Annotated in this window: 56 protein-coding genes (2 of these 56 cut by a window edge); 25 read left to right on the top strand and 31 right to left on the bottom strand. The window is 45.4% G+C overall.

Features of this window, described 5'->3' with window-relative positions:
* The 8 genes from era to rpoE all read right to left on the bottom strand — a co-directional run.
* A protein-coding gene (gene era, locus KFE26_RS06870) for a GTPase Era (protein WP_028760819.1) crosses the window boundary here: on the bottom strand, positions 1-311 show its start. The gene continues 706 nt to the left of window position 1, outside the view; only the first 311 of its 1,017 coding nucleotides appear in the window; the start codon lies at positions 309-311; its stop codon lies beyond the left edge, outside the window.
* On the bottom strand, positions 308-988 hold the full coding sequence (gene rnc, locus KFE26_RS06865; protein ID WP_012088603.1) for a ribonuclease III: 681 nt from the start codon (positions 986-988) through the stop codon (positions 308-310). Before rnc ends, era begins: the two co-directional genes overlap by 4 nt.
* 1 nt (position 989) lies before the next feature.
* A complete protein-coding gene (lepB, locus tag KFE26_RS06860) occupies positions 990-1,907 on the bottom strand; it encodes a signal peptidase I (protein WP_028760821.1) in 918 nt (305 codons plus the stop codon).
* 183 nt (positions 1,908-2,090) lie between these two features.
* Entirely contained in the window at positions 2,091-3,881 is a 1,791-nt protein-coding gene (gene lepA / locus KFE26_RS06855) for a translation elongation factor 4 (protein WP_028760822.1), read from the bottom strand.
* A 166-nt stretch (positions 3,882-4,047) separates the two neighbouring features.
* Positions 4,048-4,521, bottom strand: coding sequence for a SoxR reducing system RseC family protein (locus tag KFE26_RS06850; RefSeq protein ID WP_105249858.1), 474 nt, complete (start codon positions 4,519-4,521; stop codon positions 4,048-4,050).
* Positions 4,522-4,531: 10 nt separating this feature from the next.
* On the bottom strand, positions 4,532-5,464 hold the full coding sequence (locus tag KFE26_RS06845; RefSeq protein WP_028760824.1) for a MucB/RseB C-terminal domain-containing protein: 933 nt from the start codon (positions 5,462-5,464) through the stop codon (positions 4,532-4,534).
* Between the two features lie 12 nt (positions 5,465-5,476).
* The gene (locus tag KFE26_RS06840; RefSeq protein ID WP_212599986.1) at positions 5,477-6,103 is read right to left on the bottom strand and encodes a sigma-E factor negative regulatory protein; all 627 of its coding nucleotides are present in this window, start codon (positions 6,101-6,103) and stop codon (positions 5,477-5,479) included.
* 41 nt (positions 6,104-6,144) lie between these two features.
* Positions 6,145-6,723, bottom strand: coding sequence for an RNA polymerase sigma factor RpoE (rpoE, locus tag KFE26_RS06835; protein ID WP_028760826.1), 579 nt, complete (start codon positions 6,721-6,723; stop codon positions 6,145-6,147).
* Between the two features lie 190 nt (positions 6,724-6,913).
* Here rpoE and nadB point away from each other — a divergent pair, with 190 nt between their 5' ends.
* Positions 6,914-8,527, top strand: a complete 1,614-nt coding sequence (gene nadB, locus KFE26_RS06830) for an L-aspartate oxidase (RefSeq protein ID WP_028760827.1) — start codon at positions 6,914-6,916, stop codon at positions 8,525-8,527.
* Positions 8,528-8,561: 34 nt separating this feature from the next.
* Here the strand turns inward: nadB and KFE26_RS06825 are convergent, their stop codons facing one another.
* The 10 genes from KFE26_RS06825 to rppH all read right to left on the bottom strand — a co-directional run bounded on the left by KFE26_RS06825 (position 8,562) and on the right by rppH (position 17,293).
* A complete protein-coding gene (locus KFE26_RS06825; protein ID WP_212599985.1) occupies positions 8,562-9,002 on the bottom strand; it encodes a protein YgfX in 441 nt (146 codons plus the stop codon).
* A complete protein-coding gene (locus KFE26_RS06820; protein WP_028760829.1) occupies positions 8,983-9,231 on the bottom strand; it encodes a succinate dehydrogenase assembly factor 2 in 249 nt (82 codons plus the stop codon). Before KFE26_RS06820 ends, KFE26_RS06825 begins: the two co-directional genes overlap by 20 nt.
* 85 nt (positions 9,232-9,316) lie before the next feature.
* Positions 9,317-10,225, bottom strand: coding sequence for a transcriptional activator NhaR (gene nhaR, locus KFE26_RS06815; RefSeq protein WP_028760830.1), 909 nt, complete (start codon positions 10,223-10,225; stop codon positions 9,317-9,319).
* 114 nt (positions 10,226-10,339) lie between these two features.
* A complete protein-coding gene (locus KFE26_RS06810; RefSeq protein WP_212599984.1) occupies positions 10,340-10,726 on the bottom strand; it encodes a hypothetical protein in 387 nt (128 codons plus the stop codon).
* A gap of 2 nt (positions 10,727-10,728) precedes the next feature.
* Positions 10,729-11,898 (bottom strand): Na+/H+ antiporter NhaA, encoded by a 1,170-nt coding sequence (nhaA, locus tag KFE26_RS06805; protein WP_212599983.1) that lies wholly within the window; start codon positions 11,896-11,898, stop codon positions 10,729-10,731.
* Between the two features lie 117 nt (positions 11,899-12,015).
* Positions 12,016-12,810 carry a thymidylate synthase gene (thyA, locus tag KFE26_RS06800; RefSeq protein WP_105249861.1) on the bottom strand — a complete coding sequence of 265 codons (795 nt, stop codon included), beginning with the start codon at positions 12,808-12,810 and terminating at the stop codon, positions 12,016-12,018.
* The gene (lgt, locus tag KFE26_RS06795) at positions 12,807-13,616 is read right to left on the bottom strand and encodes a prolipoprotein diacylglyceryl transferase (RefSeq protein WP_212599982.1); all 810 of its coding nucleotides are present in this window, start codon (positions 13,614-13,616) and stop codon (positions 12,807-12,809) included. Before lgt ends, thyA begins: the two co-directional genes overlap by 4 nt.
* 42 nt (positions 13,617-13,658) lie before the next feature.
* Complete coding sequence (locus tag KFE26_RS06790) at positions 13,659-14,459, bottom strand: sulfite exporter TauE/SafE family protein (protein ID WP_028760835.1); 801 nt, start codon at positions 14,457-14,459, stop codon at positions 13,659-13,661.
* A 52-nt stretch (positions 14,460-14,511) separates the two neighbouring features.
* Complete coding sequence (ptsP, locus tag KFE26_RS06785; protein WP_212599981.1) at positions 14,512-16,746, bottom strand: phosphoenolpyruvate--protein phosphotransferase; 2,235 nt, start codon at positions 16,744-16,746, stop codon at positions 14,512-14,514.
* A 22-nt stretch (positions 16,747-16,768) separates the two neighbouring features.
* Positions 16,769-17,293, bottom strand: coding sequence for an RNA pyrophosphohydrolase (gene rppH, locus KFE26_RS06780; protein ID WP_006080762.1), 525 nt, complete (start codon positions 17,291-17,293; stop codon positions 16,769-16,771).
* A gap of 690 nt (positions 17,294-17,983) precedes the next feature.
* Here rppH and mutH point away from each other — a divergent pair.
* Positions 17,984-18,655 (top strand): DNA mismatch repair endonuclease MutH, encoded by a 672-nt coding sequence (gene mutH, locus KFE26_RS06775; protein ID WP_212599980.1) that lies wholly within the window; start codon positions 17,984-17,986, stop codon positions 18,653-18,655.
* Between the two features lie 122 nt (positions 18,656-18,777).
* Positions 18,778-19,845 (top strand): adenylate/guanylate cyclase domain-containing protein, encoded by a 1,068-nt coding sequence (locus KFE26_RS06770; RefSeq protein ID WP_105249866.1) that lies wholly within the window; start codon positions 18,778-18,780, stop codon positions 19,843-19,845.
* A gap of 55 nt (positions 19,846-19,900) precedes the next feature.
* Here KFE26_RS06770 and oxyR read toward each other — a convergent pair whose 3' ends face one another.
* From oxyR to KFE26_RS06755, 3 genes are all read right to left on the bottom strand, one after another.
* On the bottom strand, positions 19,901-20,812 hold the full coding sequence (gene oxyR, locus KFE26_RS06765; RefSeq protein ID WP_028760839.1) for a hydrogen peroxide-inducible genes transcriptional activator OxyR: 912 nt from the start codon (positions 20,810-20,812) through the stop codon (positions 19,901-19,903).
* Positions 20,813-21,094: 282 nt separating this feature from the next.
* Positions 21,095-21,460 (bottom strand): Hpt domain-containing protein, encoded by a 366-nt coding sequence (locus KFE26_RS06760; RefSeq protein ID WP_028760840.1) that lies wholly within the window; start codon positions 21,458-21,460, stop codon positions 21,095-21,097.
* Positions 21,461-21,664: 204 nt separating this feature from the next.
* On the bottom strand, positions 21,665-22,594 hold the full coding sequence (locus KFE26_RS06755) for a TIGR01212 family radical SAM protein (RefSeq protein ID WP_212599979.1): 930 nt from the start codon (positions 22,592-22,594) through the stop codon (positions 21,665-21,667).
* Positions 22,595-23,182: 588 nt separating this feature from the next.
* Between KFE26_RS06755 and gltB the strand changes: the two genes are divergently transcribed.
* From gltB to KFE26_RS06715, 8 genes are all read left to right on the top strand, one after another.
* The gene (gene gltB / locus KFE26_RS06750) at positions 23,183-27,631 is read left to right on the top strand and encodes a glutamate synthase large subunit (protein ID WP_212599978.1); all 4,449 of its coding nucleotides are present in this window, start codon (positions 23,183-23,185) and stop codon (positions 27,629-27,631) included.
* Between the two features lie 6 nt (positions 27,632-27,637).
* Positions 27,638-29,044 carry an FAD-dependent oxidoreductase gene (locus KFE26_RS06745; protein ID WP_212599977.1) on the top strand — a complete coding sequence of 469 codons (1,407 nt, stop codon included), beginning with the start codon at positions 27,638-27,640 and terminating at the stop codon, positions 29,042-29,044.
* Positions 29,045-29,364: 320 nt separating this feature from the next.
* Entirely contained in the window at positions 29,365-30,075 is a 711-nt protein-coding gene (locus KFE26_RS06740) for a 5'-methylthioadenosine/adenosylhomocysteine nucleosidase (RefSeq protein ID WP_028760844.1), read from the top strand.
* A gap of 22 nt (positions 30,076-30,097) precedes the next feature.
* A complete protein-coding gene (locus tag KFE26_RS06735) occupies positions 30,098-31,087 on the top strand; it encodes a cobalamin biosynthesis protein (protein WP_212599976.1) in 990 nt (329 codons plus the stop codon).
* 56 nt (positions 31,088-31,143) lie between these two features.
* A complete protein-coding gene (locus KFE26_RS06730) occupies positions 31,144-31,521 on the top strand; it encodes a DUF2721 domain-containing protein (RefSeq protein WP_012088590.1) in 378 nt (125 codons plus the stop codon).
* Positions 31,518-32,144 carry a trimeric intracellular cation channel family protein gene (locus KFE26_RS06725; RefSeq protein ID WP_105249873.1) on the top strand — a complete coding sequence of 209 codons (627 nt, stop codon included), beginning with the start codon at positions 31,518-31,520 and terminating at the stop codon, positions 32,142-32,144. The genes KFE26_RS06730 and KFE26_RS06725 overlap by 4 nt, the downstream gene beginning before the upstream one ends.
* Position 32,145: 1 nt before the next feature.
* Complete coding sequence (locus KFE26_RS06720; RefSeq protein WP_028760847.1) at positions 32,146-32,637, top strand: nuclear transport factor 2 family protein; 492 nt, start codon at positions 32,146-32,148, stop codon at positions 32,635-32,637.
* A 126-nt stretch (positions 32,638-32,763) separates the two neighbouring features.
* The gene (locus tag KFE26_RS06715; RefSeq protein WP_212599975.1) at positions 32,764-33,192 is read left to right on the top strand and encodes a hypothetical protein; all 429 of its coding nucleotides are present in this window, start codon (positions 32,764-32,766) and stop codon (positions 33,190-33,192) included.
* Positions 33,193-33,291: 99 nt separating this feature from the next.
* On the opposite strand, the gene tyrS is transcribed toward KFE26_RS06715, so the two are convergent.
* Complete coding sequence (tyrS, locus tag KFE26_RS06710; RefSeq protein ID WP_212599974.1) at positions 33,292-34,485, bottom strand: tyrosine--tRNA ligase; 1,194 nt, start codon at positions 34,483-34,485, stop codon at positions 33,292-33,294.
* A 126-nt stretch (positions 34,486-34,611) separates the two neighbouring features.
* On the opposite strand from tyrS, the gene KFE26_RS06705 reads away from it, so the two are divergent.
* The 5 genes from KFE26_RS06705 to KFE26_RS06685 all read left to right on the top strand — a co-directional run bounded on the left by KFE26_RS06705 (position 34,612) and on the right by KFE26_RS06685 (position 39,285).
* Complete coding sequence (locus tag KFE26_RS06705; protein WP_212599973.1) at positions 34,612-36,018, top strand: peptidoglycan DD-metalloendopeptidase family protein; 1,407 nt, start codon at positions 34,612-34,614, stop codon at positions 36,016-36,018.
* A 20-nt stretch (positions 36,019-36,038) separates the two neighbouring features.
* Positions 36,039-37,148, top strand: a complete 1,110-nt coding sequence (locus tag KFE26_RS06700) for an anhydro-N-acetylmuramic acid kinase (RefSeq protein WP_212599972.1) — start codon at positions 36,039-36,041, stop codon at positions 37,146-37,148.
* Between the two features lie 433 nt (positions 37,149-37,581).
* Positions 37,582-38,277, top strand: coding sequence for an aquaporin Z (aqpZ, locus tag KFE26_RS06695; protein WP_212599971.1), 696 nt, complete (start codon positions 37,582-37,584; stop codon positions 38,275-38,277).
* Positions 38,278-38,429: 152 nt separating this feature from the next.
* A complete protein-coding gene (locus KFE26_RS06690; protein ID WP_028760853.1) occupies positions 38,430-38,810 on the top strand; it encodes a DUF2750 domain-containing protein in 381 nt (126 codons plus the stop codon).
* Positions 38,811-38,835: 25 nt separating this feature from the next.
* On the top strand, positions 38,836-39,285 hold the full coding sequence (locus KFE26_RS06685; RefSeq protein ID WP_212599970.1) for a hypothetical protein: 450 nt from the start codon (positions 38,836-38,838) through the stop codon (positions 39,283-39,285).
* Between the two features lie 115 nt (positions 39,286-39,400).
* Here KFE26_RS06685 and erpA read toward each other — a convergent pair whose 3' ends face one another.
* Positions 39,401-39,751 (bottom strand): iron-sulfur cluster insertion protein ErpA, encoded by a 351-nt coding sequence (gene erpA, locus KFE26_RS06680; protein WP_006080742.1) that lies wholly within the window; start codon positions 39,749-39,751, stop codon positions 39,401-39,403.
* Positions 39,744-40,547 (bottom strand): DUF6776 family protein, encoded by an 804-nt coding sequence (locus KFE26_RS06675; RefSeq protein ID WP_105249880.1) that lies wholly within the window; start codon positions 40,545-40,547, stop codon positions 39,744-39,746. The genes erpA and KFE26_RS06675 overlap by 8 nt, the downstream gene beginning before the upstream one ends.
* A 74-nt stretch (positions 40,548-40,621) precedes the next feature.
* Between KFE26_RS06675 and KFE26_RS06670 the strand changes: the two genes are divergently transcribed.
* From KFE26_RS06670 to nhaD, 4 genes are all read left to right on the top strand, one after another.
* A complete protein-coding gene (locus KFE26_RS06670) occupies positions 40,622-42,346 on the top strand; it encodes a chloride channel protein (RefSeq protein ID WP_212599969.1) in 1,725 nt (574 codons plus the stop codon).
* A gap of 196 nt (positions 42,347-42,542) precedes the next feature.
* Positions 42,543-43,562, top strand: coding sequence for an aspartate carbamoyltransferase (locus KFE26_RS06665; protein ID WP_113940696.1), 1,020 nt, complete (start codon positions 42,543-42,545; stop codon positions 43,560-43,562).
* Positions 43,563-43,588: 26 nt separating this feature from the next.
* Positions 43,589-44,881: a glutamate-1-semialdehyde 2,1-aminomutase gene (gene hemL, locus KFE26_RS06660; protein ID WP_212599968.1), complete on the top strand. Its 1,293-nt coding sequence runs from the start codon at positions 43,589-43,591 to the stop codon at positions 44,879-44,881.
* 798 nt (positions 44,882-45,679) lie between these two features.
* The gene (nhaD, locus tag KFE26_RS06655; protein ID WP_212599967.1) at positions 45,680-46,927 is read left to right on the top strand and encodes a sodium:proton antiporter NhaD; all 1,248 of its coding nucleotides are present in this window, start codon (positions 45,680-45,682) and stop codon (positions 46,925-46,927) included.
* Positions 46,928-47,034: 107 nt separating this feature from the next.
* On the opposite strand, the gene KFE26_RS06650 is transcribed toward nhaD, so the two are convergent.
* Both KFE26_RS06650 and KFE26_RS06645 read right to left on the bottom strand, forming a co-directional pair.
* Positions 47,035-48,099 (bottom strand): general secretion pathway protein GspB, encoded by a 1,065-nt coding sequence (locus tag KFE26_RS06650; protein WP_212599966.1) that lies wholly within the window; start codon positions 48,097-48,099, stop codon positions 47,035-47,037.
* A complete protein-coding gene (locus tag KFE26_RS06645; RefSeq protein WP_168823468.1) occupies positions 48,099-49,772 on the bottom strand; it encodes an ExeA family protein in 1,674 nt (557 codons plus the stop codon). Before KFE26_RS06645 ends, KFE26_RS06650 begins: the two co-directional genes overlap by 1 nt.
* 178 nt (positions 49,773-49,950) lie before the next feature.
* Between KFE26_RS06645 and KFE26_RS06640 the strand changes: the two genes are divergently transcribed.
* Both KFE26_RS06640 and KFE26_RS06635 read left to right on the top strand, forming a co-directional pair.
* A complete protein-coding gene (locus KFE26_RS06640) occupies positions 49,951-51,201 on the top strand; it encodes a multifunctional CCA addition/repair protein (RefSeq protein WP_212599965.1) in 1,251 nt (416 codons plus the stop codon).
* A gap of 233 nt (positions 51,202-51,434) precedes the next feature.
* Positions 51,435-51,701, top strand: coding sequence for an Lpp/OprI family alanine-zipper lipoprotein (locus KFE26_RS06635; RefSeq protein WP_006080732.1), 267 nt, complete (start codon positions 51,435-51,437; stop codon positions 51,699-51,701).
* 623 nt (positions 51,702-52,324) lie between these two features.
* On the opposite strand, the gene KFE26_RS06630 is transcribed toward KFE26_RS06635, so the two are convergent.
* The 4 genes from KFE26_RS06630 to folB form a co-directional block, all read right to left on the bottom strand.
* Positions 52,325-53,167, bottom strand: coding sequence for a putative RNA methyltransferase (locus tag KFE26_RS06630; protein WP_212599964.1), 843 nt, complete (start codon positions 53,165-53,167; stop codon positions 52,325-52,327).
* Positions 53,168-53,285: 118 nt separating this feature from the next.
* Positions 53,286-54,086, bottom strand: coding sequence for an undecaprenyl-diphosphate phosphatase (locus KFE26_RS06625; RefSeq protein WP_173246178.1), 801 nt, complete (start codon positions 54,084-54,086; stop codon positions 53,286-53,288).
* Between the two features lie 18 nt (positions 54,087-54,104).
* Positions 54,105-54,608 (bottom strand): 2-amino-4-hydroxy-6-hydroxymethyldihydropteridine diphosphokinase, encoded by a 504-nt coding sequence (gene folK / locus KFE26_RS06620; protein WP_212599963.1) that lies wholly within the window; start codon positions 54,606-54,608, stop codon positions 54,105-54,107.
* Positions 54,609-54,676: 68 nt separating this feature from the next.
* Positions 54,677-55,027: a dihydroneopterin aldolase gene (gene folB / locus KFE26_RS06615; RefSeq protein ID WP_105249889.1), complete on the bottom strand. Its 351-nt coding sequence runs from the start codon at positions 55,025-55,027 to the stop codon at positions 54,677-54,679.
* Positions 55,028-55,295: 268 nt separating this feature from the next.
* Between folB and plsY the strand changes: the two genes are divergently transcribed.
* Positions 55,296-55,907 (top strand): glycerol-3-phosphate 1-O-acyltransferase PlsY, encoded by a 612-nt coding sequence (gene plsY, locus KFE26_RS06610; RefSeq protein WP_212599962.1) that lies wholly within the window; start codon positions 55,296-55,298, stop codon positions 55,905-55,907.
* Between the two features lie 82 nt (positions 55,908-55,989).
* Here plsY and tsaD read toward each other — a convergent pair whose 3' ends face one another.
* Entirely contained in the window at positions 55,990-57,006 is a 1,017-nt protein-coding gene (tsaD, locus tag KFE26_RS06605) for a tRNA (adenosine(37)-N6)-threonylcarbamoyltransferase complex transferase subunit TsaD (protein WP_198573915.1), read from the bottom strand.
* Positions 57,007-57,221: 215 nt separating this feature from the next.
* On the opposite strand from tsaD, the gene rpsU reads away from it, so the two are divergent.
* Complete coding sequence (rpsU, locus tag KFE26_RS06600) at positions 57,222-57,437, top strand: 30S ribosomal protein S21 (RefSeq protein ID WP_006080725.1); 216 nt, start codon at positions 57,222-57,224, stop codon at positions 57,435-57,437.
* A 6-nt stretch (positions 57,438-57,443) separates the two neighbouring features.
* Positions 57,444-57,671 carry the 5' portion of a GatB/YqeY domain-containing protein gene (locus KFE26_RS06595; RefSeq protein ID WP_028760869.1) on the top strand. 216 nt of this gene lie beyond the right edge of the window, so only the first 228 of its 444 coding nucleotides appear in the window; its start codon is at positions 57,444-57,446; its stop codon lies off the right edge, out of view.

Raw genomic sequence — 57,671 nt, 5'->3', positions numbered from 1 at the left:
ATGTGTAAACCAGGTGTATCGATGAACACGATTTGCTTCGGACCATCAGTATGAATACCCATGATACGGTGGCGCGTTGTTTGTGGTTTTTTAGAAGTAATACTTACCTTCTGACCAAGCAAACGGTTGATTAACGTTGATTTACCGACGTTAGGGCGACCAATGATCGCCACCATGCCGCAATAAGTGACATCGTATTGGGCCGACGGCGTTGGCGCGGCCGCATTCATCCTTGCCAGTAATTCATCTAAACTCGGCTCAGTTGCCGCTTTTGCAGCATCGATACCTGACAAGTCTGTTTTTTTGGTCATTTCTTTAGTAACTCCAATACTTGAGCGGCCGCGATTTGCTCGGCTTTACGGCGTGAACTCGCCACACCAATGACGCTTTGACTCAAGTCTTCAATACGACATTCAACGGTAAATGTCTGATCGTGGGCATCGCCTTCTATGTTGATTACTTGGTAATCAGGCAGCGGCTTTTTAAACCCTTGTAAATGTTCTTGCAGTAATGTCTTAGCGTCTTTCTGGCTGATCCCAGGTTGGATTTCGGCCAAACGCTCGGCATACCATTTCAACAGTAATGCACGGCAAACTTCGAGATCGGAATCAAGGTAAACGGCGCCAATAATGGCTTCAACCGCATCGGCAAGAATCGACTCGCGTCTAAATCCGCCACTTTTCAACTCGCCAGGACCGAGATATAAATAATCGCCGAGCTTAAACTCTTGGGCGATGATAGTTAAGGTATCACCGCGAACTAAGGTGGCACGCATCCGGCTTAAATCGCCTTCGGTTGCCTTCGGAAACTGATGATACAAAGCATCAGAAATCACGATAGATAAAATTGAATCACCTAAAAACTCTAAGCGCTCATTATGCTTATTTGCCGCACTTCTGTGGGTCAGCGCTTGAGTCAAAAGCTCAATATTCTTGAACTCATAACCTAAAGTACGACACAAACGTGGCAAATTTTTAATCGGTTCCATGCTATTTAATTCCACCTACACGCTCAAAACGCACACCGCTAGGCACCCAAGTTGGGAGGAAGTCGGCTTTTGAACGGTCAAATTCAAAACTAATCCAAATCGCTACCGCTTTACCAACCAGGTTTTCTTCTGGCACAAAGCCCCAGAAACGACTGTCGGTACTGTTATCGCGGTTATCGCCCATGGCAAAGTAATGGCCTTCTGGCACTAAAAACTCACCCGCGGGTAAATTACCTTCACGCTTAAAATATCCCAGCATGTCAGGTCGACTTGGGTTGATCAAAATATCGTGGGCGACATCACCCAATTCCTCTTTATAACGCAGCAACGGCACACCATCTTGGCTGTAATCACCACGACTGATCTCAGTGCGGGCGATAACTTGCGGTTCTGGGCAAGCTGTTTGCTCAACGCCACAGGCCTTCTGTATCATCAACTGCTTGTTACGGTAAATAATTCTATCACCCGGCAAACCGACAACACGTTTAATGTAGTCAATGGCGGGGTTTTCAGGATACTTAAATACCACTACATCACCGCGTTTTGGCTCGCCAGTTTCAACCAGTTTAGTGCGCCATACGGGATCTTTAAGCCCATAACTAAATTTTTCCACCAGAATGAAGTCGCCCACTAAGAGGGTTGGCATCATAGAACCCGATGGGATTTGAAATGGCTCATAAATGAATGAACGTAGGATCAACACAAAGGCAATAACAGGGAAGATAGAATGCGCGGTTTCGACTATGGTCGACTCACGAATGATTTGGTACTCAGCTTCTTCAGTTAAATTCGCTTGTGATGCCTTTGCTAACGCTAAACTCTCACGACGCTTTGGAGCGAAAACGAGCACATCGACTAACCAAATAAGTCCTGAGATCAGGGTGATTAGCACTAGAATAATGGAAAAATACGCTGCCATTGCTTATTGAACTCCTGCCTTAAAAATAATTAAAGGTGCCTAACTCAGCGAATATCATACTTTAGTTAACTTACCGTATTCGACCTTGGTAAACCAAAGTGATAAACCAATGCGATAACCTAACTAAAGCGCCGCAAACAGCGGCGCAATAGTCAACTAAATTGTCACTTCTTATGCTAACGATTACTCGTTTAGCTTAAGTACCGCTAAGAATGCTTCTTGTGGCACCTCAACGTTACCTACTTGCTTCATCCGTTTCTTACCCTCTTTTTGTTTATTTAAGAGTTTTTTCTTACGAGAAACGTCGCCGCCATAACACTTAGCCGTTACGTCTTTACGCAGGGCTTTTACGGTTGAACGGGCAATAATTTGACTGCCCACCGCCGCTTGAATCGCAATATCAAACATCTGACGTGGAATAAGTTCTTTCATCTTATCCACTAAAGCTAAACCACGGTGACGAATGTTTGATCTATGGATAACCATAGCCAAGGCGTCGACTCGGTCGCCGTTGATGAGAATATCTAAACGCACCATGTCTGCAGGATCGAAACGAATAAAGTTATATTCGAGTGATGCATAGCCACGGCTAGTGGATTTCAAACGGTCGAAGAAGTCCATGACCACTTCCGCCATTGGCAGATGGTAAGTCACAGCCACTTGGTTACCGTGGTAAACCATGTTCACTTGGGTGCCACGTTTTTCAATACACAGGGTAATCACGTTACCTAAGTATTCTTTTGGCACTAAAATGTTGGCCTCAACAATCGGCTCACGCATTTCTTCAATGTTGTTAATCGCAGGCAGATCAGACGGGTTATCAACGTAAATCGTTTCGCCGCTAGTCATCACGACTTCGTACACTACGGTTGGCGCAGTGGTGATCAACTCTAGGTTGTATTCACGCTCTAAACGCTCTTGTACGATTTCCATGTGGAGCAGGCCTAAATAGCCAATGCGGAAACCAAAACCGAGTGCCGATGAACTTTCAGGTTCAAAGAATAATGACGCATCGTTCAGGCTGAGTTTGTTCAACGCATCACGGAAGTTTTCATATTCGTCGGTCGAAATTGGGAATACGCCAGCGTATACCTGTGGCTTCACTTTCTTAAAACCAGGTAACGGCTTTTCAGCACCATTTTTGGCTAAAGTTAACGTATCGCCCACGGGCGCGCCATGAATTTCCTTCAGACCCGCAATCACAAAGCCGACTTCACCGGTTTTAAGTTCGGTTTTGTCAGTTTGTTTTGGCGTGAAAATACCCACGCGATCCGCAGTGTGGTTTTGCCCTGTAGACATTACCTTAAACTTGTCACCTTTTTTCAGGCTACCGTGTTTAATTCGCACTAACGACACTACGCCTAAGTAGTTATCAAACCAAGAATCGATGATCAAGGCTTGCAATGGTGCGTCAGGATCGCCTTCTGGCGGTGGAATTTTGGCAACAATGACTTCTAAAACCTCATCGACACCGACACCGGTTTTAGCCGAACAACGCACAGCATCCATCGCATCGATACCGACGATATCTTCAATCTCGGCAGCTACACGTTCTGGATCGGCTTGTGGTAAGTCAATCTTGTTTAAAATGGGTACCACATCTAGATTCATATCCAGCGCGGTATAACAGTTTGCCAGTGTCTGAGCTTCAACGCCCTGACCCGCATCAACCACCAGCAAAGCACCTTCACAGGCAGCTAATGAGCGCGAGACCTCGTAGGAGAAGTCAACGTGACCTGGGGTATCAATAAAGTTGAGTTGATAGACAAGGCCATCTTTGGCTTTATAATCCAAAGTGACACTTTGTGCCTTAATCGTAATACCACGCTCACGTTCTAGATCCATAGAATCTAAAACTTGAGAATCCATTTCACGGTCGGTTAAACCGCCACAAACCTGAATAAGACGATCTGATAGCGTCGATTTACCATGGTCGATATGGGCAATAATTGAGAAGTTTCTAATTTGTTTCATTATGCTGCAATGACTAATACTGAAAATGGATACGGTTCAAAGGAGCGAAATTGTACCTGATTGCGGTTTCAATACCAATCACATTCACTCCTACTTAAGACAGGCCGATAAAACAACGTCCAAAACCGCAGTTAGCTGCTATTTGATAAAAAATAAAACATTGAAATTATTGAGCTAATTCGTTTAAATTGATGCTCCTACCTAAATAGGCCAAAATCACAGGCTGAGCATCAACTTCTAAACGTTTAGCCTGTTGCTTACCAAAAGACCACGCAATCAAGGCACCAACGGCCGCAAAGCCCATGGCACCTAGGTTAGGATTAAACTCAAGCAACTGGCCTAAAAATTGTCCTAACGCTGCGCCGACAAACAGGCCAAACAGCGGCATTAAATAGATTAATGCCGCGGCTTTGAGGATCACGCTCTCGGGAAGGCCTAATTTGAGTAATTCACCAGCCTCGCAGCGGCGGTCACTCTGAATAGAAAATTGCTGGGTTTTCGAGGAAAAAGCCTGAGCGACAGCAGAGGTCCCGCAAGACTCACTGTTACTGCAGCTCTTGCAGGTACTCTTAAGTTCCACTTCAACCGTCAACCAGCCTTGACTATCACTGGAGACGACTCTGGCAATTTCTTCCATCATAATCGGCGTCCTATTCTAGCGTCAGACTTTTAGCAATGCGCGTTAGGGTTTCTGTCGGCACTTTACCCACAGCAACCACTTCGGCATTACCGACTTTTTCTGAGACTAATGACAAGCCATTACGGGTAATTAATTCTTCAGGCAATGGACTCGTGCCCGCACGCGCCACATAAACAGAAATATTTGCCAGTCCATCGGTCAGTGCTATGTATTCCACCGCTTCGTGACTGCCAATTAATCTATGGTGGTCGCGCACTACCACAGTAAAACCTGCGGGTAACCAAGCAAATTGCCAGTTTTGACCGTCTTGGCGCTCGGCTTGATCGATAACTGCCGGCCACTCTTGCTTATAGGCCTCTTGCAAAATGGCTGGCGGCTCGCTGAATTCAATGAGTTCAATCACCATGATCTGCTCAAGTAATTGCTTATCTTGAGTCAGCATGTCGTATCTCAGCGGCAGATAGGTTTCCATATCAAGCCAAATTTGAAAGCCATAACGGAATTCATCATTAGGCAACAGGCGGATCATTTGCCCCGGACGCCCAGCGATACGGGTACGGCCACCGAGTACAAACTGATAACCCACTTCTAAGTCCGCCATATTGGCAGAGAAAGCAGCAGGCCAGACACCTTGAATATGATTAGAAACGATACTATACGCAGGCTCATCGTGCTCAATAAAGGTGACACGATTACCGACACGCACTGCATTTTTGGGTGGACCGTTAAGGTATTCTAGAAAGGCAACTTCTTGATTATTCACCTTACCATGCAGGTAAACCAAAGGCCGAATATGATCGGCCTGAAGTTGAATAATCGATGCTTTAAACTCTTTCTCTCGTAAAGCCTGACTCATTTTCTCGAGCCAAGCTTTGGCAGGCATGTCTTCCTGCGCGGTTGCAGGAAAGACCAAGGCTAATAAAGCCAACAGGATTAGACGCAAGCTAACTCCTCGTTATTGATTGACCGGAACGGGTACGACCTCGGTATTGTCCTCTACAACCGCACCAGTATTCAATCGTTGTTGCAACATATGATCTTGGATATAAGTATTAATTCGGCGACGTTGCTCATTCACCTGATCATTGGTATAGCCTTGATTCTGTTGTACAGGACCGGTTTGTAGGCTCACAGGTGATGCGCTACCAATAAGCGGCCTTGTAATTAACACGGGCGATGGTGACGCGGCATCATCGGCGGTTTGATTGTAATTCTGCACACCCACAATCGCAAACATAGCAACCGTCGCAGCAATGGCATATTGACCAAATTGCTTAAATAAAGGTATTACGCGGCTTTGCTCCGAATTGGCGGCAATTTGTGGCGTTACAGGTGCAGTAACTTTAGACGCATGATGCTTAGGCGCAACTATCGCTGGCTCAAGTTCAATGGCGGCAGCAATGCTAGCAGAGAGATCTAACACAATAGTCTGCGGCAATTCGCCACGCATGGCATCGCCTATCATATGATAGTTATGCCATTTATCATGTGAATGTGTATCAGCAGATAACTCTGCCATGGTCTGTTCATCAGTCTCTCCATCGACTGCGGCAGATACCCATTCTTGACCTAATTTATCCATTTTTCACCTGTCTAAATATAAGGGTTTCTTAAAATAAGAATTTAGGCTTCCAGCAAAGGCTGGAGCTTTTTATCGATTGCTTCTCGTGCTCGGAAGATACGTGATCTTACGGTCCCGACAGGACAATCCATGACTATGGCAATATCTTCGTAACTCATACCATCGAGTTCACGCAATGAGATGGCCATTCGTAATTCTTCAGGCAAAGTCTCTAATGTATCGAAAATCACTTTTTTAATTTCATCCGATAACATTAGCCGTTCTGGGGAGGCAAACTCCTTCAGCGCGTCACTGCCTTCGTAATATTCGGCATCTTCTGCATCAACATCATTCGCAGGCGTTCTACGCCCCTGTGATACGAGATAATTCTTCGCAGTGTTTACTGCGATGCGGTACAACCAAGTATAAAATGCACTTTCACCGCGAAAGTTTGGCAAAGCTCTGTAAGCTTTGATAAACGCTTCCTGTGCCACATCAGCAACGTCCGCTTGGTTCCGTACATAACGGGATATCAAGCTAATGACTTTACTTTGATATTTAAGCACTAACAGGTTAAAAGCGTTTTTATCACCTTGTTGTACGCGCTCAACTAATTGTTGATCACTTAATTGTCCACTCATCCGAGCCGACTTCTCCTAAATCTAAAATGCTGATTTCTCAGTCGCTCGAATCATATTCACTTATGTAGACTCGCGGGCTTTGAAAAAGTTCTAAAAATTATACAAAAAAAGTAAGGTAAAAAGGAAAGTACCCATAATCGGTGAGTTGGTTTACCATAGTTGGCACTCTTCAGTCACATCATGATACCCGATGAAACAAGTAGTTGAACACCAATCTGACATATTAGTCATAGGTAGCGGTGCCGCAGGTCTGACACTAGCTTTGCATCTTGCTGAAAAAGCAAAAGTAATTCTGCTTTCAAAAGGCCCACTCTCGGAAGGGTCGACTTACTACGCCCAAGGCGGTATCGCCTCCGTCTTCGACGAAAGTGACACTATCGAATCCCATGTTGCAGACACATTAATCGCAGGTGCGGGTTTATGCGACAAAGACGTTGTCACTTTCACTGCTGAAAATGCCAAGAGTGCGATGCAATGGCTTATCGAATGTGGCGTTGCCTTCGATAAAGAAGAAACCACAGACGGCAACGCAAAAGATGCACCTTACCATTTAACCCGTGAAGGCGGCCATAGCCACAGACGTATTCTGCACGCTGCCGATGCCACAGGCAAGGAAGTGCAAACCACACTGCAAGAGCGCGCACTCGCCCACCCCAATATTCAAGTTTTAGAACGCTATAACGCCATCGACCTCATCACCACCCGTAAGTTAAATCGCCCAGGTAATCGTGTGTTAGGCGCTTATGTGTGGAATCGCAATGAAGAGCACGTCGAAACCGTTAAGGCCAAGTTTGTTGCGTTAGCAACAGGCGGTAGCTCTAAGGTTTATCAATATACCTCAAACCCCGATGTCGCTAGTGGTGATGGTATTGCCATGGCATGGCGTGCAGGTTGCCGCGTAGCGAATATGGAGTTCAACCAATTCCATCCAACGTGTTTGTACCACGCAGATGCGCGCAACTTCTTACTCACCGAAGCCCTGCGTGGTGAAGGGGCTTATCTGCGTCGTCCAGATGGCAGCCGCTTTATGCCGGACTTTGATGAACGCGCTGAGCTCGCTCCCCGTGACATCGTTGCCCGCGCCATCGACTACGAGATGAAACGTCTCGGTGCCGACTGTGTGTATCTGGATATCAGCCATAAAGATGCTGACTTTGTGATGAAGCATTTTCCGACCATCTATAGCCGTTGCTTAGATCTAGGAATTGATATCACTAAAGATGCTATCCCTGTCGTGCCTGCTGCTCACTATACCTGCGGTGGTGTGATGACAGATATGCACGGTCAGACGGATCTCAATGGTCTCTATGCTATTGGTGAAGTCGCCTATACGGGCTTACATGGCGCCAATCGTCTGGCGAGTAACTCGTTACTCGAATGTTTAGTGTTTGCCCGTGCGGCGTCACAGGACATAGAAAGCCAACTGCATAAAATTCAAATCCCGGGACAAATTCCAGCATGGGATGAAAGTAAAGTGTCGAACTCGGATGAGGAAGTGGTCATCGCCCATAACTGGCACGAACTGCGGTTATTCATGTGGGACTACGTTGGAATTGTACGCTCTGATAAACGTCTGGAGCGAGCATTGCGCCGCTGCCTGATGTTACAGCAAGAAATTCAGGAATATTACAGTAACTTCAGGGTTAGCAATAACTTGCTCGAATTACGTAACTTAGTGCAAGTGGCAGAATTAATTATTCGCTGTGCCATGGAGCGTAAAGAAAGCCGTGGGCTGCATTTTAATATCGATCATCCAGAGAAATTAGACGCGCCTCGCCCGACTATTTTACTACCAGAAAAGTAACCGCATACGCATAGGTGACTTCATCATAAACAGACTAAATCTCAGAATGAGGTTTAGTCTGTTGCATTTTAGCCCGCAGCAACAGCCGACATAAATGTCGATAGTCAGTATCATTTAACATATCAGCCCAAACCAGCAAGAGCCGCAGCTGAGTATCCACTTCGATATAAATCAAGCAAACAAAGGGCGTGACCCAAGTGCGTTTTAGTACCTGAAAGTGCTCCCCCGTTGACAAACGTCCCTCGCCTTTATCACTCAGCACAAAATCTAAACGCCAATGCTGCAGTCGCCACAACTGCAACAGCAAGAAAATACTGACAAGTACGATAAACAAATATTTAAGCAGAGATAAGGCGATAATCTCGCTTTGGGGCCAAAGCAGAAATGAGCTAGAACAGACACCAATAAAAACGACCAACGAGAGTCGTTGGTCGAAAGAGGCTTTTACGCTGAAACTATGGTGCCGGTCTTCCACGGACTTTCACTATCATACGAGCCAGTTCAGTGTCAGGGCACACTTCATGGCCCATAAACCAAGCAAACAATTCTGGATCTTCACATTCCAACAAACGGATAAACACGGTTTTATCTTCATCGGACATTTCTTGATAGAAGTTTTCAACAAAAGGTTGAAGCAAGACGTCTAATTCCAGCATCCCACGGCGACATGCCCAGCGAACCCTTGCGATGTTCATTAATTCCAAGGTATTTCTCCCAACACAGATTTGGCATTAGTCTATCAGTTCACTGACTAAAGTGTCGATTAACCCTTCATATTGACTCACAAAATTAGCATTGTTGTACTTGAGTATCGAGCCCCTCAAAGAGATCGCTAAAATCTGTATCCAATAATCGCTTTACCGCAGGATGTTGGATCATACGTTCGGCAAACATCACATGGTATTCCTCTTTCACATCGGTGGTTTCACCGAGCAAATTCATACCATGGGAAATCACTTCTTGGCGATAAATCGACGGTGTGACAAAAATACCTCGTTTAAGGTAACCAAAGGCCTTCATCATGGCCGCATCATCGAACTCACCCAAGATACTAACTTTAAGATTTTGCTCGTCAAACCAGCGATATAGCTGTTGTCCGAGTGAGGTTCTGCGGCCAGGAATTAATAGCTGGCCTTGCTCTAAACAGGCTGGAAAATCAGCGCTATAAGTCTCCGCGGAAAAAAAACTCACGCCACACTCGCCCAATTTTTTAGATAAAATTTCAGGGTATTTGAGTGACTCACCTGCACAATCCGAAAGGATCATATCCAGTTTATGCTCACGTAAACGCGCCATTAGGCTCTCGTGAGTCGCCTCATAGCAGGCTAAGTGCATAGAATTGTCATTAGGCACTACGGATAATAAAACTCGGCTGACTAAAGCTTTAGATAAGGCATCGGCAATACCCACCTCGAATAACATGGCATCCGCTTTTTGATAGTTAAGTAAATCGAGCATTTCATAGCTAAGGCTAAACATCTTATCGGCGTAGCGAAACACCAATTCACCTAATTCTGTCGCCTCCAATGTCCGCCCGACTCGCTTGAACAGACTGCCGTTTAACCTATCTTCTAAGGCACGAATTTGCCCCGTTATCGTTTGCGGCGTTAAACATAGGGCTTCGGCCGCCTTAGCGACGGAGCCCTTTTTCTTAATCATCCAAAAATAATACAAGTGGTTATAATTCAAGTGCAGCATGCTAACCCGCTGTTAATGCTCCCTCAAACGCCAAGGCGCTTAGGGGTTACTGTGTTATTTTAAACTCGATAGTTTAAAATCAGATGATTAAAAACCTGATGATTCCCAGTCAAGTTACTTTAAACGCTGGCAGTCGAGTAAGTTAGTAACTATGCCTTGTAACTGCTCCAAATCGGCAGCATTCCCCAGACTTACCGCTTCAGTGACTCCTGAAACTAAAACGTTACGTTCAGGAATACGTTCGGCGCAATAGGTTCGATTAGCTTCTTGGAAACGTTTACCACCGCGATACTTAAGTGCCCTCGATTCATAACCATTAGTTTCTAATCTCGCCCCTAAGGAATCAGATTTAAACATCAAAGCGCCATCCACTATCCCTTCAAGATAGCTTTGGCAAGTCTGCGAGTTTGCATCCTGATTACAGGCCGAAATTTGCGATGCCGTCGCGGATGTCGATAAACATAAGAGCGTTGCTATTCCCATTAATTTCAACTTTATCATAGTTATACTCCTTTATTAGGTAACACTTTTGATAACCAGAAATACCCGACTAACGCAGCCATAATCGAACCGATTAAGGTTCCTAGGCGTGCTAAGTCACCGTACATAGGGTCTGCATGTTCAAAGGCTAACGACGCAATAAACATAGACATAGTAAAACCAATACCGCACATGGCCGCGACGGGGGCAATTTGCTTCCAACCTACGCCATCGGGCAATTGAGCTAATTTTAGTTTCACCGCAATAAAGCTAAATAACATTACACCGATTGGCTTACCTAACATCAGGCCCAATGCAATACCAACAGGAACAGGAGAAATTAACGTCTCCAAATTCATATTGCCGACATAAACACCCGCATTGGCAAAAGCAAACACTGGCAAAATGAGGAAAGTACTCCAAGGATGCAAACTATGCTCTAAGCCTTCTGAGGGTGAACTGCCATCCTTTGCCCGCAATGGAATACAAAAAGCAATGATGACGCCAGCCAGAGTCGCATGCACTCCAGACTTAAGTACGGCAACCCAAAGGATTAACCCTAAGATGCCATAGGGTAAAAGTGAGGTAACCCCTTTGCGGTTTAACCCAACCAAGCCCGCAATCGCTAAACTGGCAATCACTAAACTGATGGTTGATAAGTCAGTACTGTAAAACAGCGCGATAATCACTATGACGCCTAAATCATCGATGATAGCTAAAGCAAGTAAGAAGACTTTCAGTGAAACAGGAACGCGGCTTCCGAGCAGTGCCATAATACCTAAGGCAAAGGCAATATCAGTCGCGGCAGGAATCGCCCAGCCCGCCTGTGTGACAGGATCACCATAGTTAAACAGTAAGTACACACCAGCAGGGACTAACATGCCGCCAATGGCAGCAAAGGTAGGCAGGGAAGCTTGAGCGACACTCGATAAGGCGCCTTCAAGTAACTCACGTTTCACTTCTAGACCAATCAGCAAAAAGAATATGGCCATCAAGCCATCGTTTATCCACAGGATAAGTGGCTTGTGTATGTTGAGCTCGCCAATTTTGACTTGAACGTCAGTGCCTAAAAAGCCTTGATAAAATCCAGATAAGGGGGAATTGGCCATCAGCATGGCTAAGGCAACAGCAACCAATAACAGGATACCGCCAGCCGACTCTTGGCTCAGAAAATTTCTAATTGCTTTTTCCATCTTGCACTCCTAAAAATCATAATGAATTGAGTGTAGACGAATTGTAATAACAAATATAATCGTAAGTTTCTCCCTAACACCTCGGTTATCCCGAAGTGTTAGGCTAAAAAAAATACATCACACAGCAACAGGGGCTTTGATATGAGGGTGTGGAGCGTAGTTTGTTAATTCAAAATCATCAAATTGATAATCAAAAATCGACTCAGGTCTGCGTACAATAGTCATAGTCGGCAACGGTTTTGGATCACGGCTTAACTGCAGTGCCGTCTGTTCCATATGATTAGAATATAAATGGGTATCGCCACCCGTCCACACAAAATCACCTAAGGCCAAGTCACATTGCTGGGCGACCATCATAGTCAACAAAGCATAACTGGCAATATTAAATGGCAAACCAAGAAACACATCACAACTACGCTGATACAGCTGACAAGATAATTTGCCATCGGCTACATAGAACTGAAAAAACGCGTGGCACGGTGCCAAAGCCATTTTATCCAGTTCGCCCACGTTCCACGCAGAAACGATAAGACGGCGAGAATCTGGCTGAGATTTTATCTGGGCGATAACTTGCGAAATCTGATCGATAGCATCACCACTCTGGGTTGGCCAACTGCGCCACTGGGCACCATAAACTGGGCCCAAATCGCCATTATCATCGGCCCATTCATCCCAAATGCTGACCTTGTTTTCGCGTAAATAGGCAACGTTAGTTTCACCCTTCAGAAACCACAGCAATTCATGGATGATAGAGCGCATATGGCATTTTTTGGTGCTCACCAAAGGAAAACCTTTGCTCAAATCGAAGCGCATTTGATAGCCAAATACCGAGCGAGTCCCAGTACCTGTGCGATCAGATTTATCCACGCCTTCGGCTAATATGTGCTTCATTAAGTCTAAATACTGTTTCATTGCTGCTTACCTTGCTTACGAAAAATCAAGTACAAACCGATTAACACCATAGGCACAGAGAGTATCTGCCCCATAGTCATAAATCCCCAGTAGAGTCCCAACTGTGTGTCGGGTTGCCTCACAGTTTCAACCATAATACGGAACATACCGTAACCGACTAAGAACATACCAGAGACTGCACCGACTTTATCGGTACGTTTGCTAAACCAGTAAAGTAATAGGAATAATGCTACGCCTTCAAGGGCGAACTGATACAACTGGGATGGATGACGTGGGTCAGGCCCACCGGTTGGAAACACCATAGCCCAAGGCAGATCAGTGGTTCGTCCCCAAAGCTCGCCGTTAATAAAGTTACCAATACGACCAGCGCCTAAACCAATAGGCACAACAGGTGCCACCATATCGGCGACAGCAAAAAAAGTACGTTTTTGTTTCCACGCGATATAAAGCATCGCCGTAATCACGCCCATCAAACCGCCGTGGAAGGACATGCCACCTTCAGAGATTTTAAATAAATAGAGGGGACTGGCGAGGAAATAATCGAAATGATAAAAAAGCACGTAACCGATACGGCCACCTAAAATCACCCCAAGAAAACCATAAAAGAGTAAATCTGAAACTTGCTCCCGCGTCCATATCCCCTTTGAACGGTCGGCTTGGCGGTTCAACAACCACATAGCCGCAACAAATCCGACTAAATAGGTAAAACCATACCAAAGTAGTGCCGGTTCAAAGGTTTGTCCAAAAAGATTAAACGGTCCAAATGAAACGATCACGGGATCGATATTGGGGAAACTCAACGCCATAACACATCCATTAGCAGCCTCAAACTGAGATAAACATAAAAACTAGGTCAGAATTAACTTAAGGCCGACACATAGAAGTAACAGTGCAAATATCTTTTTAAGTACAGGTGTTGGCCAAGTGCTCGCCGCTTTTACCCCCACAGGCGCCATCAAGACAGAAGTGATCACTAAACCAAACAATGCAGGTAAATAGATATAGCCTAAGGTACCATAGGGCAACTCAGGGGCATTCATTCCTGCAATAATATAGCCGAAACTGCCAGAAAGAGAGATTAAGAAGCCCATCGCCGCAGAAAAGCCCACGGCTTGACGCATCTGTAAACCATAAAAAGTCAAAAATGGCACTATCAGTATACCGCCACCTATCCCGGTCAAACCTGCCAAAACCGCAACAAAAGCCGATACAACAAAAAGCACTACTGAATTAGGTAATTGACGATTTGATTCGGCCTTAACGGGATAAGCCATTTGAATTGTCATTAAAATCACAAAGATGGCAAAACCTTGTTGTAACTTATCAGCGGGAATACGCTCAGCAATAAAACCTGAAGCCAGCGCGCCTATAATCAGGCCCGGTAACATTGATTTAAATAAATCCCAAGGCACATTGCCACGCTTATGGTGGGCACGTGCCGACGAAATAGAGGTGAGAATAATGGCTGCTAGCGAAGTGGCAATTGCAATATGGGGGAGCTGAGTAGAGCTAATACCGACCGATGGCAAAATATAAAGCAATGCCGGCACTACAATCAAGCCGCCACCGATACCTAATAATCCTGCCATAAAGCCGACAAATGCGCCTAAAGCCAAGCAAATAAAGAACACCAACAACAAACTATCCACACGAGTACCTACAGCGTGATAAATTGAGGGCCTTAGCTTAACACGGCATTAGTTAATTAAGAATTGTTGCGAGACCCTGCTGGGTCAAATATTCTTTAACCAGCTCACGCACTTGGAAGCCGTTTGATAGGCTCAGCGCTTTAGCAAGTAATTGATCTAAATCGGCCCGCGCAACACGTCGCAATAGATAATTGATCCGCGCTAAACTGCCCTGATTCATACTCAACTGATCGTATCCCATAGCCACCAGCAAAATGGCCCCCATAGGTTCGCCCGCGAGCTCTCCACAGATACTAATATCGAGTTTATGGTATCGACAATCTAGGTGCGCCTGATGCAAAGCCCGCAATATTCCAGGATGATAACTGTCAAATAACGAGCTCACCCGCGGGTTATTACGGTCAACAGCCAGCAAATATTGGGTTAAATCATTACTACCAACAGAGACAAAATCCACTCGTTTTGCCACATCATCCAACTGATATAACATGGCAGGCACTTCGAGCATAATGCCTATTCGTGGCATCACTATGTCGCTGTTAACATCGTTTTTTAATTCGACATAGGCTTGTTGCAAATATTCTAAGGATTGATCGATTTCATCTAAGTTGCTGACCATAGGCAGCAAAATACTTAACTGTTTACCGTCTCCCCCAGCCTGTAGCATGGCCCGTAACTGCACCAAAAACAGCTCAGGATGATCCAGAGACAAGCGAATCCCGCGCCATCCAAGGAAAGGATTGTCTTCTTTAATCGGAAAATACGGTAAAGGTTTATCGCCTCCCACATCTAAAGTACGCATCACCACAGGTCGACCGGACGCGGCCGATAAGACCTGTTGATAGACTTTGACTTGCTCAGATTCACTCGGGAAGCGCTGTTGCAACATAAAAGGAATTTCAGTGCGATAAAGCCCAATACCGTCGGCGCCCTCTGCAATTTCAGAAGCCACACCACTGAGTAATCCCGCATTGAGATACAAGCGAATACGTGAACCATCTAAGGTTACAGAAGGCAGCGCTAATTCTTGGGCATACTGGCGTTGCAAGGCTTTTTGTGCCGAAATCAGGCTACGATACTCACCGACAATCGCAGGTGATGGCGACACCAATAACTGACCACGGCTTGCGTTTACGACTAAAAGTTTTTGGTCAATATTGGCGGATAACAGTTGCTCTACACCTGTAATAGCAGGCACACCTAAGGCGCGGGCTAAAATGGCGGCATGGGAGTTTACGCCACCAAGCTCAGTGACAATACCCGCAAGCTTTTGCCTTGGGAACTCAGCCAACATAGTCGCATCAGCTTCACGGGTAATGAGGATTACAGGTTTATCGGGCTCAAGCTCTAGACGTTCTGGCTCAATAAGTTGGCGCAATACTTTTTGACCTAAGTCGCGAATATCGCTAGCCCGCTCCTTAAGGTAAGGGTCTTCCATTGCTAAAAACTGTTGAATATAACGTAGAGACACTCGGCTCACAGCCGACTCAGCAGCCCAACCTAATTGCACTTCACGGGTATATTCGCCGCCTAAACTAGCATCATCGAGCAGTAACTGTAATGCATTGAAAATGGAGACAACTTCGTCATCTTGCTCGCGATCAAACCGTTGAGATAAGGCACCTATCGCTTCTTTACAACGCGCCATAGCCGTAGTTAAGCGACTCGATTCATAGGCAATATCGTCAGAACGCACCTCAGGCTGTTCAAGGGGGATTTCCCCACCAAGAACGAAGGCATACGCAATGGCGATACCGTTTGACGCTGAAGTACCTTGAAACAGAATTTGTTGATGATGGGAGCTGACTTGAGCTTTTTGTTTTAACCCACGCACCGCCATCGCTAATTGGGCGGCGAGCGTCATCAGGAAGGCTTCTTCGCCCTCACTGAATTGGCGAGCACTCGCCTGCTGTACCACTATCACCCCAACCACAGCCTTCTGGTAGATAATAGGTACAGCTAAAAAAGCGCGGTATTCTTCTTCGGCGACTTCAGGAAAAAGCTTAAACCTTGGATGAAGCCGAGCATCCGCTAAATTAACGGCCTCTTCTCGCTGGGCAGCGAGTCCAACTAAACCTTCAGTCAGCGGCATACGTACTCGACCAACGGCGCTTTTTTCAAGGCCATCGGTTGCAGATAACACAAGTTCTTGCTCTTCTAGGATATAGATGGAGCAACATTGGGTTTCCATCGCCGCTTTAGTCGATGAAACTAAGATTTCTAATGCGGTTTCCAAACTGTGGGCAGATGCCACAGCCTGAGTAATATCCCTAAGCGTATTTAACACTGTTTTCAATCCTCTTTTGAAATCAGCCCGTTGTTTTTTGTCTTCCCCGTTTCCTAGGTATTTCTAGGGTTTGGAATGACAATGCCGTTACCGCAAACTCTTTCATCACCTTACGATAAACATCACGCTTAAATGACACGACTTGCCGCACAGGATACCAATAACTTACCCAGCGCCAATCGTCAAATTCAGGATGCCCAGAAGAACTCAAATTAATCGCACTATCTTGGCTTTTCAGTTGTAACAGAAACCACTTTTGTTTTTGCCCGATACACACAGGTTTACTGTCTTGCCTCACTAAACGCTTTGGCAAACGATAGCGCAACCAAGAACGGGTCGAGGTTAATATATGCACGTGTTCAGGTCTTAGGCCCACTTCTTCATACAACTCACGGTACATAGCCTCTTCTGCTGTCTCGCCATCATCGACGCCACCTTGAGGAAATTGCCATGAGTGTTGACCGAAACGTCTAGCCCACATGACTTGGCCATATCTGTTACAAATTATAATGCCCACATTTGCGCGAAAGCCGTCGCTATCAATCACATGGACTCCAAATCACATTAAATTTTAATAAACTGATTGTTTCATAAAGCTAGTCTCTCAGCAAACCTCTATTTTATCCTAAGCTTTGGATAACATCTGACTTAAAAGACATTTATCAACAATGCTAGGGGATGGAATCCGGGGATATCCACATTTTCTGTGGATATCTCTGTTTGAAACTCAGGTGAACTTGTTATAACGTTCAAAAAACATCTATTTACCATCGTTTTTAAAATTTAGCGTTAAAACTTAATAACAAACAAATTCATAAACTTGCACATTAATCATGATTTATTTTAGACTAAAAAACCAATAAAGCTCATTATTTGACCAGCAAGAAGTATTTCTATCATTCTCGCGATATTACTCAACTTTATACACAAATAGTGTCCACAACTGTCCACAAAAGCCAGAATAAATGCACTTTATTCGCATTGACTTAGGATTTTTATTAGGTTAAGAGGCTCACTTTACTGAGTTATCCATAATATCTGTGGATAAGTATGTGGGGAACGCAAGGGAAAGCAGAGAGTAACTTTGAACACTTTTTTGCAAAACGGGGGTTAACACGGATATAAAATTTAAAATCAGTTACTTAGAATAAAAACATTCGGTACAAGTTCACTCACCCTGTAGCGCTCATTTTTTAACCGCCATTGCTAAGCGGTTATTTTTAAGTAAAATCCAACCATGAATCGAATTATCCCCCCCGAAAATCTATCTGAACTACTCGAACGTGCCAACATGATAGCGGGCGTGAGTTTGGCGCAGATAGCAAGCCAAAGAAGCATTCGTGTCCCCAAGAATCTTAAACGCGATAAAGGTTGGGTCGGTCAATTAATCGAAATGGAATTAGGCGCAACGGCGGGTTCTAAACCTGAGCAAGATTTTCTGCATTTAGGGGTCGAGCTTAAAACTATCCCCATTGATACACAGGGGCGACCGCTGGAGACCACATATGTCTGCGTGGCGCCGCTATCGAATATCCAAGGATTAACCTGGCAAAACAGCTTAGTCTGCCATAAGTTACAGCGAGTACTTTGGGTACCCGTTGAAGGAGAGAGGCATATTCCTGTGGGTGAGCGCCGTATAGGTACACCAATATTGTGGGAACCGGATCCGCACGAGTTGCAATTACTGCAACAGGATTGGGAAGAGATCATGGAGCTTATCGCCCTAGGAAAAGTAGAGAGGCTTACAGCGCGCCACGGCGAAGTGCTGCAATTACGTCCTAAGGCCGCCAATAGTAAGGCGTTAACACAAAGCATTGCCGAAGATGGTAGCCTCAAAATGACCAACCCTAGGGGCTTTTATTTAAAGACCAGTTTCACTGCTATGATACTTAATAAGGTATTTGGTTAATTTTTAGTAACGATATGGACTTGGATTGATCCAGATCACAAATTTCACTGGCACTAAGGTGACTCTTTTCTATAAACTACGGCATCCTGAAATCACAGCCGTATTCGGATACCAATCAAGCAGTGAGAGCACGTAGACAAGCGAAAAAACTCCTTTTTGCGATTTTAGCTTGGGCGATTGCCATGGCTGCATTCGTGTTTTTTCGATATGCCCAATCACCAGAGCTGCCCCAATGGGCGGTAAGTTCGGCTGATCTCGCAACACTTGCTATCTACATGGGGATTATTTTCGGCAGCTTACATTGGATGTCGAACGTCATTGCCGATTTCAGTGCAATCAATCGCCTCCCCTATGTGTTTTCAGTCATCTTTAAGGGCTTGTTTTTATTACTGGGTGCTACGACGTTAGCTTACATGACTCAGTTTTTAAATATGTGGGCCATCGAAAATCACATGTCGACCCTCAGACAAATGCTGACGGCGCACATTCTCTATAGTCCTTCATTCCAAGCATTGATCGTCTATTTGGTCGTCGTACGAGTCAGCTTAGCTTTTGTCGAACAAATGGCATTATTAGTCGGGCCGCGTATTTTACTCAACATAGGCCTTGGTAAATACCATAAGCCAAGATATGAACAGCGCTTATTCCTCTATTTAGACATGGTCGCCTCAACCACACATGCCGAATCACTTGGCGATTACCGCTTTAGTCGATTGATCCAAGACAGCTTTAGTTTACTTTCAGATACTGTGTCCAATAACGAAGCTGAAATCTACCGCTATATGGGAGATGCAGTGCTGCTTCACTGGCCATTAGAAGAAGGGATAGTTCACGACCGCTGCATGAATATTTATTTTGAATTTAGCCAACAACTGAACTGGCAACGCCGCTACTTTGAAGAGCATTATGGCTTTGTGCCGAAATTTAAAGCGGCGGCCCATTGTGGCCAAGTCGTCGCTGCAGTTGTTGGTGTACAGAAACAAGAAATTAGTTTCTTTAGTGACGTGCTCAATACCTTAGCAAGACTGCAAGATCAATGTAATCCACTAGGACAGCGCATGTTGATTTCGGGCGCACTCGCGGGACGTTTAGATAACCCCAACACTCAGTATCACCTATCAAATCTAGGCCCAGTCAAACTCAAAGGGAAACAACACTCAATTGAAGTGTTTGGCGTTTCCCCGCTTTGATTTGTAATCGACTTTAAGCTTTAGCTTGAATTAATGCTTTGCAGTTACAGTCAGTTTATTCCTCGTCCTTAGCTAATAATTTTTGGATCATTAACCCTAAAGTGCGAAAAGTTAAGATCCGACTGGTGGTTTGACGCCAGACAAGGCCGATATCACGGTAAGGTGCCTCACCCGGTGGCGTCATCACCACTAAATCTGTGTCATTCAAAATACCCGCGTCAATGGCCATTTGCGGAAGAAACGTGGTGCCCAGTTTACTGTTCACCATCTGCACTAAAGTATGCAAACTGGTGGCGGCAAACGGATTGACTTTCGCACTATCACCTAGCTGACATGCAGTAATAGCATGGCCTGTGATGCAATGCTCACTTTGCAGAAGAAAAATACTCTCGTCCGGCAGAGTTTGATAATCAATAGGTTGATGTATGCCACCCGCTAAATCTTTGTGGGCCACCATTTTGAAAGGATCTATGCCCACTTTCATGCTGTGGTAACCGCTTGTATCAACGGGTAGCGCTAGGATCAATAAGTCCAGCTCTCCTTTACCCAAAGCATCTAGCAAACGCTCAGTGGTATCTTCCTTCAATAATAAACTCATCGCCGGATAAGATTGCTGACACTGGCGGATCACACGACTCAATAGAAAAGGCGCTATGGTTGGAATACAGCCTAAGCGAATATCCCCCGTCATCGGCTCACCTTGATTTTTCACTAATTCCACCAAATCATCCACATCAGTGAGAATTTTACGGGCGCGCTGCACCACTTCTTCACCAATGGCGGTAAACATAAATGACTTATGGTCTCGCTCAATCAACTGATGCCCTAACTGCTCTTCTAGGTTTTGGATCCCACTTGAGAGCGTTGATTGACTGACGAAACACACCTTAGCGGCGCGGTTAAAATTCTGCTCTTGATGGAGATTCACCAAATAGAATAAGTTTTTTAAGCTAGGTAAACTTTTCATTTTCTCGATTGCCATGAAGGTTATGAATTAAGAAATTAAATCTACTTTAGCATAAGTGATGAGCAATAACGCGGCATAAGATATCAGGATTGTGACCCGAATCGATATTCAATCGGTTCGCCGTAAAACTTAAGTGGGAGTAACAAAATAAGATGGGAAAAGCGCTAACAAGAAAATGTCGAAAACAATAAACTTAATCGTAAAACCAATGCAAGATTCACTCAATTAAGCGCAACAATAGACATTATCGCTGCGCCTTAACTTACCTTAGCAAGTAATATTTTATGCTTTGGCTTGGAGGAATAACTTTAACTGTTGTAAATCTGCACTCGCGTGTTCAACGATGTCAGCAACCCAAGAGCCATGTTCAGCATCCCATCTTGCTTCTTCGCCATGCTGTAATAATTGGGCGATCTGCTGAATACGTTTTAACCCCACAGAACCTGCAGCACCTTTAAATTTATGTGCTTCTGAACATAAGGTATCTTTGTCTGCTGCGTCGTTAGCCTTCACTAGATTTCCAACATATTCAGGCATTAACTGCTCAAATAACACCACACTCTTGAGTAAGGTACCGGCACCAATGGCGCTGCAGTACTGTTCGAGAGTATTGAGATCTAGGATTGCTTCTAATTCAACTGTGGCCATAAGGCCTCCCTTAAGTGGTTCAATGCTTAAAACGAATTTATCACATGATACCCACTAAAATTGTCAGTGCAACTTATAGCGATATTCATGGTCTAATTCAGATTAAAATTAACAAAAAACAAACTAATAGTCGTAAATAAACGCTTACGAAATAATAGCGACGACATAACATTTAGGGAGTAAATTTATCCCACTAACTTGCCTCTATCGTTGCGCTAATGCGTGCCCTTGTCCACCATAAAGCTGCAAATTATCCACAATCGCCACCAATCCATCCCAACGATAGGCACACCAATCGGGTGCTAATAGCATAGTTTTTTTCGCATAAGCGGTGACACGGTGAAAAATCACTTCCGCGGGAGTATGGCGGATCATCTCACCGACACTGTGGGCATAATCCTCAATACTCAATAAAGGTAAGCGCCCACTTCGCCACGACTTAGCCATAGTGCTACCTTCGACGATATGCAAAGGATGTAGCTTCAAACCGTCAACACCCTGCTGCAATACAGCAGCTAAAGTCGCCATATAATCGCTATGGGTTTCATCGGGTAAGCCAAGAATGAGATGAGTGCACACCTTAAGACCGCGAGCTCTCGCCCTAGACACAGTGTCACAATAACAGGCGAAATCATGGCCACGGTTAATTCTACGCAGTGTTTCATCTTTGGCTGTTTGCAACCCGAGTTCTAACCATACATCGACACCATTTGCCTGATAACGCGCCAGTAAATCCAGTACATTATTCGGCACACAATCGGGGCGAGTTCCAACACATAAACCGACTATCTCGCCATCTTTAACCGCTTCATCGTACTTAGCCATTAACACTTGATATTCATCGTAAGTGCTAGTGTAGGCTTGAAAATAAGCAATAAATTTATCGGCTTGTGCCTGAGGCTTCGCCTCACGATAGCGGCTCTTACCCTGTTCAAGTTGCTCAGTAATACTCAATACATCGGCGGTTTGATGGCTAAATGACGCCACATTACAGAAAGTACAACCTCCGCGCCCCAAAGTGCCGTCACGGTTAGGGCAAGTAAACTTAGCATCAATAGTGAGTTTTCGCAGTCGGATGCCATATCGCGCCTTACAAACGGCACCAAAAGTGTTCACATATGCATCAAGCCCCATCAGAGCACCCACCAAATTTCATATCGCTTCATTGAGAATAACCAAGATAAAATCACAAATAGAAAAGAAAATACGTGAACAAATAGAAGAAAAAGCTTAGTGTAAACAAGGTAGCGAGAGGTTTCTTGGCGCTACATCAAATTCCCGCCTGACTCATACCGTTATTATCATAAATGTGCGCATCCTCAAATTAGCCAGCTTACCGCTGAGATCTTGCTCACATCAAAAATGAATAACAATTCAACAATTTTAATTTTTTATCTATTTACTGTGTTTGCAATAAAAATCACTATTTCTAAATCAAAAACAATCCCACTAGCATGTTACATCTTGGTAAACTTTGAGTTTGATAGTTTTTAAAATTCTTTTTATTCATAATGTTATACAGCACATTTTACTGTTGACGTTAACGTAAGGCAATTGTGATTTGTGTATGAAACATGAATTAATACCCATGTTTTATGCAAATTTTTGGTTTGACCTTTATTGAATCTCAGGCTAATTTGGGTGGTTCGGGTGCATATCTATAGAAAGTCTTTACATTTTCTCCCCGAGTAGTAATCAGTTGAGGTCTAGGGAGGTTTTTGTATGAGCTTATATCATCCCAGTTTTGAGCGGGACAATTGTGGTTTTGGGTTGATAGCACAGATGGATGGCGAAGCCAGCCACCGTATAGTGCGCACGGCAATCCATGGTCTAGATCGCATGAAGCACCGAGGGGGCATTGCCTCCGACGGTCGCACTGGCGACGGCTGTGGTTTATTAATGCAATTACCCGTGCAATTTTTTGAAGCGATTGCCGCGGAAAATGATTGGCATTTGAGCAGAAAATTTGCCGTAGGTATGCTGTTTTTAAGTCAAGATGATGAACTGGCTGACCAAGCCAAGTTTATTCTTGAGCGCGAACTCGAGCGTGAAACCTTAAGTATTGCAGGCTGGCGCAAGGTGCCTGTCAATCCCGATGTGTTAGGTGAAATTGGCAAGGCTAGCCTGCCACAAATCTATCAAGTGCTGATCAACGCCCCCATTGGCTGGCGTGAAAAAGACTTGGAACGTCGCCTTTATATGGCGCGTCGCCGCCTAGAGCAGCAGATCACCGACGACAAAGACTTCTATGTCGCGAGTTTGTCAGGCCAAGTTATCGTCTATAAAGGTCTGATGATGCCTGTAGACTTGCCCGCGTTTTATCCCGATCTCGCGGACATTCGCTTAAAAAGCTCTATCTGCCTATTCCATCAACGTTTCTCAACAAATACTTCTCCTAAATGGCCATTAGCTCAGCCGTTTAGATATTTAGCCCATAACGGCGAAATCAATACGATTACGGGTAACCGTCAATGGGCCCGCGCCCGTGCCTATAAGTTTAATTCGCCGCTACTGCCAGATTTGCAGCAGGCCGCTCCCTTTGTGAATGAAACAGGCTCAGACTCTTCATCTTTAGATAATATGCTGGAAATGCTGTTATCTGGTGGCATGGACTTATACCGTGCCATGCGTCTATTGATCCCGCCTGCTTGGCAAAGTAATCCAGAAATGGATGACGAATTAAAAGCCTTCTACGACTTTAACTCTATGCACATGGAGCCTTGGGATGGTCCGGCAGGTATTGTGATGACCAACGGTCGCCATGCCGCCTGCGCTGTTGACCGTAATGGTCTGCGTCCATCGCGTTATGTGATCACAAAAGATCGTATTTTGACCTTAGCTTCCGAAGTCGGAATTTGGGATTACGCCGCCGATGAAGTGATTGAAAAAGGCCGAGTTGGGCCTGGAGAATTATTGGTACTCGATACCTTGAACGGCCGCCTGTACCAATCCTTTGAAATTGATAACGATCTTAAACGCCGCCACCCTTACAAAGAGTGGATGGCGAAAAACAGCCGTACTTTAACGCCAGCAGAAGATTTAGCCTCTGAGCAGCACGGTGCCAGCGAGTTAAGTCCTGAGCTATTGCTGCAATACCAAAAACAATTTGGCTATACCCGTGAGGAATTAGAACAAGTTATTTGGATATTGGCAAAGCAAGGTGAAGAAGCCACAGGTTCCATGGGCGACGACACACCTATGGCGGTCTTGTCGAAAAAGTCACGTTCCCTGTATGACTATTTTAGGCAGAAATTTGCTCAAGTAACGAATCCCCCCATAGATCCATTACGTGAAAAGCACGTCATGTCGTTGACCACTTGTATTGGCCGTGAACAGAACCTCTTCAATGAAACGACTGGGCATGCTTACCGGGTGATGTTCAATTCACCTATTTTATTATTCAGTGATTTTAACCAGTTACTGGGATTAGATAGCACTTACTATCGAGCCAATATTGTCGATTTAAATTACGAACCACAGGAAGGCTTAGAAAGCGCCATTCGCCGCATCACAGCCGAAGCCGAACGTTTAGCCCGCAGCGGCACGACTTTGTTGATTCTTTCAGATAGAGCCATAGGTAAAACAGCGCAAGTGATCCCCGCGGCCATGGCGGTCGGTTCTGTACAGCAAATGCTGGTAAATAAGAGCCTGCGCTGCGACACCAATATCATAGTTGAAACCGCATCGGCGCGAGATCCGCATCACTTTGCCGTATTACTTGGCTTTGGTGCCACGGCGATTTATCCGTATTTAGTGTATGAGTCAATTTCCGAACTGGCGAAACGCCATGACTTAACCGATACCACGGCATTGATGTTGAACTTCCGCTACGGCATCGAAAAAGGCTTGCGTAAGATCATGTCCAAAATGGGCATCAGCACTGTCGGCTCTTATCGTTGCAGCCAACAATTTGAAGCCATAGGCATTGCCAGCGAAGTGATCGAACTGTGTTTTAAAGGCGTAATTAGCCGCATCGAGGGTGCAGGCTTTGCAGACATCGCCCAAGACCAAGCTATTCTGCACAAAGCGGCCTACCGTGCCCATGTGCCATTACCGCAAGGTGGCCTGCTGAAATACGTTGAGGGCGGTGAGTATCACTGCTTCAACCCTGATGTGGTCAACACCTTGCAAGCGTCATTGATTGACAAAGATTTTGCGAGCTATAAAAAATTCGCCGAACTCGTCGACAATCGTCCCGTGGCCACACTGCGTGACTTAATCGGTATTAAGGGCGCGCAAACATCGATTAATGTCGCCGATGTAGAAGCGGCATCAAATCTATATTCACGTTTTGACAGCGCCGCCATGAGCATCGGCGCCTTGAGCCCTGAAGCCCATGAAGCGCTGGCTATCGCGATGAACCGCTTAGGTGGCCGCTCGAACTCAGGTGAAGGTGGTGAGGATGCACGCCGCTTTAATACTGAACGCAACTCTGCTATTAAACAGATTGCCTCGGCACGCTTTGGCGTCACGGCGCATTATTTAGTTAATGCCGATGTGTTGCAGATTAAAGTCGCCCAAGGGGCAAAACCCGGTGAAGGTGGCCAGTTACCCGGCCATAAGGTGAGTGTTGAAATCGCCGGACTGCGTCATGCACGCCCTGGTGTGACCTTAATTTCACCGCCGCCGCACCACGATATTTACTCTATCGAAGATTTAGCCCAGCTGATTTTCGACTTGAAGCAAATCAATACTAAAGCGCTGATTTCAGTGAAACTTGTGTCAGAACCCGGTGTGGGCACCATCGCCACCGGTGTGGCCAAAGCCTATGCGGACATGATCACGATTTCAGGGTATGACGGCGGCACAGGTGCTAGCCCAATTACCTCAGTGAAATATGCGGGCAGTCCATGGGAGCTAGGGTTAGCCGAAGTGCATCAATCGCTAGTGGAAAACGGTCTACGCCATAAAATTCGCCTGCAAGTCGATGGCGGCTTAAAAACCGGTACCGATGTGATTAAAGCCGCTTTGTTAGGCGCCGAAAGCTTTGGTTTTGGTACTGTGCCTATGATCGCCCTAGGTTGTAAATACCTGCGTATTTGCCACTTGAACAACTGCGCAACTGGCGTAGCAACTCAAGATAAAAACCTGCGTGACAACCATTACCATGGTCTGCCAGAGCGAGTGATGACTTACTTTGAGTTTGTTGCACAGGAAGTTCGTGAATGGATGGCGACCTTAGGGGTGAGCAAGTTTGAAGACCTCGTCGGTCGCAGCGAATGGTTATATGCCCTCGAAGGCCAAACCGCGAAGCAACAAGGGCTCGACTTATCGCCGATTTTGTATCAACCCAAGGTGCCAGCAACCTCGTCACGCACTTGGCAAGAAACCAATCCACCGGCGGATTTAGGGCTGCTTAACCAGCATTTATTAAACGAATGCCAAAGCGCCGTCGATAAGGGCGAGAGTTTCGATGCAGCTTACAGCATCAACAACACCGACCGTTCCGTTGGCGCGACGTTGTCAGGCTATATCGCGAGCACACTCGGCGTCAAAGGCACCAAAGCGCCGGTCAAACTGAGCTTTAACGGCAGTGCCGGCCAAAGTTTTGGCGTGTGGAACAGCCCAGGCCTTGAGTTAAAACTCTGCGGCGATGCCAACGACTATGTGGGTAAAGGCATGTCTGGCGGCCAAATCGTCATCTACCCGCCAATTGGTAGCCCGTTCCAAAGTGAGCGCAGCGCCATTGTCGGTAACACGTGTCTTTACGGCGCGACGGGCGGCAAGTTCTTCGCCGCAGGTCAAGCGGGCGAGCGTTTTGCAGTCCGTAACTCTGGGGCGATTGCTGTGGTCGAAGGGCTTGGCGATAACGGCTGCGAATACATGACCAGCGGCATTGTGGTTGTCCTTGGTAAAACAGGGGTGAACTTCGGCGCTGGGATGACAGGCGGTTTTGCCTATGTGTTCGATCAATTCGGCCGCTTCAATCGCCGTGTGAATACTGAGCTTGTCGATACTCAAAAACTCGAATCACCGATACATCAACAACATTTAAAAGGTCTAATTGAAGCCCACGTGGCCGAGACGGGCAGCGAACATGCAAAGATGATCTTAAGTGATTTTGGTAACTGGTTAGATTGCTTCGTATTAGTAAAACCTAAAAATATTGCCGTGGCCGATCTGCTCAAATTAGAGAAATCGAGCCCAGAATTAGTTGTAAAAGCGGGGTAATGGCGCATGAGTAACGATTTTCAATTTATAGAAGTGGGTCGTAAAGACCCCGCTAAACACCCTGCGGCTAAACGTGCGACTCAGTTTATTGAGATTTATCAGCCTTTTGCCCAGCCTCAAGTGGCTGAGCAAGCGGACCGCTGTTTAGATTGCGGCAATCCTTATTGTGAGTGGAAGTGCCCGCTACACAATTATATTCCTAACTGGCTCAAGCTAGCGGAACAAGGTCGCATCATGGAAGCGGCAGATTTAGTACATGAGACCAACACTCTGCCCGAAATCTGCGGCCGTGTTTGTCCACAAGACAGACTCTGTGAAGGTGCTTGTACTCTGAACGACGACTTTGGCGCTGTCACTATCGGTAATGTCGAAAAATACATTACCGATACCGCTATTGCCCAAGGCTGGCGCCCCGATATGAGCAAAGTCACACCACGCCCTGAACGAGTGGCGATTGTCGGTGCGGGTCCTGCGGGTTTAGGCTGCGCGGATATTCTGTCTCGCAACGGTGTTAAAGCTGTGGTCTTTGATAAATATCCACAAATTGGTGGTCTACTCACCTACGGTATTCCGTCTTTTAAACTCGACAAAGCCGTTATGGCGACCCGTCGCAGTGTATTAGAAGGCATGGGCATTGAGTTCAAACTCGGTGTCACTGTCGGTAAGGACATCCCATTTACTAAACTGCTCGAAGAATACGATGCCGTCTTCCTCGGTATGGGCACCTATACCGCGATGAAAGCAGGCCTTGAGGGTGAAGATGCCCAAGGCGTATACCAAGCCCTGCCCTATTTGATTGGTAACACCCATCATTTAATGGGCACCCAGAATACTGAAACGCCCTACCTGAACCTTGAAGGTAAACGTGTGGTGGTATTAGGCGGTGGTGATACTGCGATGGATTGTGTGCGCACAGCCGTCAGACAAGGTGCCAGCAGTGTAGTCTGTGCTTACCGCCGGGACGAGGCAAACATGCCAGGCTCACGTCGTGAAGTGCAAAATGCGCGGGAGGAAGGGGTTAACTTCCTGTTTAACCGTCAACCTGTGGCGATTAAAACCCAAGATGGCAAAGTAGTTGGCATTGAATGCGTTGAAACAGCCATGGGCAAGGCCGATGCCAGCGGTCGTCAACGCGCAGAAGCGATTGCCGGTAGCGAACAGTTGCTCGAAGCCGATGCGATTATTATCGCCTTTGGTTTCCAACCCAGCCCTGCACCTTGGTTTGCCGAACACGGTATCGAGCTCGATCAATGGGGCCGAGTCAAAGCGAGTAAGTTAGATGAAAACCCATTCCAAACCACAAACCCGAAAGTGTTTGCCGGTGGTGATATGGTGCGTGGTTCTGACTTAGTCGTGACAGCCATTGCCGAAGGTCGCGATGCCGCCCAAGGTATTCTTAATTACTTAGACTAAGCGCTATAGATTAAGCGCCAACGTGTTTATTTTACAGGTAAAAACATTTTACCCTTGTCATTTTAACAAGCACTCCAATGGCTGGACTCGTGCAAACGAGTTCAGCCATTTACTAGTGGCTTATCGCAATCGGTTGATGGATAAAATAGATAGATAAAGCGCGCATCTTAGGGGCGCACTTTTCCGTTAACCCTCTCGCGTTTTACCCCGCGATTATCAAGCAATCCCAATCTCGCCATAACGACTGCATAAAACTGTGTGGTATATTAGCCAGCATTCCCATGTCCCACTCTTTAAGTGTTGAATCAAAAAGGTCTCCCATGAAAATTGGAATTATTGGCGCAATGGAGCCAGAAGTCGCTCACCTGATCGCCGCCATGACAAATGCGACATCGCAAACCATTGCTGGTATTGAATTTATTGCTGGTACTCTCGCGGGTAAAGACGTAGTCGTGACTCGCTCAGGCATAGGTAAAGTCGCCGCAAGTATTGCGACCACGCTACTCATCGAAAAATATGCGCCGGATGCGGTGATCAATACTGGTTCTGCCGGTGGTTTTGTGGATTCGTTGGCCATTGGCGATATCGTGATTTCTTCTGAAGTGCGTCACCATGATGTGGATGTCACCGCCTTTGGTTATGAAATTGGCCAAATGGCACAGCAACCTGCTGCGTTTATTCCTGCCGCACATTTAGTTGAAGCTGCCAACAAAGCGATTGCTCAACTGGGTGAAGTCAAAGCAATTGAAGGTTTGATTTGTACTGGCGACAGCTTTATTTGCGATCCTGTTCGCACCCAAGCCATGCTCAAAAACTTCCCTACTATGGCCGCCTGTGAGATGGAAGGCGCGGCAATCGCTCAAGTTTGCCATCAGTTTGGAGTGCCATTTGTGGTGATCCGCTCTTTATCGGATAACGCCAACAATGACTCGCCAGTGGATTTCGACTCTTATATTGTCAAAGCGGGTTATCACTCGGCTCTGATGGTGATGTTGCTGCTTGAGCAACTGAATCCTAGCGCAGTAAAATAATCACTTAAGTGGAAAGTACCGAATGCACACCTCTTTTTATCAACAACTTGTCGAGATAGATGGCGCTTTGTTTGAAGGCTTTTTGGTACTTTTTTTTGCTTTGTTATTGGCGCGGTTAGCGCCATTACCACGGGAAATGCAGCCGCTTATTTGGTTTAGCCATTTAGCCAAGCAACTCGCTGCCAAAGTGAATCGCCCAGAACGCTCTCCAAGCCAACAAGCCACAGCAGGCTTTTTAGCTATGATGCTGTTACTGTTTCCGTTTTGGGCCATTATCACCTTTTTGCTCGAACTGGCTGCCTTTCCATGGTTTTTCGAATTTTTGGTGCTTTACCTATGCTTAACCGATGCAGGGTTTAGCCAAGTCGCCGATGAAATCGCTAAAGCCTTAAAACGTGGAGACAATGCCAGCGCAAAAAAGCTTTTACAGCCTTGGGTAGTGCGCGATACCGATAGTTTGTCGGAAATCGGCCTAGCCAAAGCCACCATAGAAAAACTCGCCACAGCGCCTATTTACGGCACAGCATCGACCATTTTCTTTTTCGCTATTGCTGGAGCACCGCTAGTGCTAGCTGTGCGAATGCTCAAACAACTCGAATTGAGCTGGCCGCCCATTCAACCAAAGTATCAACATTTCTGCAGTACTGTGAATGGTGTATCGATTATCTTGCTGGCGATTCCGGCTTGGTTGTGGAGCCTGTCGCTCGCCATTCAAGGCGGGCCTAAGGCGTTTGCAAAACTTTTTAGAGCCCCTAAAAATCATCACGCTATTCGAGGTTATGTTCTCAGTGTGAATCTCGTGGCCAGTATTTTGAGAATCGAGCTCGGTGGACCACAGAAGTTTGCTGGCGTGCGTATCAATGTGGATAAATTGTGCTACGGTCCGCAGCCAACCTGTGATGACATCACGCCTGCAATTAAGCTGACCTCACGTGCCTGTGCTATCTGGTTTAGCTTTATCATTATACTGCCCTTGTTATGGGCAAGTTTACGTTGGTTACAAAGCCTGTGATATGATGCCGCATTATCTCAACGTGAAGTTAAAGGCTGACCATCTTGCTCGAAAACATGCATGTTTCATTAACAACACCTGCGTTGTTATTTCCTGCTATCTCATTGTTATTATTAGCTTATACCAATCGTTTTTTTGCCTTAGCCGCATTAATCCGAAATTTAAGCAATGGTGAAAAACCCGTACATAAAGATCAAATTAAGAACCTGAGCCAGCGTATTACTATCATTCGTCGAATGCAGGAAGCAGGCGTGTCAAGCTTTGCCCTATGCGTACTGTGTATGATTTTTATCTATATCGGCTTTAATAAAACCGGCTCAGTGATTTTTGGCGCTAGCCTACTGCTCTTGCTCTATTCACTGATTTTATCTGTGATTGAAATCCGCATCTCTGTTGACGCATTAAATATCCATATCAAAGAGATGAGTAAATGAGCCAGTGGATCTACTTTTTTGATTTATGGGGTACCGCTGTATTTGCATTATCCGGCGCACTTGCCGCTGGACGCCATAGAATGGACCCCTTTGGCGTTATCGTGCTCGCCTCGGTTACCGCTGTCGGTGGTGGCAGTATTCGTGATGCCTTAATTGGTGCAACGCCAGTGTTCTGGATCCGCGACCCGAATTACATCATAGTGATCCTCGCGACCGTGCTCGTCTGTTTGCTATTAGTCCGTCGCCCTCGTAAGGTACCCGAGTATATTTTACCCGTCGCAGATGCCTTTGGATTGGCCCTCTTTACCGTGATAGGTGCTGAAAAGGCCCTCAATATGGGCTTGAGTGGGATGATTGCCGTCGTAATGGGCTTGATCACTGGCGTGGGAGGAGGCATTATTCGAGACTTACTGTGTAGACAAGTTCCTATGGTCTTACGCACAGAAGTCTATGCCACAGCTTCGATCATAGGTGGTATCGGCTATACCGTGAGCTTAGCCTACGGTATGGGCGAAAAAATGGCGCTGTTTCTGGCGATGGCCAGTGCCCTGTTAATCCGCTTAAGTGCCATCAAGTGGCATCTTTCATTACCGGCCTTTGATCTCAAGACCAAGAGGGAATAGTTTGCGAATATTGTGTTTTATTTTGTGCCTCATTTTTGTTCCAGCCCTCAATCCTGCAGCGGCGCAAGCCAACTCAGGTGAAATGCCACAAGAACAGCAGTTAGCCGTAAAATATATGAATGCGCTAACTGAACACGACTATAAGACACTGCGAAAATTCTATAACCGCGAAAGCGTCTTCTTCGACAAAACCGCCAACCGTAAATACACTGGCGGCCGCTTCATTATCGACTTCCTTGAGCGTGCCCACGAGGGCGTGCTCGAGTACAACTTCAACATAGAACATATGTATAACGCAGGATCTTTAGTGGTGATGATAGGTAACTATCATTTCAAGGGTCCAGGTGAACAATTTGGCAAACCGGGGAAAATCATCGATGTTGCGATACCAGGTGTGACAAGCCTTAAGATCGACATGCTCAATCGCAGAGTAACGGAACATGTCGACCTAATCGATTACCAGACCATGTCAGACCAATTAGCGATGCAGTAGTCACAAAATTTATCCGTCTTTGAAACTTGATCCCTAAAAACGAGTCGAAACTAACAATGAGTCAATACCACTGCGTATTTCACCTTTGAAAAATTGACTGAGCCGTTTCGTTTCAATGAGGTTTGTATGAAGTTTTTTGGATTGATAGCCCTACTCGCCCTTAATGGCTTAATACTGGCCCCCAAAGCACTGGCCTTACAGCCCATTATCGTTTCCTACGCCGTTCAGCCAGTAAGCCATTTTAATCAACAACTACGTACCGCTCAGGCGCAACATCAGCCTTGGTCGGAAGATCCCAATAAAATCAGCAGCCAATATGCAGGCAACAAATTTACTTTAGTGCGAACTCAAACCAATAAAGATGGCATTTTGACCTATCAAGTGAGCGAGCTTTCCAAGCAGCATCCACAGATGCTGTTGATTATCTCACTGAAACAAAACGCTAAACTTTGGCAGGTAAGTTCGGCCCAATTGGCATGGAAATGCAGCGGCGGGCAACACTTTGGCACCGACAGATGTAATATCGCCGAGCATGAGGCCAACACAGCGCCTTAATCTTGTTTTATGAAAAGATTCAAAAACAAAGAGCGCCCTAAGGCGCTCTTTTTGTTCGTTTAAACTTACTGTAGCGTAAACCTAACTAAACCAACGTCACTATACCAAAGTCACTTTGGCAAACTTACGTTTACCGACTTGGAATACAGCAACAGTACCCGCGAACAAAGTCATACGGCTATCTTCTAGCTTTTCGCCGTCCATCTTCACCGCGCCTTGCTTGATCATCCGCATCGCCTCTGAAGTCGACGACACTAAGTCTGCGTCTTTCAACAGATTGGCAATCGCAATACCTTCACCGGCAGCTAACTCAATTTCTTCGATATCATCGGGGATCATGCCCTTAGAACGATCGACAAAGGCTTGATGCGCACTTTCGGCAGACGCTGCATCATGGAAACGTGTGATAATTTCCTTAGCTAAGGCAATTTTAGTGTCACGTGGATTAGACCCATTCGCCACGTCTTGCTTAAACAGTTCAATTTCAGCCAATGGGCGGAATGATAACAGCTCAAAGTAGCGCCACATCAAGTCGTCCGAAATTGACATCAGCTTGCCAAACATTTCGTTGGCAGGTTCGCTTACGCCAATATAGTTATGCGCCGATTTAGACATTTTCTTCACGCCGTCTAAACCTTCGAGCAGCGGCATCATGATCACAGCTTGTGGCTTTTGACCTTCGGCTTTTTGCAGTTCACGGCCCATTAACAGGTTAAACTTTTGATCTGTACCACCCAGCTCAACATCGGCCTGTAGCGCAACTGAGTCATAGCCCTGAAGTAAAGGATACATAAACTCATGAATCGCAATCGACTGACCTGAGGCATATCGCTTCTTAAAGTCATCGCGCTCCATCATACGAGCCACAGTTTGCTTAGACGCGAGACGGATCATACCAGCGGCGCCCAATGGCTCTAACCAGCTTGAGTTGAATTCGATACGAGTCTTAGCAGGATCGAGGATCTTGTAAACCTGTTCTTTATAGGTTTCTGCGTTCGCTAAAACTTGTTCACGGGTGAGCGGCGGACGTGTGCTATTTTTACCACTTGGGTCCCCCACCATACCAGTAAAGTCACCAATCAAAAAAATGACTTCATGACCTAACTCTTGGAATAATCTTAATTTATTCAAGATTACTGTGTGTCCAAGATGGATATCCGGAGCGGTAGGGTCAGCACCTAACTTAATACGGAGTGGACGTCCTTCTTTGAGTTTTTCCAGCAGATCCGCTTCGAGTAAAATCTCATCGGTACCACGTCTAATTTCTGCTAATACTTGGTCTAAATCAGCCATCTCGGCAGGGACTCCTAAGGCCATGATCATAAAATGAAGAGACTTATGTTACTTGTTAGCCACCACAATTGAAAGTGTGTACACTAACGGGATTATTTAAGTCTCTGGTTATTGGTATCGGCGTCAATGGGAAAGGTTATAACGTTATTTAAATTGTTGCCTAAAAAGCATCAAATTCTCCTTAGCATTCTTTCAGTTATCACAATGATAACCATGCTTCTACCTTCTGAAGAAGCGCAAGCTTCAAGACAAACCACTAGCATTGATGACCAAGCTCAAATCAACACCCGTTATGATGTGCCCTTAGCTTTTCGCTCGCCTGAACGCCCTGAGTTGCCAGAAGGTCAAACAGATAATGCTCCGACAACGGCTGAACCGTTATCCTCACCCGATGCGCTCGCTGCAGCTGGAGCCAATAATCAAACCGCAGGATCCCACGAAAGCGCTCTTCACAGAGATGTCGAACATTTTAACGTCAAAAATGGTGATACTTTAGCCGCGGTATTTGATCGCGCTGGCTTAACCAGCAAAGACGTTTATGAAATCACCCAGTTGCCTTTAGCCAAGCAAAACTTGCTTAAGATAATGCCGGGCGAAGAAATTGTGATTTCAAAGGATGCAAACGGTAATTTGACTGAAGTGCGTTATCGAGTCGATGCTATTTCAACCCTAGTCATCACTAAAAGCCAAGAGCAATACAACGAAAAAATCTCCGAAAAGGATGTGGAAATCCGCAACCATTTCACCAGTGCCAAAATTAAGAGCAATTTCTGGAATGCCGCCGTGGATGCAGGCATGTCTGCTAACCAGATATTACAATTATCGACCGTATTCGGCTGGGATATCGACTTTGCCTTAGACTTACGCGAAGGCGACAGCTTCGCCATTATTTACGAGCAAGAATATGCCGATGGTGAATTTTTGCGTAATGGCAATATCTTAGCTGCAGAATTTGTTAACCAAGATGAGCGCTATACTGCCATTCGCTATACCGACGGTAACTATTATTCCGAAAATGGCACTAGCATGCGTAAAGCCTTCCTGCGCTCACCGGTCGATTTTAAGTATGTCAGCTCCAACTTTAACCCAAGACGTTTGCACCCAGTGACGGGCCAAGTCAAAGCCCATCGGGGTGTAGACTATGTCGCAGCCATTGGCACGCCCATTAAAGCTGCGGGTAGTGGACGCGTTATTGAGTCTGGTTATAATCAATTCAACGGTAACTATGTGTTTATCAAACATAACGATACCTATACCACCAAATATCTACACCTCACAAAACGTAATGTCAGCAAAGGCGCCAACGTTAAGCAAGGACAAATTATTGGTACTTTAGGTAAAACAGGCCGTGTCACTGGGGCTCATTTACATTACGAATTTATCGTCAATGGCGTACACCGCAACCCGAGAACGATTACGCTACCGAAATCCGAATCAATTGCGAGAAAAGAAAAAAATCAATTCGATGCACTTAGCAAGCAATTGATGACTACACTTTCGCAAAACAAGCAAACGCAATTGGCAATGCAATAACGACGGATGGATTCCTCCCAATGAAAAACGCTTATTATATTGGACTTATGTCAGGCACCAGCATGGACGGTGTCGATGCAGTATTGGTCGACTTTTCAGGCGCGCAGCCGCAGCTTATCGCCAGTCATACCGAAGCTATTCCGAGCCATTTACTCAAAGGTCTACAGCGCCTGTGCTTACCCAGCTCAGATGAAATTAACCGCCTCGGCCGTTTAGATCGAAATGTGGGTCAGCTGTTTGCCTTAGCAGTCAATAATCTGATGGCTAAATGTACTATTGCGAAAGAAGATATCATCGCCATTGGTAGCCATGGTCAAACTGTGCGCCATATGCCAAACCTCGAAGTGGGTTTTACCTTACAAATTGGCGATCCTAATACTATTGCGACCGAAACAGGCATAGATGTCATTGCCGATTTTCGTCGCAAAGATATTGCCCTTGGTGGGCAAGGCGCGCCCTTAGTACCCGCATTCCACCAGCAAACCTTTGCCCAAGTCGGTAAAAAACGTGTCATTCTCAATATTGGTGGTATTGCCAATATCACCTATCTGCCGGGCAATAGCGAAGAAGTCTTAGGCTTTGATACAGGACCAGGTAACACCTTAATTGATGCCTGGATGCAACAGGTTAAAAGTGAGCCCTTCGATAAAAATGGCGAATGGGCTGCATCCGGAAAAACTGATCAAAGCTTATTAACTCAGTTGCTTTCGCATCCGTATTTTTCCCTTGCTTACCCTAAAAGCACTGGTCGCGAACTGTTTAACCAAGCTTGGTTAGAGCAGCAATTATCGCCCTTTAATCATTTAGATGAAGAAGATATTCAATCAACTTTATTGGATTTAACCTGCCACAGCATAGCCCAAGACATTATAAAACTATCCAATGAAGGAGAATTATTCGTCTGTGGCGGCGGTGCATTTAATGGTCAACTGATGCAGCGTCTTGCAGCCTTATTACCAGGTTATAAGCTGGATACTACCTCGGCCCTTGGCGTCGATCCTAAGTGGGCAGAAGGCATCGCCTTTGCCTGGCTCGCCATGCGCAATCACTTAGGTTTACCCGCTAATCTCCCTGCAGTAACAGGCGCCTCCCGCGAAGCAGTACTCGGCGGACGATTTAGCGCTAAGTAATTGGCCTTCGCAAAATACTAAAGCGATAACCTAAACAAGAGCTTCTACATGAAGCTCTTGTTGTCTTTAAAAGACAAACTAATCTTTTCCCCTCTTCCTGCCTAAATTTCTCAAGAAAATCAGCAGCTATTTTAAAGCCATCTATTCTTAATTACTGAAGCATTTAGTGACAGAAGCATGAGTAAAAAAGTTTCGTCACTGAAGCTTAATCAAGTCTCACTATAGTAAAAACGGATACAGGATATTGCTCTAAACAGCTCAAACACTTAGGAATAGCCTCATAGGCGTCCAATAAGAAACTGGTTTTAAGGGAACTCGTGTCTACAGCGCGATTTTGCTCACTCAGACAAGATCCGTTAATAGGCAGGTAAATTAGGAATAAAGACGCACTGATTAACAAGCAAGCGTCTTTAAAAGAATAGGAAATCAAACAATGAACATGTCACAAAAAATGGCGGCAGAATTTCTCGGCACCTTGTGGTTAGTCCTTGGAGGGTGTGGTAGTGCTGTACTCGCCGCCGCATTTCCAGAAGTAGGCATAGGCTTACTCGGCGTCGCTTTAGCTTTTGGATTAACCGTATTAACTATGGCCTTTGCGATTGGCCATATTTCAGGTTGTCATCTCAACCCTGCAGTGTCATTCGGCCTTTGGGCTGGGGGACGTTTTCCGGCAGCAGAATTATTGCCCTATATCGTAGCCCAAGTCGCGGGTGGAATTGTGGGCGCTGGCATCTTGTATCTCATCGCTTCAGGACAAGAGGGATTTTCACTCGCGGGCGGATTTGCCTCTAACGGTTTTGGTGAGCACTCACCGGGTGGCTATAGCATGCTGTCGGTGATGATTTGTGAAATCGTTATGACACTGTTCTTCTTGATTATTATTTTAGGCGCCACCGATGAGCGAGCGCCTAAAGGATTTGCCCCAATTGCCATAGGGTTAGGTTTAACCCTAATTCACCTTATTAGTATTCCTGTGTCCAATACTTCGGTGAACCCAGCGCGTAGCACAGGCCCTGCACTGTTTGTCGGTGACTGGGCGGTATCACAACTCTGGTTGTTCTGGGTAGCACCGATTGTCGGCGCTATTTTGGCGGGCTTTATCTATCGCTACTTCCGCGCGGCAGAATAAAAGCCGAAGATCTAACACAACAGCGCTCTCTTGGCGCTGTTGTTCTTTTTCTAATCCCGCTCTAATGTTACCATTTAGCCAACTGGCGAATTTTGCTGTGCGACTAAATACACAACAGGCTTCGCCCTATCCAAGCAAAAGAGATATTTTTCATGAGCAAGACTGTTAAAAACCTCGCTGAGACAGCAGCAATGACGCCAGAAGCCCGTTACGATTACCTCGTTGAACAAGTTAAAGAACACAAAATACTTTGGACATTACAAGATCAAGACGGTTGCGTGATGTTAACCACTGAAGAAGAAGATTGCATCCCAATGTGGCCAACCGAAGAAGCCGCTGATTCTTGGGCTGTGGATGAATGGAGTGATTGCCAAACGTTAGCGATTCCACTCGACGAATTTCACGAAAGATGGGTGCCAGGCATGGAAGATGACGACCTCTTTGTCGCCGTATTCCCAGTATTAGATGATTTAGGTGTGGTAATCCCACCTTATGAGTTAGATCAAAGATTAGCGCCTAAGCAAAGCCACTAATCGCTATCGCTAAACGAGAATGCCTATGAGCGAGCAAAAATCGGCGATACCGACACCAGAGGCAAGTACAGCCCTTAGTCAGCACTTTCCGAAACGACTCATTGCCCTATTGCTAGTGTATGTTGTTGCGTCAGTGAGTGGCTTAATCGCTAAACAAGGGGTGTTATTTTGTCTGCTAACCCTCCTGATGGTGATTGCCATTATCGGTCGGCAAAAAGCAGGGCTTATCATGCTGCGCGGCTACACAGTCGTGCAGCTTGGATTGATTAGCATGCTGCCAGTGATCATGTACGATCCGGGCAACTTAGTGGTAGGTCCAACGACAGTGTACTTAGGTGAATGGCAGGGAAAACTGCCTGACTATATAATTTTTATCGCTTTGATCGTCTTGTCATTGCTGCAAGTTTGGATAGCCTTTGATAAAAAGGTAAAGGCATGGTTTAAGCCTAAGCTTAACCTGAACATCATGAGCTAAGCTCTTGTAGAAAATAAATTTAGCCCAACAAAAAGCCGTCATTGCGACGGCTTTTTTGATCTCACTCCACGCCTAAAAAGATGCAAAGTTAGTCATCATTAAACAGAAAAAATTTTTACACAGAGAAACTGGCACCACAGCCACAAGTTGTGGTTGCGTTAGGGTTTTTCACGAAGAAGCGAGAACCTTCCAGTCCTGAAGTGTAATCCACTTCACCACCGACTAAATATTGTAGGCTCATAGGATCGACAACCAAGAGAACGCCTTGTTTTTCTATCGTAAAATCGCCGTCATTAACCTTTTCATCAAAGGTAAAGCCGTACTGAAATCCAGAACAACCACCACCAGTCACATAGACTCGTAGCTTAAGTGCAGGATTTTGCTCTTCTTCCAGCAAACCTTTCACCTTAGCGGCTGCCGCATCGGTAAATTGGATTGGCATTGCTGTATCAGCTTGATCAGTCATTACTACCTCTTACATCAGTTTTCTGGGGCAAATTATCCTTTACCTGACTGTTTTGTTCAAGTATTACCCGTGGTTCTTTTTCACCCTGTAATAACTCAGGGGCACTATAGACATGTTCGGTCTGCGAATTCTTAGTCCAGCGGCTCGAAGGCACCAGCACTTTGACTTTCACTTGTTGTAAATTAAAGCCAGCAGGAACAGTGACCTTGGTATCTATGACTTGAAAATAGCGAAAATCAAATTCCAACTTAGAACCCGTGAGTTTGTTCACACTCAAGCTAACAGATTTGCCATCTTGCACACCAATGAGCGTCAATTCTGTTCGGCCTTGAATAGCTTGCTTACGCTTTTGCAACTGAGTCAACACCAACTTGAGATGATATTCATCGGCCAAAGCGCCCGGCGTCATTTCAAGTCCGTGAATAGCGACGCCTTCAGCATTATCATCCGGGGTCATAATGCTGCGGTAAAACGCCAGCTCATGCTCCAATTCTTTTTGCTTTTTCATTTGCTGGCCAAACATTTCTTGCATTTGGGTATTAGCCTCTCGCTCGACGGACAGCTCTAAATTTCGGGTTGCAAGTAGTTGGGTCTGTGCCTCTAACTCAGCGGTCAAGCGTTGAGTCTTGCTGCTGATATGCTTAACAACAGGCTCATCGCTGCTTAATAGCAGAAAACTTATCCAAGCCCCAAAAAGAATAGAAACTAACACTAAAAGCGATAAATATACTGAAGATGGACGATACTTGAGATCCATCACTTGCAGCCGATCTAGCCAACGATGATAATTTGGCATTAGGTAACAGCCCCTTATATAAAATACAATCAACTCAAGAACGAGTTCGATACAATACAACTCAGGCCAATGTAGTGCAATTAACGATAAATAAAGTCGCTATCCAACATGCCATAGTCACAGCCAAAAAGTATTTAACCAATGAGCTACGTGACCATTTATCTCAAGCCCGCATCAGTGCACAGCTGTGCATACTGGCACTGTTATTTGCTATTTTTGCATCCTGTGTGATCTTACTGTTTCGACTCTTGCTCGTTTGGGCTAATCATTACACCCAAATACAGGCGCTGGATTTTACGGGGAACGTCGCCGACTGGCGAGCCCTGTTACCCCTTTTAGGCGCAATATTAATTTGGATAGTGGCGAAGTTGGGCTCCAAACGCTACAAACGTATGGGAATAGCCTATGTGTTACATAGAGTTAAACTGCATTATGGTAAAATCCCCCTACAATCCGCCGCTGGGCAATTTTTTCAAGCACTCTTTGCCCTAGGCACAAATTTCTCAGTCGGCCGTGAAGGTCCTGCCATTCATCTGGGTGCTGTCAGCGCCAGTTTTCTCGCTGAAAAATTCAATCTTCCCGATAATAGCGTACGCATCATGTGTGCCAGTGGCATTGCCGCAGGGATTGCCGCCACTTTTAACGCGCCCTTAGCGGCGGTGATTTTTGTACTCGAAGTGATAGTCCGTGAATATAAAATCCATTACTTTTTCCCGATTATGCTATCAGCAATTTGTGGCGCAGTTTCAAGCCAACTGGTGTTTGGTAATGTGCACGAATTTGACCGTATTCAAGTGATCCATATTCCCTTAGACCATTACCCTATTCTCGCCATCGGCGGCGTGGTATTGGGCTGCGCCGCGGCGCTGTTTAATTACTCACTCTTAAAAGTCACCGCGACGGGGCAAAACTGGCCACTGATTTACCGACTATTACTGGCGGGCAGCGTCACCACCTTAATAGGTCTAGTATTGCCACAAGCCCTTGGTACTGGCGATCTCGCAATTGGCGAAGCCATTAGCCAACATCCAAGCCTATTGCTGTTAATCGCCCTGTTATTTGCCAAAACCATCGCCACTATTGCGGCGATTGGCTTAGGTATACCCGGTGGTTTGATTGGTCCACTTTATGGTATCGGCGCGCTGCTCGGGGCGATTTTGGCGCTGATCAGCGCTATCTTATTCCCCTCCATCGCCCCTTATGTAGGGCTTTACACTGTAATCGGCATGACAGCCATGATGGGCGTGTGTTTAAGCGCGCCGCTGGCCGCCTTAGTCGCCCTGTTAGAAATGACTAATGACGCCAGCATTATTTTACCGGCAATGTTTGTAACAATTCCGGCTTTTTTAATTGCTTATCAGGGTTTTAAGACCGACTCCATTTTCTTTAAGCAATTAGAAATTATGGGACTAGGTTATAAGGTCGCCCCCGTGAATTTAGCACTGCAGAAAAAAGGCGTGCGAGCCTTAATGGATAAACGCTTTGTTATCGTCAATAACAACGATGAATTGTTACTCGAAGTGCTAAAACGCGCCGAAGGTCGCCCTGTGCTAGTCCGCAATGCCGATGGCATTATCGAAATGCTTAGTCTTGAAATGCAATCCTATGATGACAGTACCACGCTATCACGCCATCCCATGCAAGGGCTAAGCGACAGCACCACCCTCAATGAAGTCTATTCACTATTGTCACCCAAACGCTGCGGTGAGGTGTTTATCTATCAAGATACACCAGACAATGTGGTTGGAGTGATCAGTTGGTCGAACCTACAACAGGAGATTCGTTCAGGCCAAGCCTAATATCGCTTCAAAACCTGAGGCGGCAGATTAAAAGCTTTGGGCTTCATCGCAAAAATCTAACACAGTGGTAATGTGGCTATTTCGTTGCCCCAGTGCTTCTGCTACAATCGCGCCTCAGCCACCCTACATAACATCAGGGCAGATAAGCGCGATACCGCAGCTTAAAATGCCCCCTAGCAAATTGGAAAACAGGCTGATGAATCAGTTCGAAGGATCCCATATCCTCTCCGTAAACCAGTTAGATCTTGACTCAATCCAAACTATTTTTAATGTCGCTAGCCGCATGATGCCCTATGCACTTCGAGAGAAGCGCAATAATGTGCTCGATGGCGCCATTTTAGGTAACCTGTTTTTCGAACCGAGTACCCGTACCCGCGTGAGTTTTGGCTGTGCCTTTAACTTGCTCGGCGGCCATGTACGTGAAACCACAGGCATGGCTTCATCGTCTTTATCTAAAGGTGAATCCCTGTACGATACCGCGCGGGTGTTATCCACCTATTCTGATGTCATTGCCATGCGCCATCCAGACTCTTACTCGGTAAAAGAGTTTGCAGAAGGCAGCCGCGTCCCAGTGATCAACGGCGGCGATGGTTCGAACGAGCATCCGACCCAAGCCTTGCTCGACTTATATACTATCCAAAAAGAACTCAAGTGTGCTGGCCGCGGTATCGATGGCATGCACATCGCTATGGTCGGCGACTTAAAATTTGGCCGTACTGTGCATTCACTGTCGCGCTTACTCTGCATGTATAAGAACATCAGTTTCACACTGATTTCACCTGCTGAATTAGCTATGCCTGATTATGTGATCTCCGACATTGAAAATGCTGGCCATAGCATCAAAATAACCGACCAACTTGAAGGCCATTTAGATAAAGCAGATATTTTGTATCTCACTCGCATTCAGGAAGAGCGCTTCCCTTCACAGGAAGAAGCAAATAAGTATCGCGGCAAGTTCCGCTTAAATCGCAGTATTTACACTCAGCATTGCAAATCTAACACAGTCATTATGCACCCGCTTCCAAGGGATTCACGGGCGCAAGCCAATGAGTTAGATAATGATTTAAATAGCCATCCCAATCTTGCTATCTTCAGACAGGCGGATAATGGGCTGTTAATTCGCATGGCTTTGTTTGCATTGACACTCGGCGTTGATAATCAACTCGAAAAATATGAGTGTCCGGTTAATTGGTATTCACGTAAAGCCGATCGCTAATTGGCTACAGACTTTAAGGACTAAACATGACCCGTTCCGAAGCGCTATTTGAACAGGCTAAAAAAACCATCCCCGGCGGCGTTAACTCTCCGGTTCGTGCATTTAATGGTGTAGGCGGTTCGCCCCTGTTTATTGAAAAAGCTAACGGCGCTTATATTTACGATGCCGATGGTAAAGCTTATATCGACTATGTCGGTTCTTGGGGCCCGATGATCCTCGGCCACAACCATCCTAAAATCCGTGCAGCTGTATTAGCAGCAGTAGAAAATGGCTTATCTTTTGGTGCGCCAACTGAGCTTGAAGTGCTAATGGCCGAAAAAGTCATCTCTATGGTGCCTTCTATCGAGCAAGTACGCATGGTGAGTTCAGGCACGGAAGCCACTATGAGTGCTATCCGTTTGGCACGCGGTTTTACCAATCGTGACAAGATCTTAAAATTTGAAGGCTGCTACCACGGCCACGCAGATTGCCTGTTAGTGAAAGCCGGTTCTGGCGCGTTAACGTTAGGCCAACCTAGCTCACCCGGTATTCCAGAAGATTTCGCCAAGCACACCTTAACCGCTGTGTATAACGATTTAGATTCAGTTAGAACCCTGTTCGAACAGTATCCAACTGAGATTTCTTGCATCATCATAGAGCCCGTTGCTGGCAACATGAACTGCATTCCACCTGTCCCAGGTTTCCTTCAAGGCCTGCGTGATATGTGTGATGAGTTTGGCGCGCTGTTGATTATCGATGAAGTGATGACAGGTTTTCGCGTATCACTAAGTGGTGCTCAAGGTTACTACGGCGTCACACCAGACTTAACCACACTTGGTAAAGTGATTGGTGGCGGCATGCCAGTGGGGGCTTTCGGTGGCCGTAAAGATGTGATGCAATTTATCGCCCCTACGGGTCCGGTTTACCAAGCGGGTACGTTATCGGGTAACCCCATTGCGATGTCAGCGGGTCTGGCACAAATGGAAGCCCTGTGTGAAGAAGGTCTATACGAAGCACTGAGCGCGAAAACAAAACGTATTGCAGAAGGCTTTAAAGCGGCTGCGGATAAGCACGGTATTCCAATGGCGATCAACTATGTTGGTGGCATGTTCGGTTTCTTCTTCACAGAACAACCCGAGATCACTCGTTTCGACCAAGTGACCCAATGCAATATCGAACAGTTCCGTATTTTCTATCACGGCATGCTAGATGAAGGTGTTTACTTAGCGCCAAGTGCCTATGAAGCTGGCTTCCTGTCAATGGCTCATGGCGAAGAAGAGATGCGCTTAACCTTAGAAGCGGCAGATCGCGTATTGGCGAGCATGAAAGCGGCAAGCTAAGCCTAAGCTTTAGTATTTAAGCCGTTTAAACATAACAAAGGGACGCCAATGCGTCCCTTTGCTTTTATTCGATTTAGTTAGCTTTGTGTCGCTTTAATAACGATCAGACTTTTTAGAACCTAAAGCCGATTTAAATATTATCCCAGCCTCCATGAATTGTAAGGTCAAGTGGATATGCTCAATAACGTGCTAAGGCCAACCCATCACGCCCAGCGCAATAAGTTGCTTACCACAATACGTTAACCAAACGAGTGAGCCTAAAAGCAAAAGATTCCGGATAATAAATCTCATTTTCCTCTACTTCAAAAACACAATATCCAGTATTGATACCCAAACAAGCTCAAGACGCAGAATTCCGCAGGACTGAGTGCTAAGAGCACTCTACTTCCGAGTGGCACTCATTCAAAAGACAAGCATTAAAAATGCCTGCCTACATAGGCATGACAATTCAGGAATATCGACCTGAATAAAAATTAATTGAAGAATATGCAAACTAACTGCTTAGACTTTAATCGTAGATCTCACTTTTAACACGGTAATCAAATCAAACAATACAGTTAATAACGCTGCAATAATCACAATAACCAATATATAAAACTAATTAGCAACCCAAAAGCATGAGACGGACGTCACAAAGAAGCATTAAATTGAGTTACAGCTAACAGTTGCGTTCTCTAGCCCATTATGTTCTGATCCGCACGCGCTAACACGGCTAGCTTAATTTAGCCTTGATATGCCCAATCTTTAGGTTGACTCAAGTCGCCCTACGACATCAAAACAGCAGTTGGAATTGCAGTTATGTTAAATACCTTTCTCATCTTACTGGCCGTGCTCGCATTGCTCAGTATTATTTTCGAAGAAGTGACCCACCTTAATAAAGCAAAAACCACCTTATTCTTTGGTTGTATCTCTTGGGTAGCGCTGTTTATGGCTGCAGGGGAACCGGCTAATGAGAAAATCGTTGCCCATCAGCTCAATGAAAATTTGCTCGAGATTGCCACACTTTGGCTCTTTCTGATGTCGACCATGACCTTCGTAGCATATTTGAATGCTAAGGGTATGATCCAAATCATGGTGCAAAAGCTGTTTCCGCAGAAAGTATCAGTGCGTATGTTAATGATCCAAGTCGCCCTATTTGCACTCGTGCTCTCAGCATTTTGTGATAACGTCACCGCGACTTTAGTGTCTTTAGGTTTATTAACCACCTTTAAACTCGACAAGCAAATGCGCCGTAGAATGGCAGTGTTGATTATCTTCGCGGTGAACTCAGGCGGTGTAGCCCTGATCACTGGCGATGTGACGACACTGATGATCTTCTTAGCTGGACATGTGCATATGTCTGAACTGCTGATGTTATTTATCCCATCGGCCGTGAGCGTGATTTTACTGGCAACTCTGTTCTCACTCAAAGCCGAAGGTGTTGTGAGCACGACGCCAATCAAACATACTTATCAAACCGTTGATGTATTGATTGCCCTCGTCTTCTTCTGCACCATTTTAATGACCATGCTACTCAACATATTGTTTGGTATCCCGCCAGTGTTAACCTTCTTAACGGGTCTATCAATTATGTTCCTGATTGGCCATACCACGCGCAGTGATAAAGAAGAAATCAAGATCCTAGAGTATATTCGCCAAGTTGAATACGACACTCTGTTGTTCTTCTTAGGTATTTTACTGCTCGTTGGTATGCTTAAAGAAATTGGCACCTTAGACATGTTGACTGAAGCTTATACTCAGTTTAATCCAAACATCTCTAACTTCGTCACGGGTATGGGCTCAGCCTTAATTGATAACGTACCGCTAACTGCGGCATTGTTAAAAGCCAATCCAGTGCTGACTACTCCTGAATGGCTTGGCTTGACTTACAGCGTCGGGGTAGGTGGTTCACTGCTGATTATCGGTTCAGCATCAGGTATTGTAGCCATGAGTAAAGTGAAAGAACTGACTTTTGTGAGTTACTTGAAATATGTTCCTGCACTTTTCCTCTGCTACAGCGTCGGTTACGCACTGACCCTATTCTTAGCCAACAGACTGTTTGATTAAGTTGATATTCACTAAGATCAAAAAAGGCGCCTAGTGCGCCTTTTTTATCAACTACTTATTCATTGTTACCACAAATAACCGCTAGCATGACTTATCGTAATACCTGATTAGATTGCGGGCACCTTAAACTGGGTTCCTTGAATATCTAACACTATGTCCCTTGGACGAATAGAGATAATTTTCAGCTTACCAGCAATCATATCCCCTTCTTGTAACTCTGCACCGTCTACATTCAGCCATCTCTGGGCGGGGTCGCTGGAATAAACATGAGCAACGATATTAAATTCAGGCACTTGTAATTGCAGACCTGCAGGTAATTGGCCGTATTTCGGAATTTCATCCACAGCAGTTTTGGGGATAGGATCTAATTTAGCTTCAGTGACATTCGTCTCTGCAGCATTAACATATTCCACATCCTTTAATGCATTTTGAAAGGAAGCCACTAACTTATCTTCATCGCGACTTTTATTGGTCTCTAAACCGACATCTTCCGCCGCGGCACTGACTTGCTGACGCAGGGCTTCAAGACTCGCTAGACCCGACTCATTGGCATTAGCACCTAACATCATAGGCTGCTGTGCTTGCGTCTCTGCTGGCACAACCGCTTCCTGACTTGCCGCATCGACTTGGGCTGACGTCGACATATAATCTGCGTAGCTTGAATCACTAAAACCCGAATTGCTATCACTTTGAGCCGGCATACCAACAGAATTGGTCGTTATATTCGCGCTAGCATTCATTTCAGGCGCATTTGATACTACAGATACCGTTAGCTCGGGTAAAGTCTGCGTCCGAGGAAGCGCCACTTTCCCAGCAAGCCGAACACCTGAAGCAGCACTGGGCTCAACTTGGAGCTCAGAGGCAGATCCTACCGCGGTAGACTGAAGCTCATTTTTAATCCCAGTCGAAGGTGGCAATGATGAAATTGATGGCAGTACATTAGCCACTGCCACAGTATCACTATGGGGAAGTCGAGTTTTATTCCAAACGCTTAATCCCCAAGCCACACCAATTCCAGCGGCAACTGCAACGACTAATAAAGACAGTTTTCCTATCGGCACACCCGATTTACGTGGCTGTGGATAATTCGCCCTTGGCGTCATCACAGCATCAGGTAACGGTGATTGTTGCTGTTGTTTATTGCGGGTTACGGCATCGAGTAAAATGGACATCAGCTGCGCGCCCCATCATCAGTTAACCGTGGGCCTTGCTGACTTAAATACAAATTTAATCTCACTAATGTTTGATTCCCTGCAATACCATCGGCTTTTAATCCATGCTGACTTTGGAAGGTTTTAAGATCATTTTCCAATTGCACATCAAATTGATTAACCCGACGGGGGCTACGACCATTCACATGGGCTAACGCATTCTCTAACCACTGTAATTGACCAGGACTCGATTTTTGACTGATATCCATCATAGGCAAATTAGGTGCTTGCCATAATATTTCGAAGGTGCCACTGAAATGTTGATTAAACCAAGCTCTATCAACCCAAAGTTGTTGCTCACCCAGTTGCATCAGTAATTGTTCCCCCTCTACCGCAAGCACTGCACCATAAAAATCTTGTTGCTTGTCATCAACCAAATACACGACAGCCGGATAATTAAGCCGAGTCAGTGACATCCAGTTACCCTGCTGTTGATAGCAAGCTAATCCTTGCTCAACCGCCGATTGGCAAGCCGTCAAGCCTTTATAGGGCACTTTGCCCCACACGCTAAATAAACCTGCAAAAGCAGTATCGATATTGCGACTCTGATTAATCGCCTCGTTTAACAGACGTTGATTAGGATCGGGAATGGAAGTCTGACCGCTTGGTTGATTAGTCGGTTTTACTGACTTATCAGCGACGCCTTCACCACCCAAGGTTTGAGCATTTAATGACGCCACATTTGTTGGCACAGACTCAGTAACCAAATTGGACGCTGGCGCCGTATTGACTGACTTATCAGTAAATAACCAATAAGACACACCAAACGCAACACATAACGCTACAGCGGTTGCTGTCGGCCACAAATACCTATTTTGAGTCGGTTCTTCTTCACCTAATACTTCAGCCGCGGCTTGCCGCACCATATGATGATCGATGGGCACCCGCGATTGTGCATAGCCTGCCATCAGTGAACGTTCACATAAAAGGTTAATTAATCGAGGGATGCCGCCGCTGTATTTCTGCAAAACGTTAACGGCTTTACGGGTGAATAAAGGCTCAAACCGCCCAGCCACTTGCAAACGATGCAGCACATAGAGGGCGATTTCATCTTCATTGAGCGGCAATAAATGATAACGAGCCGTGATCCGCTGGGCTAACTGACGCAATTCTTGGCGCTTCAATAACAGCTGTAATTCCGGCTGACCGATTAAAATCACCTGCAGTAACTTCTTAGTGTCCGTCTCCAAATTAGTCAGAAGACGCAATTGCTCCAGCACCTCAGGACGTAAATGCTGTGCTTCATCGATAATGAGCACGGTATTACGACCTTTGCTGTGATTCGCCAATAAAAAACGGCTCAAGTGATCAGTCAATTGCTTGAGTGTAGGATTATCGCCGTAGGAAATCTTAAGCTCATCACAAAGTGTTGCGAGTAATTCAAGCTCAGTTAACGACGGATTAAGGATAAAAGCAGTATCGGTATTGTCGGGCAATTGCCCAAGTAAACAGCGAGATACTGTTGTTTTACCCGTGCCGACTTCCCCTGTTAACAACACAAAGCCGCCCGTTTCCCCTAACCCATAGGTTAAATGGGCTAACGCCTCTCTGTGCCTATCACTCAGAAACAAATAATGGGGATTGGGTGCAATTGAAAAAGGGTTATCGCTGAGTCCGTAAAAGGCCTTGTACATACCACCAATCATCCTAATTTAAAAATAACGCCCCACGTTAAAGCGTCCCAATGTTATTGTCAAAATATCTGCAACATCAATGTGACAGATAAGTGCGCAAATATCTCGCGACGACTTTATCCATCATCTTAATGAGCGTGATAAGCTATGTTCATGACACATTAGCCGAATCTTGCCTGTGAAAATATATCTCGTCGGCGGTGCTGTACGTGACAGCCTGCTCAATCTTCCCATTAAAGATAAAGATTACCTCGTCGTTGGAGCAACACCAGAACAAATGCTGCAACAGGGTTACCGCCAAGTGGGTAAAGATTTCCCCGTATTTCTACACCCCAAAAATCAACAAGAATATGCTTTAGCCCGAACCGAACGAAAAATTGGTCTGGGTTATGGTGGTTTTAGCTGCCACGCCAGCCCAGATGTGACTTTAGAGCAAGATTTGTTGCGCCGAGATCTAACCATCAATGCGATCGCCCAAGATGAAAAGGGCAACTTATATGATCCTTTTAATGGTATTGAGGATATTAACGCGCGCCTGTTACGCCATGTGTCGGATGCTTTCGTTGAAGATCCACTGCGAGTGTTACGCGTCGCCCGCTTTGCCGCAAGGTTTCATGCCTTAGGATTTCAAATTGCCGCAGAAACCCTGGCACTGATGCGTCAAATTAGCGCAAGCAATGAGCTTAGCGCTTTAACGGCGGAGCGAGTTTGGCAAGAAGTTGATAAAAGTTTAGGCGGACCTCACCCAGAGGTCTTTTTTGAGGTACTTCACCAATGTGGCGCACTCGAAGTCCTATTCCCTGAAATTCACGCCTTATTTGGCATACCTCAACCTGAAAAATGGCATCCTGAAATAGATACTGGCGTGCATACCTTAATGGTGCTAGCTCAAGCCGCACTGCTGACTGAGGATAAAAGCGTTCGGTTTGCCGCCCTAGTACATGATTTGGGCAAAGCACTGAGTCCAAAAGAGCATTTACCAAAGCATCACGGCCATGGCCAGAAAGGCTTGCCACTCATAAAAGCCCTCTGTACACGTTTACGAGTACCGAATGAGGCACGCGATCTGGCGTTACTCGTCAGCGACCAACATCAGAACGTCCATCAGGCATTCGAGCTCAGAGCCGAAACTATCATTAAAATATTCGATAAAGCTGACTTTTGGCGTAAACCAGAGCGCTTAACGCAACTTATATTAGCTTGCACCGCAGATATGCGCGGCCGCACAGGATTTGAAAACATCCCATATCCTCAGGGAGAGTATTTAACTCAGTGCTTCACTGTCGCCAATAATGTCGATATTGCCGCCATCATTGCCACTGGTTTCCAAGGCGCAGAGATAAAACAAGCCTTAAATTTACATCGAGTTGAAGCCGTCAGTCAGTTTAAACAAAAAATGCAAACAAAACTGCCGATGGACAACCATTAATTTGTAAAGGATTTGTAAGTCGTGCATCACTGCATGGTGAATAATGCCCCTTTTTACGATTAGAAATGTCGATATCACATAGAAAAAAAGCTTTTAAAAAAAATTTATATGCCTATAGTGGTTAAACACATTAATATTCGTAGCAAATTAAAATAGCTATGTCATAATTAGGCAGTTTCGCTTACAAAGTAACGAAACATTCAAATCCAACCTATTTTAAGGGATTTTTTACAATGAACAAAAAAGTACTGATGATTGCTGGTTTAGCAATGACTGCCCTACTAGGTGGTTGCGCGAACACTACTGCTCTGGAAGAAAGCGTTGCAACTCTGGGCAACAAAGTTGATCAATTGTCAGCTGATGTTGGTTCTCTGAAATCAGAGCAAAGCAAACTGTCTGCAGACGTTAAAGATGCAAAAGCAGCATCTATGGACGCACAAGCAGAAGCTAAACGCGCAAACGACCGTTTAGACAACGTTGCTTCTCGTTACAAGAAGTAATGAAAGGTAATTTAGCTTACTATTTAGTAAGTTAAGACAAAAGGCTTAAGAAAGATGAAAGCGATAAGCACATCAATCTAAGCCTTTTTTTATACCTACAATTCAAGATTGCCATGCAAAGAATAGCGAATGCGGCAATACAAAATCGCTAAATTGATTTTAAACTTCCAAAGGCATGTTAAAGGCGATTCGCCTACCTCCCCCCCTAAAAGTTAGCCTTGGCATACTTCTGTATAAACGAGTGCTATCCCTCTTTTAAATAAAGTCGCGTTATTAATCTAAACTTCTCGTTTGCGTTTTTAAGCATCCCTAACAATCAGCCTCATTTATCATAAAAAATGTATTCATGGGAAATGAAAGCTATTAATTTAAAGCACAGCTATAGATAAAAAAATCGAGGCTATATGGGAAACAAAGGCAATAAGAAGGTTGTATTTGTCACTGAACAAATAGGCCTAAAGTTAAAAATAATAACACCTTCAGCCTATCCAACATAAAAATTACATAAAAACGTCAAACAGAATCATAGACTTGAGTAATATAGCCTTTTAAAACATCAAAAAACCATCTAGCTAAGCCTATGAATTGTTTTAAAATTAACCGCATCGACTGCAAGTTTTAACCTATAGCGATTCACTCACGCGTTTATGTGCTAAGACTAATACATAGTCAATTTCTAGCGACTCAAAATGATTAGCTTGAATATCGTGTTTCATCTTGTCAGTTGCACGCCACGCATAGGGTGCCATATCCAATAACGTTAATGCCTGTTCACCTGTAACTGATAAAGTAAAGCGCAGTGACTGAGTTTCTTTTACCAATAATGCTGAGGGTAAATTCACTTGGAAAGGTTTTTCAGCCAAGTCGGAATAAATATATTCTCTGAGTTGCCATAGATGTCGTGGCCCAGGCATAACCAGTAACATGGTCCCATCATCTTTCAATACCCTGACAGACTCTTTTCCCTTTAACGGCCTATCAATAACAGTAATAAAATCCACACAATTATCGGCGAAGGGTAATTTTTTAGAAGAGCTTAAACACAAGATCCCAGGAGTCTGCGCTTTTGCTGCAGCAAAAATAGCATTTTCTGCGTCCGCTACACCCACGTACTGGACGTTTCGCGGATTTTCGACCTCTGCCAACTTGGAAGCTAAAGCACGCAAATAGAAGCCCTCAGCGCATTCATAATCCAATAAACAAGCGTCTGGCTTGATAAAGCCGGTGATTAACTCAGCCAGTTTATCGATTAAAGGCGAAAAGATGCCTGATTCGAGAAGAAAACGCTTAGCCCTAACTTGCTCACGCGAATCCCCTGTCGGCTTTTGGCGTTGTGGTTTAGTAAAAACCCAATAACCTTGCTCATTTCGATCAAAGTGATGCTTATTTGCACAATAAAAACCTTGGGAGGCTTTGTGTTGTTTTAACGCAAGTCCGCAGGTTGGACACTGATATTCGAGACCCATATAAAGCTCCAAAAATAAGTTAAGCTTCAGAAAAATGAGGAAGCTCCAAAAACAAAAATCGGGTACTTGACCCGATTCTATTATTCATAATTTCACTATGATGACTAAACTGGAATGACTACAAAAAAATAAATCCACACAACACAGCACCCAGTGCCAAACGGTAAATAACAAACGGGGTCATTCCCATGCGACTGATGATTTTCAAGAAATAATGAATACATGCATAAGCTGCAACAAAGGAAATCAAAGTGCCTAAGATCAATGCTTGATAATCAATTGGCAGCGCGCTTTCCGCCAAATCTTTACCCACTAAAATTGCCGCGCCTAAGCTCACAGGCACTGACATTAAGAATGAAAAACGAGCCGCAGCATCTCGACTCAAACCTAGCATTAGCGCCGCTGTCATAGTGGCGCCAGAACGTGAAGTTCCAGGGATTAAAGCAAGCGCCTGCGCGAAACCAATTAACAAAGCTTTGCGCCATCCAGTCTGATAGATTGTTAAATCGCGGCGCGACATCTTATCCGCCCACCACAACAATAAACCAAAAACGACTGTCGTAACCGCAATAACCTCTGTATTACGCAGGTGAGTTGCAATAAAATCCTTAGCCATAAAACCAAAAAATACAGCGGGTAACGTCGCCAGAATAATCCACCATGCCAGCTTGCTGTCTTCGGATTGCTGACCTTTAAAAATGCTTGCAACCCAAGCATTAAACATAGTCCATAACTCGTGTCTAAAATAAATCACCACAGCAAATAACGACCCCGTATTCACCGCCACGTCGAATGACAAACCTTGATCTTCCCAGCCTAAAAGCTGAGCAGGCAGAATTAAGTGGGCAGAACTAGAAATAGGTAAAAACTCAGTTAGCCCTTGAATAAGCGCTAAAATAATGACCTGAAACGTATCCATGACAATCCTATCAATAAATTAAAACGTCAGCCCTTGGGGCCATTCAAACATCACAGGCCAAAGTCGCTGTGACTCTTTATCATACTCTTGCCACAAACTGGCATAGCTTTTATCAACCACGGGATGAATCAATTCCGGCGCTAACTCGGCTAATGGCCATAGCACAAAGGCATTATTAACTATCTCTGCACGGGGGAGCGCAACGGGCGTTTCACATACCACATAGTCATAAAGCAGCAGGTCTAAATCTAAAGTTCTTGGGCTAAATTTCTTCGCCCCGACAAGCCGGCCGTGATTCTGCTCGATTTGCTTAAACTGCGCAACTACCGCCGCGATATTAAGATCAGTTTCAGCACTAGCAACCATATTCAAAAAGTTAGTGCCACTAAAACCTACCGCTTCACTTTCATACATAGATGAGAGACGCAGTGGCCCAAAACACGCTCGCAGCGATATTAATCCCGCTTGCAGATGTTGTTCAGGCTCGATATTACTACCTAGACTGATATAAATACGTGCCATGCAATGTCCAATTTATCTGAAGATAAACATGATTTCTTAATCAACAGTCGAGTTGATCAAACTCTTATCTAACGTGAACGCTCTATCTCAACGCCAACAGACGCGGCAGTGGCTACTGCCCCCGGCTTCATCACGACAACTTTCACCCAAGTCACGTTAAATTCTTGAAGTAAACAATCCGCTACGCGCTCGGCAACCGTTTCGATTAACTCGATTGGATGCTCAGTAATAAGTTCTGTTAATCGATTGGAAACTGTCTCATAGCAAAGCGCATATTGATAATCGTCTGTCGCGGCGGCAGGTTTGTTATCCCACGCCATATCTAAATCTAGCAACAGGCTTTGATGGATTGTCTTTTCCCACTCATAGACACCAATCACAGTATCAACGCGTAATTGCCGTATAAGTACTTTATCCATGCTTTCTCCAACTAACTTACTACTATGAGGTCTGATAAGCTAAAAGCGATCCTAGCTGTATAATCCGCAATCTTCTGACAGATAACTAATTTGCTTTCTACTCGAGCCAATCCACAGTAGGATAACGCCCTAAAAGGATTTGCTCATTCAGAAAATATCTCAACCTCAAATGGGCGAGTTATTCCACAAACCTATAGCGGGATTGACAACTGAGTCAGCTTTTTAAATTGTTGCGCGATAATACCTTAAGACGCGTAAGGAAACCAATGTGAGTCCATTAACACTGACACTTTTGATGATTTTGGCCGCCTATTTGGCAGGTTCAATCTCGAGTGCTGTGCTGGTTTGTAGAATGAGGGGTTTACCCGATCCAAGATTACAGGGTTCAGGTAATCCGGGAGCCACCAATGTACTGCGAATTGGCGGCGCGAGTTCGGCTGCCATGGTGTTGTTTTTTGACATGCTCAAAGGCGCCCTACCATCTTATTTAGCCTATCTGATGGGCATAGATGCAGTCTCACTCGGACTTATCGCTATCGCCGCCTGCCTTGGGCATATTTATCCCATATTTTTTGGATTTAAGGGGGGGAAAGGTGTCGCAACAGCTTTTGGTGCTATGGCTCCCATTGGCGATGATTTAGCCATTTGCTTAATGGCATCTTGGATAGTCCTACTCTTAATTAGCCGCTACTCGTCCCTTGCAGCCATTCTGACCGCCTTACTTGCACCACTTTATACTTGGTGGTTAGACGACAGATTTACCATTCCCGTTGCCATGCTATCGACGCTTATCATTATTCGTCATAAAGACAATATCCAACGGCTACTTAAAGGTGAAGAGTCCAAAGTTTCACGTAAAAAAACGCCTAAAAAATCTTAATGTGACAACATTATCCCAATAAAAAACTGCGCTATAAGCGCAGTTTTTTGTCTCAACATAACCTATCAACATCAAAGGCGTTTTACGCCACCGGTGGCAAGGTATCTAACGGCCATCTTGGCTGACCTTTTACCGCCAAATCTTCGTGCTGCCCCGCTTTTAAACGCTGCAATCCTGCAAAGGCAATCATGGCGCCGTTATCGGTACAAAACTCACCACGGGGATAAAATACTTGTCCACCAAGCGAGCTCATCATTTCAGCCAAGGTTTCTCTTAAGCGCGTATTCGCACTCACGCCACCAGCGATCACTAAGCGGTTATAGCCTGTTTGCTTCAATGCACGGCGACATTTAATCGCTAGCGTATCAACCACAGCTTCTTCAAAAGCACGCGCAATATTGGCTCGAGTCTGTTCATCCTTAGGTTCGGCAGCAATGGTATTAGCGGTAAAGGTTTTTAGACCCGAAAAGCTAAAATCGAGTCCAGGCCTATCGGTCATAGGCCGCGGAAACTTATAACCTGCTGGTAAACCTTTAGCAGCAAGCTTTGCTAAACGCGGACCGCCGGGGTAATCCAAGCCCATTAACTTAGCTGTTTTATCAAACGCTTCACCCGCAGCATCATCAACAGACTCGCCTAATACTTCATAGCGGCCAATTCCATCGACTTTAACCAACATAGAATGGCCACCAGAGACCAATAAGGCCACAAATGGGAACTCGGGCGCGTCATCTTCAAGCATAGGCGCCAGTAGATGTCCTTCCATATGATGCACACCAATAGCAGGCTTGTCCCAAGCAAACGCCAGTGACCGCCCCACGCAGGCGCCAACAAGCAAAGCACCAATCAAACCTGGGCCCTTGGTATAGGCAATCCCATCGAGATCAGCAATTTCAGTATTCGCATCTTTCAGCGCTTGACGAATAAGCGGCACAATTTTGCGTACATGGTCACGCGACGCCAACTCAGGCACCACACCACCATAGTCAGCATGCAGCTTAACCTGACTGTATAAAGTGTGCGATAATAAGCCCAGTTCATCGTCATAGACGGCGATACCTGTCTCGTCACAGGATGTTTCAATACCTAAAACCCGCATGGTGTCTCATCAATTGCTAACTAAAGGGCGCCAATTCTACCTGCAAGCGCTCGATTACTCCAGTCGCGCAGGCCATATTGAGTCCACTATAGGACTGAGCTCAGTTTTAGGGCTTTACAAGCCTAGGTGTCTCGGTATAAAATTCCGCACCATTTTAAATAGACTTGGTTCGAGCAATTGAACCAGAACAACCTACACCTAAGGGGTGATGGCGTATGCCAATTATTAAAGTACGTGAAAACGAACCATTCGACGTAGCTCTGCGTCGTTTCAAGCGCTCTTGTGAAAAAGCTGGTATTTTAGCCGACGTGCGTGCTCGTGAATTCTACGAGAAGCCAACTACTGCACGTAAGCGCGCAAAAGCAGCTGCAGTTAAACGTTTAGCTAAGAAGCTTTCTCGCGAAAACGCACGTCGCGTACGTTTATATTAATCTCATATGAGCCTAATTGATCAGCTAAAAGACCATATGAAACAGGCCATGATCGCCAAAGAGAAGGCGCGCTTGAGCACTATTCGTATGGCATTAGCCGCCATCAAGCAGATTGAAGTGGATACCCGCGAATCTCTGACTGATGAACAGGTTATAGCGGTCTTAACCAAAATGGTGAAACAACGTCGTGACTCGATTGCTCAATTTGAAGCAGCGGGTCGTAACGAGTTGGCC

Origin of the sequence: Shewanella sp. M16, from assembly GCF_018224605.1 — a bacterium.
Lineage (GTDB): Bacteria > Pseudomonadota > Gammaproteobacteria > Enterobacterales > Shewanellaceae > Shewanella > Shewanella oncorhynchi.
Note: the sequence above shows the minus strand (reverse complement) of the source record. Positions and strands in the feature narration are given on the sequence as shown.

What these genes read in the sequence shown, in the direction of transcription:
- KFE26_RS06650 (WP_212599966.1), bottom strand. Translation starts at nt 48,099, where the DNA reads ATGTCCATTTTACTCGATGCCGTAACCCGCAATAAACAACAGCAACAA.
- thyA (WP_105249861.1), bottom strand. Translation starts at nt 12,810, where the DNA reads ATGAAACAGTATTTAGACTTAATGAAGCACATATTAGCCGAAGGCGTG.
- KFE26_RS06630 (WP_212599964.1), bottom strand. Translation starts at nt 53,167, where the DNA reads ATGGGTCTCGAATATCAGTGTCCAACCTGCGGACTTGCGTTAAAACAA.
- rpoE (WP_028760826.1), bottom strand. Translation starts at nt 6,723, where the DNA reads ATGAGTGGACAATTAAGTGATCAACAATTAGTTGAGCGCGTACAACAA.
- KFE26_RS06735 (WP_212599976.1), top strand. Translation starts at nt 30,098, where the DNA reads ATGCACACCTCTTTTTATCAACAACTTGTCGAGATAGATGGCGCTTTG.
- KFE26_RS06685 (WP_212599970.1), top strand. Translation starts at nt 38,836, where the DNA reads ATGAGCGAGCAAAAATCGGCGATACCGACACCAGAGGCAAGTACAGCC.
- lgt (WP_212599982.1), bottom strand. Translation starts at nt 13,616, where the DNA reads ATGGCGTTGAGTTTCCCCAATATCGATCCCGTGATCGTTTCATTTGGA.
- KFE26_RS06625 (WP_173246178.1), bottom strand. Translation starts at nt 54,086, where the DNA reads ATGGATACGTTTCAGGTCATTATTTTAGCGCTTATTCAAGGGCTAACT.
- KFE26_RS06635 (WP_006080732.1), top strand. Translation starts at nt 51,435, where the DNA reads ATGAACAAAAAAGTACTGATGATTGCTGGTTTAGCAATGACTGCCCTA.
- KFE26_RS06740 (WP_028760844.1), top strand. Translation starts at nt 29,365, where the DNA reads ATGAAAATTGGAATTATTGGCGCAATGGAGCCAGAAGTCGCTCACCTG.
- erpA (WP_006080742.1), bottom strand. Translation starts at nt 39,751, where the DNA reads ATGACTGATCAAGCTGATACAGCAATGCCAATCCAATTTACCGATGCG.
- KFE26_RS06730 (WP_012088590.1), top strand. Translation starts at nt 31,144, where the DNA reads ATGCATGTTTCATTAACAACACCTGCGTTGTTATTTCCTGCTATCTCA.
- hemL (WP_212599968.1), top strand. Translation starts at nt 43,589, where the DNA reads ATGACCCGTTCCGAAGCGCTATTTGAACAGGCTAAAAAAACCATCCCC.
- KFE26_RS06840 (WP_212599986.1), bottom strand. Translation starts at nt 6,103, where the DNA reads ATGGATAAATTAGGTCAAGAATGGGTATCTGCCGCAGTCGATGGAGAG.
- folB (WP_105249889.1), bottom strand. Translation starts at nt 55,027, where the DNA reads ATGGATAAAGTACTTATACGGCAATTACGCGTTGATACTGTGATTGGT.
- lepA (WP_028760822.1), bottom strand. Translation starts at nt 3,881, where the DNA reads ATGAAACAAATTAGAAACTTCTCAATTATTGCCCATATCGACCATGGT.
- KFE26_RS06760 (WP_028760840.1), bottom strand. Translation starts at nt 21,460, where the DNA reads ATGGCCACAGTTGAATTAGAAGCAATCCTAGATCTCAATACTCTCGAA.
- tyrS (WP_212599974.1), bottom strand. Translation starts at nt 34,485, where the DNA reads ATGGCTGATTTAGACCAAGTATTAGCAGAAATTAGACGTGGTACCGAT.
- KFE26_RS06705 (WP_212599973.1), top strand. Translation starts at nt 34,612, where the DNA reads ATGGGAAAGGTTATAACGTTATTTAAATTGTTGCCTAAAAAGCATCAA.
- rnc (WP_012088603.1), bottom strand. Translation starts at nt 988, where the DNA reads ATGGAACCGATTAAAAATTTGCCACGTTTGTGTCGTACTTTAGGTTAT.
- KFE26_RS06715 (WP_212599975.1), top strand. Translation starts at nt 32,764, where the DNA reads ATGAAGTTTTTTGGATTGATAGCCCTACTCGCCCTTAATGGCTTAATA.
- gltB (WP_212599978.1), top strand. Translation starts at nt 23,183, where the DNA reads ATGAGCTTATATCATCCCAGTTTTGAGCGGGACAATTGTGGTTTTGGG.
- mutH (WP_212599980.1), top strand. Translation starts at nt 17,984, where the DNA reads ATGAATCGAATTATCCCCCCCGAAAATCTATCTGAACTACTCGAACGT.
- rpsU (WP_006080725.1), top strand. Translation starts at nt 57,222, where the DNA reads ATGCCAATTATTAAAGTACGTGAAAACGAACCATTCGACGTAGCTCTG.
- lepB (WP_028760821.1), bottom strand. Translation starts at nt 1,907, where the DNA reads ATGGCAGCGTATTTTTCCATTATTCTAGTGCTAATCACCCTGATCTCA.
- KFE26_RS06700 (WP_212599972.1), top strand. Translation starts at nt 36,039, where the DNA reads ATGAAAAACGCTTATTATATTGGACTTATGTCAGGCACCAGCATGGAC.
- nhaR (WP_028760830.1), bottom strand. Translation starts at nt 10,225, where the DNA reads ATGCTGCACTTGAATTATAACCACTTGTATTATTTTTGGATGATTAAG.
- nadB (WP_028760827.1), top strand. Translation starts at nt 6,914, where the DNA reads ATGAAACAAGTAGTTGAACACCAATCTGACATATTAGTCATAGGTAGC.
- KFE26_RS06850 (WP_105249858.1), bottom strand. Translation starts at nt 4,521, where the DNA reads ATGATGGAAGAAATTGCCAGAGTCGTCTCCAGTGATAGTCAAGGCTGG.
- aqpZ (WP_212599971.1), top strand. Translation starts at nt 37,582, where the DNA reads ATGAACATGTCACAAAAAATGGCGGCAGAATTTCTCGGCACCTTGTGG.
- KFE26_RS06810 (WP_212599984.1), bottom strand. Translation starts at nt 10,726, where the DNA reads ATGATAAAGTTGAAATTAATGGGAATAGCAACGCTCTTATGTTTATCG.
- KFE26_RS06725 (WP_105249873.1), top strand. Translation starts at nt 31,518, where the DNA reads ATGAGCCAGTGGATCTACTTTTTTGATTTATGGGGTACCGCTGTATTT.
- KFE26_RS06755 (WP_212599979.1), bottom strand. Translation starts at nt 22,594, where the DNA reads ATGGGGCTTGATGCATATGTGAACACTTTTGGTGCCGTTTGTAAGGCG.
- KFE26_RS06675 (WP_105249880.1), bottom strand. Translation starts at nt 40,547, where the DNA reads ATGCCAAATTATCATCGTTGGCTAGATCGGCTGCAAGTGATGGATCTC.
- KFE26_RS06690 (WP_028760853.1), top strand. Translation starts at nt 38,430, where the DNA reads ATGAGCAAGACTGTTAAAAACCTCGCTGAGACAGCAGCAATGACGCCA.
- KFE26_RS06665 (WP_113940696.1), top strand. Translation starts at nt 42,543, where the DNA reads ATGAATCAGTTCGAAGGATCCCATATCCTCTCCGTAAACCAGTTAGAT.
- KFE26_RS06645 (WP_168823468.1), bottom strand. Translation starts at nt 49,772, where the DNA reads ATGTACAAGGCCTTTTACGGACTCAGCGATAACCCTTTTTCAATTGCA.
- oxyR (WP_028760839.1), bottom strand. Translation starts at nt 20,812, where the DNA reads ATGAAAAGTTTACCTAGCTTAAAAAACTTATTCTATTTGGTGAATCTC.
- folK (WP_212599963.1), bottom strand. Translation starts at nt 54,608, where the DNA reads ATGGCACGTATTTATATCAGTCTAGGTAGTAATATCGAGCCTGAACAA.
- nhaD (WP_212599967.1), top strand. Translation starts at nt 45,680, where the DNA reads ATGTTAAATACCTTTCTCATCTTACTGGCCGTGCTCGCATTGCTCAGT.
- tsaD (WP_198573915.1), bottom strand. Translation starts at nt 57,006, where the DNA reads ATGCGGGTTTTAGGTATTGAAACATCCTGTGACGAGACAGGTATCGCC.
- KFE26_RS06745 (WP_212599977.1), top strand. Translation starts at nt 27,638, where the DNA reads ATGAGTAACGATTTTCAATTTATAGAAGTGGGTCGTAAAGACCCCGCT.
- nhaA (WP_212599983.1), bottom strand. Translation starts at nt 11,898, where the DNA reads ATGGAAAAAGCAATTAGAAATTTTCTGAGCCAAGAGTCGGCTGGCGGT.